Raw genomic sequence first — 55,367 nt, forward strand, 5'->3', positions numbered from 1 at the left:
GGTCTGCCCGGCAGCCGGCTCGTTGAACTGCGCGACATAGACTCCGTCTGCATCGAAAGCGTCCTTCGCAGCATTGGCAAGCTTCTGCACGACTGGCATGAGCTTCGCGAGGACGGCCGGATCGGCATCGAGCAGGTTGCGTGAGCCAGCCTTCGGAATGACGAGCAGGTGTCCGGGCGCCTGGGGCATCACGTCCATGAAAGCCAGCGTGTCCTCGTCTTCATAGAGCTTCACCGACGGGATCGTGCCCGCGATGATCTTGGCGAAGATATTGTCGGGCTCATAGGCTGTCATGGTCGTCTCCTTAGCTGTTCGGGCCACTTAACCGCATGGCCGGCAAGGCTTCAAGTGCGCAAGGCGGCTCTCAACCATCGAATTCCTCGCCCTCGCGCAGCTGCCGCTCGCCTTTGCGGAACGGCGTGTGCTCGCCCAGATATTCGCCGGCCTGAGCCACTTCGCGGCGCTCATGTTCGAGATAATCGGCAACAGCCCGGCGCAGCCCCGGATGGGTGATGAAATGGGCAGAATGCGTGGTCACCGGCTCGTAGCCGCGCGCAAGCTTATGCTCGCCTTGTGCGCCCGCTTCCACGCGTGACAGCCCCTTTTCGAGGGCAAAGTCGATCGCCTGATGATAGCAGACTTCGAAATGCAGGAAGGGGTGATCCTCGACGCAGCCCCAATGGCGGCCATAGAGCGCATCCGCACCGATGAAGTTGATTGCGCCGGCCACATAGCGACCTTCGCGTTTTGCCATGACCAGAAGAATGTCGTCCGGCATCCGCTCACCGACCAGAGAGTAGAAGAGTCGAGTCAGATAGGGGCGGCCCCATTTGCGGCTTCCGGTGTCCATGTAGAAGCGAAAGAACTGGTCCCAGATGTCTTCCGTCAGATCTCGGCCCGTCAGCCAGTCGATCGAGAGGTCGTTTTCCAGCGCATTGCGCCGCTCCTTGCGCAAGTTCTTGCGCTTCGACGACGAAAGTTCGGCGAGGAACGCCTCGTGATTGGCATAGCCGCGGTTGATGAAATGGAACTGCTGATCCGTTCGATGCAGAAAGCCGGCTTCCGTGAGGGAAGGAAGTTCCCCTTGCGGCAGGAAGGTCACATGCGCCGAAGATGTGCCGAGTTCTTGTGCGACCTGTTGCAGCCCTTGCGCCAGCAGATCCTGGACTTGCGCGACATCCTCACCGTGGCGCACGAGCAGTCGCGGTCCGGTCGCGGGGGTAAAGGGAATGGAGGCCTGAAGCTTCGGATAATAGCGGCCACCGGCACGCTGGAAGGCATCGGCCCAGCCGTAGTCGAAGACATATTCGCCCTGGCTGTGGCTCTTTAGATAACAGGGAATGGCGCCGAGAAGGCGCCCTTCCTGTTCGAGCAGCAGATGATGGCCCATCCAGCCTGTCTCGGCCGTGGCCGAACCGGAGCCTTCGAGAGCCGAAAGGAAGGCATGCGAGATGAAGGGATTATAGCCAGGCCCGGAACGGGAGGCTCCACTGAGAAGTTCCCATTCGGCGGGTTTGATTTCCGAAAACGAACGGACTACGCGGATCGTCACCTCGTCTGCCATGGATCTCCCGTCAGGCGATGGCCGGCGACTGGCGCGGGTCGAAGCCTTCGAATGTCATCTGATCTGCATATTTATAGGTCTGTGCCCGCATGATTTCATCCCTGACGGTCCAGGTAATTACGGGTGTGCCCTTTTCACGCAGGCCCGTGACGAAATCATTGGGCAGATGCGCCACACAGTAGGAGGTGAAGTCCAGACCTAGATCCATGGCCTCACGATGAGCGGCGAGATTGTCCGGCTTGACGCCTTCGGCGGTGAGGCCAACCGGCCACGGGCATTCGGCAACTTTCAGCGCACGCAGGAGATGGAAGTCGAAGCTCATCAGCGCGACCTTGCCCTCGTATCCCTCGAGCACTTCGAGAACGGCTTCCACGAAGCCATCATCCTGTTCGGCGTCGATGCCCTTGAGTTCGATGACCAGTGGCACCTGGCCCTTGACCAGATCGAGCATCTGGCGAAGCGTCGGGATTCTGTCGGCGGTGCCGCCGATCGACAGCATCCGCAGTTCGGCAGCCGTGCGCTCGCGTACCTCACCGGCAATGCCGCAGAGGCGCTGCAGGTCGTGGTCGTGGAAAACCATCGGCACGCTGTCGGCCGACAGCTGTATGTCGCATTCGATCGCGAACCCTGCCTCGATGGCGCGGCTGAAAGCCGAAAGAGTATTCTCCCAGATCTGCTTGTTCATGTCGTGGTAGCCGCGATGGGCGACCGGCACGTCCTTGATCCAGTCGATATGGCTCACCGGGTGATCTCCAGAATTGCGTCGATCTCCACGGCCGCGTTGAGCGGCAGCGATGCCATGCCGACCGCAGCGCGCGCATGTTTGCCCGCCTCGCCGAGCACGTTGGCGATCAGGTTCGAGGCACCATTGATGACGAGATGCTGCTCCACGAAGCCTGGCGCCGACGCCACGAAACCGTTGAGCTTGACGACACGGCTGATGCGCGAGAGGTCGCCGGAAAGGGCGGCCTTCGCCTGGGCGAGGATGTTGATGGCGCAGAGTTCCGCAGCGCGCTGCGCTTCCGGGAGTGCCACATCGCCGCCGACGAGACCGATCACTGCCACTTTTCCGCCTTCAATCGGCAGCTGGCCGGAGAGAAACAGCAGGTTCCCGCTGATCACATAGGGCACGTAATTGGCGGCAGGGGCTGCGGCTTCCGGCAGGCTGATGCCCAGTGCTGCAAGGCGGCCGTCGATTGTGTCGGACATGGTCGATTCCCGGTCTGTTGATAAAAGTTGAGAAAGTTGTGGCGACGAAAAGCATGTCTCGCTTTTGCCGGATGTGTTCTTATAACATCGCTTACGAGTCCAACAGGAGGGTGTCGATGTTTCCTTTGCGAATGGCGGTCCGTGCGTCCGTGGCCCTGGCTGCCGTGGGCGCGACCGGGCAGGCGGCCTCCGCGGCAACCGTTGGCCTCGTGCCGCACCGCGCCGTCTATGACATCGTGCTGAAGGAAGCATCCGATCGCTCCGGCATCGAATCCGTCCGCGGTCGCATGGTCTACGAATTTAGCGGTTCGACCTGCAAAGGCTTCAACACCCAGTTCCGTTTCGTCACCCGCATTGACGTGGGCGAGGGCGTGCGCGTGACCGACCAGCGCTCGTCTACGTTCGAAGACGTCGCGGCCGGCAAGTTCCGCTTCGAGAACAAGTCCTTCACCGATGACCAGCTCGACAAGGACGTGAAGGGTGCGGCTGCCGAAGCCGATGGCAAGGTCAAGATCGAGCTGACAGGTCCCGACAAGCGCGACATCGAGCTGGCGGACAGCCGGTTTCCCGCAGAACATATGCTCGAAGTGATCGCACGTGCCCGCAAGGGCGAGCGCGTCTTCGAATCGCGCATATTCGACGGCTCCGAGGACGGCGACCAGACGTTCCTCACCACGACCATCGTCGGCGGGCCGAAGAAGTCGGCCCAGACGGATCCGGAAGCCAAGGCTGTCGCCTCTCTCGGGCCGCAGGATTACTGGCCGGTCTCGATTGCCTATTTCGACGAAAAGACGAAGGGTGATCAGGAGCCGATCTACAGCCAGTCCTTCAAACTCTATGAAAACGGGGTCACCCGTGATCTGACGCTCGACTACGGCGATTTCGTCCTGGCAGGCAAGTTGACGAAGCTGGAAGTTCTGGGCAAGCCCGACAGTGACTGCCAGTAAAGGCTCCGAATTGCTGGAAATTCGGCACTTTCGCTATTGATTTTTGACCGGCGCACCTGTATGGCCGGCGTCATTCCACACGCGAGACTTGGGATCGACAGGGAGAAATCCTGCCGCTTCCGCCCGGTGGTAGGCCGAAAGGTCTGCTGTTTGTCTCGCGGGGGTTAAACCGGAAAAGGAGAAAAAGGCATGGCATTGCCTGATTTTAGCATGCGTCAGCTTCTGGAAGCTGGCGTTCACTTCGGTCACCAGACGCACCGCTGGAACCCGAAGATGAAGCCGTACATCTTCGGCGATCGTAACAACATCCATATCATCGACCTGGCTCAGACCGTTCCGATGCTGTCGCGCGCCCTTCAGGTCGTGTCCGACACCGTTGCTCGTGGCGGCCGCGTTCTGTTCGTCGGCACCAAGCGTCAGGCGTCGGAAATCATCGCTGACAGCGCCAAGCGTTCGGCCCAGTACTACGTCAACTCCCGCTGGCTCGGCGGCATGATGACCAACTGGAAGACCATTTCGAACTCGATCGCCCGTCTGCGCAAGCTCGATGAGATCCTGGCTTCGGAAGCTTCCGGCTACTCCAAGAAGGAGCGCCTGAACCTCGAGCGCGAACGCGAGAAGCTTGAAAAGGCTCTCGGCGGTATCCGCGACATGGGCGGCACCCCGGACCTGATGTTCATCATCGACACCAACAAGGAAAAGATCGCGATCGACGAAGCCAAGCGCCTCGGCATCCCGGTTGTTGCTGTCATCGATTCGAACTGCGATCCGGACCTAATCGACTACCCGATCCCGGGCAACGACGACGCTTCGCGCGCCATCTCGCTCTACTGCGACCTGATCTCGCGCGCTGCCATCGACGGCATCGCTCGCCAGCAGGGCGCTTCGGGTCGTGACATCGGCGCCTCTGCCGAAGCTCCGATCGAGCCGGCTCTCGAGACCGAAGCAGACGCGTAATCGCGTCTCTGCGGCGGGTTTCCGCCGCATCTCCCGTTAAGGGAACGGCCGCCTGTGTGCTCGCCCGAGCGACAGGCGGCCTCCGTTCTTCCGGATGCCTTTCGCCTCGGGCGAGACACCGTCGAAGACGGCCGATTGTTTCCGTGGTGACCCGCTTCATCACGTTGTCATACATCCGGGTACATTTCGTCCCCAACACAGCGGCCCTCCGTCGCCTTGAGGTTACGGATCGACCGCCTGAACAGACAAGAGGCACACAATGGCTGAAATCACTGCAGCACTGGTAAAAGAACTGCGCGAAAAGTCCGGCGCAGGCATGATGGATTGCAAGAAGGCTCTGACCGAAAACAACGGTGACATCGAAGCCGCCATCGACTGGCTGCGCGCCAAGGGTATTGCCAAGGCTGACAAGAAGTCCGGCCGTACGGCTGCTGAAGGCCTGGTCGGCATCAACGGCGCCGGCACCTCGGCCGTTGTCGTAGAAGTCAACTCCGAAACCGACTTCGTTGCCCGCAACGACGCCTTCCAGGACCTCGTCCGTGGCGTGGCTTCTGTCGCCATCGGCACCGACGGTTCTGTCGACGCGATCGGCGCTTCCACCTATCCGGCCAGCGGCAAGACCGTCACCGACACGATCAAGGACGCAATCGCTCACATCGGCGAAAACATGACGCTGCGCCGCGCCGTCAAGCTTTCCGTCGAAGATGGCGTTGTCGCCACCTACATCCACAACGCCGTTGCTGACGGCCTCGGCAAGCTCGGCGTTCTCGTCGCGCTGAAGTCGACCGGCAACAAGGACGTTCTGTCTGCCATCGGCCGCCAGGTCGCCATGCACATTGCTGCGACCAACCCGCTCGCCATCCGTGCGGAAGAAGTCGACGCTGCTGTCGCCGAGCGCGAGCGCAACGTCTTCATCGAGCAGTCCCGCGCCTCCGGCAAGCCGGACGCCATCATCGAGAAGATGGTTGAGGGCCGCATGCGCAAGTTCTTCGAGGAAGTCGCTCTTCTCTCGCAGGCTTTCGTCATCAACCCGGACCAGACCGTCGGCGACGCCATCAAGGCTGCCGAGAAGGAAGCTGGCGCTCCGATCGAAGTCACCGGCATGGCACGTCTGCTGCTCGGCGAAGGCATCGAGAAGGAAGAGTCCGACTTCGCTGCCGAAGTCGCAGCCGCTGCCAAGGGCTGATTGCCGTTACCCTTCTTCGAGGGAAAACATCGGGCATCGCGTGACAACGCGGTGCCCTTCGTGTATCCGGCACAGAATTGATTTCGGGAGCTTTCATGTCAGCCAAGCCATTGTTCAAACGCGTCCTCCTCAAGGCTTCCGGCGAAGCCCTCATGGGTAGCCAGGGATTCGGGATTGATGTGGCAGTGGCCGACCGGATCGCCGGTGACATCGCCGAAGCCCGTCGCATGGGCGTCGAAGTCGGCGTCGTTGTCGGCGGCGGCAACATCTTCCGTGGCGTCGCTGTCGCGTCCAAGGGCGGCGACCGCGTGACCGGCGACCACATGGGCATGCTGGCGACCGTCATCAACGCGCTGGCGCTCGCCACCTCGCTGCGCAAGCTCGACATCGATACGGTCGTCCTCTCGGCCATCGCCATGCCGGAAATCTGCGAAAGCTTCTCGCAGCGCGGCGCTCTTCATCATCTGGCGCAGGGCAGGGTGGTGATCTTCGCCGGCGGCACCGGCAACCCCTTCTTTACGACCGATTCAGCCGCAGCGCTGCGTGCGGCCGAAATCGGCGCACAGGCGATCTTCAAAGGCACCCAGGTGGACGGCATCTATTCCGCCGACCCGAAGAAGGATCCGACGGCGACCCGCTTCGACAGCCTGACCCATGACGAAGTCCTGCAGAAGGGCCTCGCGGTGATGGATGTCGCAGCCGTGGCGCTCGCCCGCGAAAACCATATTCCGATCATCGTCTTCTCGATCCACGAGAAGGGCGGGTTCGGCGAGATTCTGTCCGGCGCCGGACGCATGACGATCGTTACCGACAACTGATCATTTTACGGGTGGCGCTAGTAAGCCGCCGAGCAATAGAGCAATGGGAGAACCATGATGACCGCAGGGGTTGATCTCAACGACATCAAGCGCCGCATGGACGGTGCCATCAACGCATTCAAGAACGACATCGCATCGCTGCGCACGGGCCGGGCCTCGGCCAACGTGCTGGATCCGGTGGTGGTGGAAGCCTATGGTTCGCGCGTACCGCTGAACCAGGTTGCCAACGTCACGGTTCCTGAACCCCGCATGCTCGGTGTCTCGATCTGGGACAAGTCCATGGTCGGCGCCGTCGATCGCGCGATCCGCGAAGCCAATCTCGGCCTGAACCCGATCGTGGATGGCCAGAACCTGCGCATTCCGCTGCCCGAGCTCAACGAAGAGCGCCGCAAGTCGCTGGTCAAGGTGGCACATGATTATGCCGAAAAGGCCAAGGTCGCGATCCGTCACGTCCGTCGTGACGGCATGGACAGCCTGAAGAAGGCCGAGAAGGATGGCGACATCAGCCAGGACGATAGCCGTTCGCTCGCCGACAAGGTCCAGAAAATGACAGACGAGACGATTGTCGACGTCGACCGCTTGCTCGCGGACAAGGAAAAGGAAATCATGCAGGTTTAAGGCAGAGTCGTTCTTCGCCGTACTCTCCAAGCCGCCTGGATCCTCGCCAATGTCGACAGTTCAACATCGCCTCGTTCCGCAGCATGTTGCGATCATCATGGATGGCAATGGCCGATGGGCGAATGCGCGCGGTCTGCCGCGCACCTTCGGCCATCGCAAGGGTGTAGAGACGGTCCGTGAGACGGTGAAGGCGGCCGGCGAGGCCGGCGTTGGATTCCTGACGCTTTTTGCCTTCTCGTCTGAGAACTGGCGCCGTCCGGAATCGGAGGTGAACGAGCTCTTCGGTCTGCTGAAGGCTTTCATCCGGCGTGACCTCGCCGACCTGCATCAGGCCGGCGTTCGAATCCGCATCATCGGCGACCGCGTGAACCTGCGCGAGGACATTCGCTCGCTGCTGCTCGAGGCGGAAGAAACGACCGCGGCCAATACGGGCATGACGCTGGTCATCGCCTTCAACTACGGCTCCCGCGACGAGATCGCACGCGCCGCGGCCCGTCTGGCTTTGGATGTTCAGGCGGGCAGGCTTGATGCGTCCGAGATCGATGCGCAGAGGCTGAACGATTATCTCGATACGGCCGGGATCCCCGATCCTGATCTCGTCATTCGCACGAGTGGCGAAGAGCGGCTGTCGAACTTCCTGCTCTGGCAGGCAGCCTATGCCGAACTGATGTTCGTCCCGGACTTCTGGCCGGATTTCACGCCGGCACTCTTTGACAGCATCCTGGAGCGATACGCAGCGCGCGACCGGCGCTTTGGCGGTCTTTCGACCAAAGCCGTGGCGGTCGGCTCATGACTTTGACGATGTCGCGAGAGCTCCAGCTCAGAATCGTTTCTGCCATCGTCATGATCCTCGTGGTTCTCGCGGCCACCTGGATGGGCGGTCTGGCTTTCAAGACCGTCGCCGTCGCAATTGGTCTGCTCGTCTATTACGAATGGTCGACCATCACACGGCTTCCGGAAGGCAGCCTCAGAGCCCATGCCTTCGGCTGGTTCTCGATGGCCCTGATCAGTCTCAACATGCTGTTCGGTCATGCCGATCTGACAGTGCCCCTGTTCGCCGGTCTCGTGATCACCTCCGCAATTCCGGCTATGCTGCGGCGGGTGAGCTGGTGGCAGCCGGGTGGCCTGTTCTATGCGGGCCTCAGCGCCATTTCGCTCTCGGCGATCCGTGGCGACGATTCGCTCGGTTTCATCGCTATGCTATTCGTCTTCGTCGTTGTCTGGGCAACGGACATCCTGGCTTATTTTGTCGGGCGGGCGATCGGTGGCCCTAAGCTTGCACCACGCATTTCGCCCGGCAAGACCTGGTCCGGCGCAATCGGCGGCACGGTCGCAGGTGTTGTCGGCGGCCTGCTCGTGGCCATGAGCCACTTCCAGGACCTCGGCCTCTGGGTCGGGATCGTTGCATTCACGCTGTCGGTCTCGAGCCAGATCGGTGACCTCTTCGAATCCTTCATCAAGCGCCGCTTCGGCGTGAAGGACTCAAGCAAGTTGATCCCAGGCCATGGCGGCGTGATGGACCGCGTTGACGGCCTTGTATTTGCCAGTTTTGCCGCGTTTTTCTTGGCCGTCGGCAGCTCTGCCGGCAGTGCCAATGCCGTCGTCTCCATGGGAGCCTTCCTTTTCGGTCTGTAATTGACCGGGTGGGCTCGGCCAACGACGGCGTCAACCTTCGCCATGAGCGAGATCGGGATACGGACAGATGGACTACATCAGCGCAGTTTTCAGTTTTCTCGGCGGATATATCCTGCCCTACATCCTGATTCTGTCCCTCCTGGTCTTCATCCATGAGATGGGGCATTACCTGGCTGGCCGATGGTCCGGTATCCGGATCCTGGCCTTCTCCGTCGGCTTCGGCCCGGAGCTCGTCGGTTACACCGACAGTCACGGAACCCGTTGGAAAATCTCGGCAATCCCTCTGGGCGGCTATGTCCGCTTCTTCGGTGACGCCGATGCGGCAAGCCGTCCCGACGGGTCGATGGCCGAGGAACTGACCGAGGAAGAACGGGCCCAGACACTGAACGGCGCCAAGCTCTGGAAGCGCGCCGTCACCGTCGCCGCCGGGCCTCTTGCCAACTTCCTGCTGGCGATCGTGATCTTTGCCGGCATGTTCGCGACCATGGGCAAGCCGGTCTCCGACCCGGTCGTCGCCGACATCAAGGCAGGCAGCGCCGCCGAAGCCGCCGGCATCGCCCGGGGCGACGTTCTGGTGGCCCTGGACGGCCGCACGATCGAAACCTTCGATGATGTCGTGCGCTACATCACCATGCGCCCCGAAATCCCCGTCGAAGTGACGGTTCGTCGTGATGGCCAGGAGATGGATTTCGATCTGGTCCCGAAGCGCGCCATCACCACGGACCGTTTCGGCAACGAGATGGAGGTCGGCCAGATCGGAATCATCACCGATCAGCAGGCTGGCAATTTTCGCATTGTCCAGCTTTCGCCTCTTGAGGCGGTTTGGGAAGGCGTTCGCCAGACCGGTCATATCGTCACGGGCACCTTCGATTATCTGGGCAACATGATCGCCGGACGCATGAACGCCGATCAGCTCGGTGGCCCTGTCCGCGTGGTGCAGGCGTCGGGCGAAATGGCGACACTCGGCGTTGTCGCCCTGTTAAATCTGGCAGCAGTTCTTTCCGTTTCCCTGGGGCTTTTGAATTTGTTCCCAGTTCCGGTTCTTGACGGCGGCCATCTCGTTCTCTACGCGATTGAAGCAGTGCGGGGGAGGCCAATGGGTCAGGGCGCACAGGAGATCGCTTTCCGCATCGGTATGGCGATGATCTTGTCCCTGATGGTTTTTGCCACCTGGAACGATATCAGCCGTTTGATTGGCTAACGGGGAGCTTGTGTCGCGCGAAAGGATTTGTTTACGCTGTTTCAAATTGATAGTGGCGATTGGGCCACGCGTTGAAATGAAGTAAACAGAAATTAACTCGCACACTTGCTTGTAGGGTAAAACCCGTTAAAACCACACACGGGCCGGAGTCGGGTGCCGACTTTGGGGCAATGGAAGAAGGTAAAGTATACACATGAAGGCTGGTTCAAAGTTTTTGAACGCAGTATCGGCGGTCGCGCTGTCTGCTGGTGTCGTGTCTTCGGGCGCAGGTATTGCCGTTCTCGCATCGGCGGTTGCTGCCGAAGCCGCAGTGGTTCAGCGGATCGACGTACGCGGAGCTCAGCGTGTCGGTGCCGAGGCTGTACGCTCCAACCTTTCGATCCAGCCGGGTCGGACTTTCTCCAATGCCGACATCGATGAATCGGTGAAGCGTCTTTACGCCACCGGCTTCTTCTCCGATGTGCAGATCTCCGTATCGGGCGGCACGCTCGTGGTGACGGTCGCTGAAAACCAGCTGATCAACCAGGTGGTCTTCAACGGCAACCGCAAGATCAAGGACGACAAGCTGCAGGGCATCGTCCAGACCCAGGCCCAGGGTCCGTACAGCGATAGCCTGGTCAGCGCCGACATTCAGCGCATTCGTGAAGCCTATGGCGCGATCGGCCGCAGCGACGTTGAAGTCACGACGCAGGTCGTTCCGGTTGCTGAGGGTCGCGTGAACCTTGCTTTCGTGATCAACGAAGGCGAGCGCACCAAGATCAGCTCGATCAATTTCGTTGGCAACAACGCCTATTCTGACGGCCGTCTGGCCGCCGTTCTGCAGACCAAGGAATCGGGCATCCTGTCCTTCCTGACCCGCAAGGACGTCTACAACGAGGACAAGCTGCGCGCCGACGAAGAGGCGCTGCGCCAGTTCTACTACAACCACGGCTATGCCGACTTCCGCGTCATTTCGTCCGAGGCCGTCCTCAACGAAGCTGGCAACGAATACACGATCAACATCACGGTCGACGAAGGTCAGCGCTACAAGTTTGGCGCCGTATCCGTTGAATCGACTGTTGACGGTATCGACGGTTCTGAGCTTCAGGGTCTGCTCGAAACCCGCGAAGGCGACACCTACAGCGCCCGCGACATTCAGAAGTCGATGGAAGCCATTTCCCGCCGCGTATCCTCGGCCGGTTATCCCTTCGCACGCGTGGTTCCGCGTGGTGACCGCAACTTCGAAACCAACACCATTGGCGTGACCTATCTGGTCGACCAGGGTGAGCGCGCCTATGTCGAGCGCATCGAAGTCCGGGGCAACACCCGTACCCGCGACTACGTCATCCGCCGCGAATTCGATATCTCCGAAGGCGACGCCTTCAATCAGGAGACCATCTCGCGCGCCAAGCGTCGCCTCGAGGCTCTCGGCTTCTTCTCTTCCGTCAACATCTCGACCCAGGCCGGCAGCTCGCCGGACCGCGTCGTCGTGATCGTGGACGTGCAGGACCAGCCGACCGGTTCGTTCGGCATCGGTGCCGGTTACTCGGTCGGCGACGGTGGCCTTGTTCTCGAAGCATCCGTCGAGGAAAAGAACTTCCTCGGCCGTGGTCAGTTCATCCGTCTCGCTGCCGGTGGTGGCTTCGACGACACGCAGACCTACAACTTCTCCTTCACCGAGCCTTATTTCCTCGGTTACCGTCTGGCCGCTGGCTTCGACCTCTTCAAGAGCTCGACGAGCAGCAACTCGGAATACGACTACGAAGAGCAGGGCGGCACGATCCGCGTGACCGCGCCGATCACCGAAGATCTGGCGACGACCCTTCGTTACACCTACAAGACCATCGACTACATCAACGACGGTGCTTTCGGTGGGGACGGAATTGCAGACACCGCTGACGACACGATTGCCGATCCGTACATCGATGCGATCCAGGGGAGCACGTGGAAGCAGTCGATCCTCGGTCACTCGATCGTTTACAACACTGTCGACGACCGTCAGAACCCGCATGAGGGTATCTACGCCAGCTTCACGCATGAATATGCCGGTCTCGGTGGCGACTCCGAATACTACAAGGCCTATATCCGCGCCCGCATGTTCTACACGCTGTCGGACGAGTTCGATATCGTTGGCTCGCTCGCAGGCTCGGCTGGCCATGTTGTCGCCTTGGGCGACAATCTGAACGTCTTCGATCAGTTCAAGATCGGTGGCAAGGAAATCCGCGGCTTCGACAACAGCGGGATTGGTCCTCGTCTTGAGGGCGACGCTATTGGCGGTACGACCTACTTCTCGGCGTCTGCCGAGGCGACCTTCCCGCTTCCGCTGGTTCCGCAGGATCTCGGTTTCCGTGGCGCTGTCTTTGCTGACGCTGGTACCCTCTTCGGTAGCGACCTGGCCAGCGACGCCGGTGCACAGGGCACCAGCATGTCTCTGCGCGCTTCGGTCGGTGCAGGCCTCGTCTGGAACTCGCCGTTCGGTGCGCTCCGCGTCGACTACGCCGTTCCGGTCGCCAAGGAAGACTTCGACGAGACCCAGGAATTCCGCTTCAGCATGGCGAACCAGTTCTAAGACTGGCCGTCCAGAACTGCTGACAGTTTGACGTTCTGGAGCGTTTGCTGATGGAGCATAATCATTTCTTTCCGCCCCATTCGGGGGTGACCTTGGCTGCGCTTGCGCAGCACGCGGGGGCGGAATTGCAGGACGAAAGCCACGGCGACCGGATTGTTCGATCCGTTTCGCCGGTGGCGCGCGCCAAGGATGGGGATGTCTGCTACATCCTCTCTCGCCGCAGCCGGGAAGACCTGTCGACCTGCCAGGCGACCGCGATCTTCTGCGAAAAGCCGCTGCTATCGCTGATCCCCTCGCATATACCCGTTCTTCTTGCAAAAAGTGCCCATACCGCTTTTGCGCTCGCGGGTGCTCTCTTGCATCCGCAGGGCTTGCAGCCCGTCCGCATGACCTCTGAAGCTGCAAAGGTGTCGCCGGCTGCATTCGTCGACCCGACGGCGCGCCTCGAAAACGGCGTCGAGATCGAGCCGATGGCGGTGATCGGTGCCGACGTCGAGATTGGCAGCGGCACGCGGATCGGTCCAGGCGCAGTGATTGGACCCGGGGTCCGGATCGGTCGGGACTGCGTGATCGCAGGCGGCGCGACGGTTCAGGTCGCCTTGATCGGCAACAATGTCATCATCCACAATGGTGCCCGCATCGGTCAGGATGGCTTCGGCTACGCGCCAGGCCCGCGTGGAATGCTGAAGATCGTTCAGGTCGGTCGCGTCATCATCCAGGACCACGTCGAGATTGGCGCAAACACCACTATCGACCGTGGCACGATGGACGACACGGTGATCGGCGAGGGCACCAAGATCGACAACCTCGTTCAGGTCGGCCACAACGTCCGCATCGGCCGTCACTGCGGCATCGTGAGCCAGGTTGGCATTGCCGGCAGCACCGTCATTGGTGACGGCGTCATGATCGGCGGCGCCGCGGGCGTCAATGGCCACATCAAGATCGGCGATGGCGCCCAGATCGCCGCGATGAGCGGCGTCCTGGCTGATGTGCCGCCCGGTGAAAAATACGGCGGTGTTCCGGCCCGCCCGCTGAAGGATTATCTGCGCGAGGTGGCCGACACCTTGAGCCGCTATGACGGCCGCGCCAAAGACAAGGGAGCCAGCAATGACTGACACCTCAAAGAGCGAATTGGGATCGGCTGATATCCTCGAGATCATGAAGCTTCTGCCCCACCGCTATCCCTTCCTGCTGGTGGACAAGATCATCGAGATCGACGCGGACAATTCGGCCATCGGCATCAAGAATGTGACTGCGAACGAGCCTCATTTCACCGGGCACTTCCCAGAGAGCCCGATCATGCCTGGCGTATTGCTGATCGAGGGCATGGCGCAGACCGCCGGTGCCATCTGCGCACGCAACCAGGGTGAGGGCGGCAACCTCGTCTATTTCATGACCATCGACAATGCCCGCTTCCGCAAGCCGGTCGTACCGGGCGATCGCGTCGAGTTCCATGTCGTGAAGCAGAAGCAGCGCGGCAACATCTGGAAGTTCCATTGCGATGCCAAGGTGGATGGCGTTCTCGCCGCAGAGGCCGATATCGGTGCCATGATCATGCGCAAGGATCAGAAATGAGCCTCATCGCCGAAAGCGCCGTCATCCACCCGATGGCCGTGGTCGAAGACGGCGCGGTGATCGGCGAAAATGTCAAGATCGGCCCCTTCTGCCGTGTCGGTCCTCGCGTGACGCTGAAAGGCGGCGTCGAACTCGTTTCGAATGCGGTTGTGACCGGGCTGACGGAAATCGGCGGCGGTTCGGTCATCCACCCGATGGCCGTTATCGGTGGCGTGTCACAGAGTCTGCACGAGGCTGGTGAGGATTCGAAACTCGTCGTCGGTGCAAACTGCACCATGCGCGAAGGTGTGACGATGAACTGCGGCACGGTCGGCGGCGGCGGTATCACCAAGGTCGGTGACAACTGCCTGTTTCTTGCGAATTCGCACGTTGCTCATGACTGCATTCTCGGCAACGACATCATCTTGTCGAACAATGTGATGCTGGCTGGCCATGTCCGCGTCGAGGACAAGGCGATCCTCAGCGGCGGTTGCGCCGTGCACCAGTTCACCCGTATCGGCCGGCAGGCCTTCATCGGTGGCCTCTCTGCGGTGGCCTATGATGTCATCCCTTACGGCATGCTGAATGGAAATCCGGGCATTCTCGGCGGCTTGAACGTGGTCGGCATGACTCGTGCCGGCATCGAGCGCTCGGTCATTCATCAGGTTCGCCGGGCCTTCAAGCAGATCTTCGAAAGCGAAGGATCTGCACGTGCCAATGCGGCGGCGATCCGTGACGAATACCTTGATTGCGCACCCGTGATCGAAATCCTCGACTTCATCGCGGCGGAAAGTGATCGCGCGCTGTCGTCCCCCAACCGGGGCAAGAACTGACCGATGACGGCGGCCGCTGAAAGAGACGGCCTGCCGCGCAACGGTCGCCTTGCGATCATCGCTGGCAGCGGAAAGCTGCCGCTCTTCCTCGCCGAAGCGGCGCGCGAAGCCGGCGAAGATCCGTTCATCCTCCGACTGAAGAACGAAGCCGACGATCTCTGGCAGGGTTTCGACAATGCCGTCATAGGCGTCGGCGATATGGCCGGTCTCTCGGCACTCTTTCGCAAGCATGAGATCACGCGCGTCGTCATGTCCGGTGCGGTCAAGCGCCGGCCCGCTTTCGGCGAGATCCGCGTCAACCTTAAATCACTGCTGAAACTGCCGATGGCCCTGAAGACGCTGCTCGCCGGCGGCGACGACGCAGTTCTGCGCATGGTGATTTCCCTGATCGAGGCGCAGGGCTGCGAGGTTCTCGGGGCGCACGAAATCCTGCCGGGACTGCTTGCAACCGTCGGGCCGCTCGGCTCGGTCTCTCCGGATACCGATGCGCTCAAGGACATCGAGCGGGCTGCCGATGCGGCCGAAACTCTGGGAAGGCTTGACGTGGGACAGGGTGCCGTGGCCGTTGGTGGCCGCATCGTCGCGCTCGAAGGCGTCGAGGGTACCGACGCCATGCTCGCCCGCGTCGCAAGTCTGCGCGCGGAGGGACGGATCTCGAAACGGCGCAAAGGCGTTCTGGTCAAGCTGTGCAAGCCGCAGCAGGATCTCAGGGTCGATCTGCCGACAATCGGCGTATCGACAGTCACAAACGCGCAGGCCGCCGGGCTTGCCGGTATCGCGGTTGAGGCGGGACGGGCGCTCGTTGTTGAACGGGAATCCGTCATTGCCGCTGCCGATGCGGCCGGCCTTTTCGTCGTCGGCATAGACCGATCGGCCGGGGAGCGAGGTTGATGAGCGACAGACCGCTGAAGATTGCCGTGATAGCCGGCGAAGTCTCCGGAGACCTGCTGGGTGCCGATCTCATCGCGCAGCTGAAGGTCATGCACAACGGCCCGATCGAGCTCCTCGGCGTCGGCGGTGACGCCCTGGAAGCACAGGGCTTGAAGTCGCTCTTCGACTTCTCCGAGCTTTCCATCATGGGCTTCACCCAGGTCCTGTCGAAACTCCCGCGGCTCATCAAGCTGATCTCGATCACTGCCGACGCGATCGTGAAGGCAGAACCCGACCTGCTGCTGGTCGTCGACAGCCCGGACTTTACCCATCGGGTCGCGAAGAAGGTGCGCAGCAAGCGCCCGGATCTCCCGGTGGTCAATTATGTTTGCCCGAGCGTCTGGGCCTGGAAGGAATATCGCGCCAAGGCCATGCTCAGCTATGTCGACGCCGTCTTGGCGGTGCTGCCGTTCGAGCCGGCGGTGATGCAGCGGCTGGGTGGTCCGGAAACCTATTTTGTCGGCCATCGCCTGTCGAGCCACCCGGACATCCGACGTGTACGACAAGCGCGCCAGGCGAGGGGCCCGCGACCCCTCGGCAGCAAGCAAACGATCCTGCTGTTGCCGGGCTCCCGTGGCGGCGAGATTGCGCAACTGCTTCCGATCTTCGGCGAGGCGATGCAGGAGTTCGTGACGCGCAATGGCGAAACGCGGTTCATCCTGCCCACTGTGGCCCGCCAGGAGGCGCGTGTGCGCGAGATGACGCGCGACTGGCCCACAAGGCCGGAAATCGTGGTCGGCGACGCGGCCAAATGGCAGGCCTTCGAAGAGGCCGACGCGGCGATTGCGGCGTCCGGCACGGTTATCCTCGAGCTGGCACTTGTCTATGTGCCGGTCGTATCGACCTACAAGGGTGACTGGATCATCCGGATGCTGAGCCACCGCATCAAGATCTGGACAGGCGCCTTGCCGAACCTGATCGCCGACTACGCGGTCGTTCCCGAATACTTCAACGATGTTCTCAGGCCGGCAAGCCTTGTGCGCTGGGCTGAACGTCTTTCTCTCGATACGCCACAGCGGACCGCCATGCTGGCTGGTTACGACGAGGTCTGGCAGAAGCTGGAAACGGAACGGCCGGCCGGTGAGGCCGGCGCGGCCGTCGTTTTATCGGTACTTGAAAAACGCGGGAAGCTCTGAGCGTCAGCTCCAGCGGGCGAAAGGATCGGCGAGCCCTTCCCATGCGGTCGGCGTGAAGCGCTCGGCCTGCACCAGGCAATCATCAAGCTGCGCGGTAATCTCGTCTCGGTCCATGGGATCCGCGCCGATAAAGACGATCTCCTGTCGCCTGTCTCCCCATTCCTGATCCATGTAAGGGGCCATCGCATTGATGAAGCCCACATCGTCGGGCCAGCGCGACTTTGGCACCGAAGCCCACCAGAGCCCCATCTTCGTCGTGCGCACCAGCGGTCCGGCCTGGCTGAGTTCTCCGACATGGTGGGGACGGGTGGCGAGCCAGAAGAAACCCTTGGCGCGGATCACGCCCGGCCACGACCGGTCCAGGAAGGCCCGGAAGCGAGTGGGGTCGAAAGGCGCCCGAGCACGGTAGACGAAGGAGCGGATGCCGTATTCTTCCGTTTCCGGAACATGGTCGCGGAAGCCGTGCAGCTCCTGGAACCAGAGCGGATGTGTTTCGGCCTTGGCGAGATCGAATAGCCCTGTTCCCAGGATGTCCTTCGGCGCCACTTCGGCAAAATCGGTTTCGATCACGCGCGCATCAGCGTTCAGCCCCGCGATGATCTTTCTGGCAGCATCGAGCTGGTCGGCTGACGCCGTCCCCACCTTGTTCAGAATGATGACGTCGGCGAACTCGATCTGCTCGACCAGAAGATCGACGAGCGTGCGGTTGTCGTTGTCGCCTGCCGTTTCGCCGCGATCGGCGAGGAAATCACTGGAGGAATAGTCGCCGATCAGATTGGCGGCATCGACCACGGTCACCATGGTGTCGAGCTGTGCGATGTCGGAGAGACTACGCCCGTCTTCGTCGCGAAAGTCGAAGGTGGTCGCGATCGGCAGGGGTTCGGCAATGCCCGTCGCCTCGATCAGCAGATAATCGAACCGACCCTGCTCGGCGAGCCCTCGCACCTCGTTCAGGAGATCGTCGCGCAGGGTGCAACAGATGCAGCCATTGCTCATCTCGACCAGCTGTTCCTGCGTCCGCGACAGAGCCGCATCGCCGCCACGCACGAATGCGGCATCGATATTCACCTCGCTCATGTCGTTGACGATCACCGCGACGCGCAATCCGTCGCGATTGGCCAGCACGTGGTTGAGCAGCGTGGTCTTTCCAGCGCCGAGAAATCCTGAGAGGACGGTAACAGGCAGCTTCTGCATCATGAACTCCGTATTTATGTAATAACATTACATTCGCCCATCTGAAAAAGGCGGAACCGAGGTCCCGCCTTCTTCGCCCGGGGGAGGGATTTGGTTATTGCGACAGGCAGGTGCTCATCGAAGTCGCCAGATTGCGCATCAGTTGACCATAGAGATCCGGACCGGCATCGAGTGCCCCGCCTTCCGGGTCGAGCACGCCGGACTTCGCCTCGGTACCCTCGGTCACGACGCCGATCAGCTTCGGCTCGAACTGCGGCTCGGCGAAGACGCAGGCTGCGCCGAGTTCCTCGATCTTCGCGTGAATATCCGACAGACGTTCGGCACCCGGCATTGTTTCCGGGCTAACCGTCACCGAACCGGCGACACGTACGCCGTAGCGCTTCTCGAAATACTGATAGGCGTCATGGAAGACGATGAAGGGCTTTTCGAGCACTGGTTTCAGCTGAGCTGCGATTTCCGCGTCAAGTGCGTCGATCTGCGCATTCACGGCGCTGAGATTGGTCTCGTAGGCAGTCTTGTTGGCAGGATCGACTTCGGCAAGGCTGCGGGTGATTTCGGCTGCCATGGCCTTGGCATTGGTGGGATCGAGCCACAGATGCATGTCGAAGCTGCCATGCTCGTGGTCATGGTCGCCATGATCATGACCCGCTTCTTCGTGCTCGTGGCCTTCGTGGGAATGCCCGGCCTCCTCGCTGGCATGGTCATGGCCCTCTTCATGCGCATGATCATGACCGGCTTCGGCTGCGTCCGCCTTGGCATGATCTTCGTGCTCATGTGCATGCTCGCCTTCGGCGTGCTCTTCGTGTTCGCCATGGTCATGCGCCTCGAAGGCGCCCCCCTCGCGGAACGGCAGCTTGGTCAGTCCCGGTGCATCCTCGAGCTCCACCACCTTCGCCTTCTTCGGCAGAGCTTCAAGCGGCTTGTCCAGGAAGGCCTCCAGCCCCGGGCCGACCCAGAAGACCACATCAGCATTTTCGAGCGCCTGCGCATTGGACGGCTTCAACGTGTAAGTATGCGGGGAGGCGGCACCTTCGACGATCAGACTGGGCTCGCCGACACCCTTCATGATCGAGGCGACGAGGGAGTGGATCGGCTTGATCGAGACCACGACATCCGGAGCCGCCGCCATGGCGAAGGCGGGCGACAGGAATACGAACGCCGTCGAGGCAGCCAGTCCGAGGCGATAGCTGGTCATGTAATGCTCCTGAGGATGGTGATGTAATACTATTACCTAAGTTGCGTTATGCTATAACGTGTGGCATAGGAGGTGGCAACATCAAAATCTCGAGAATTCCATGAATGCGATGAAATCACGGGAGGCAGCCCCCTTGGTGTCTCTCACCGGTGCTGGCGTCTACCGCAACGGGCGCTGGCTGGTCCGCGGCGTTGATTTTTCCGTGCGGCCGGGTGAAATCGTGACGCTGATCGGACCCAACGGCTCCGGCAAGTCGACGAGCGCCAAGATGGCCATCGGTGTCATCAAGGCGGACGAAGGTCGCGTCGAGCGGAAGGCCGGGCTGCGCGTCGGCTACGTGCCCCAGCGCCTGTCCGTTGACTGGACCATGCCGCTCACCGTGCGCCGTCTGATGACGTTGACCGCTCCTTTGTCCGCACAGGAGGTAGCTGCAGCGCTCGAGGCCGTTGGGATCGCCCACTTGGCCGGCGCCGAGGTGCAGCATCTCTCCGGCGGCGAATTTCAACGCGCGCTGCTTGCCCGTGCCATGGCGCGCAAGCCCGATATCCTGGTGCTCGACGAGCCCGTCCAGGGCGTCGACTTCAGTGGCGAGATCGCGCTTTATGACCTCATCACCTCCACCCGGAATTCGACGGGCTGTGGCATCCTGCTGATCTCCCACGACCTGCATGTGGTCATGGCGGAAACCGACACGGTCATTTGCCTGAACGGCCATGTCTGTTGCCGCGGAACGCCGGCGGCTGTCAGCCAAAGCCCGGAATATATGCGGCTCTTCGGCGCCAAGGCTGCCCAGACGCTTGCTGTCTACAGCCACCATCATGACCACACGCATCTGCCGGATGGGCGCGTGCAGCATGCCGATGGCAGTGTCACCGATCACTGTCATCCGGATGACGGTCATCATCACCACGGACATCATGACCATGAGCACGACCACCACGACCACGCTCATCACCACCATGACCATGATCACGCCGCAGAGATGAACGTGAAGGGCAGGGAGCACGGCCATGCTGGATGATTTCTTCACTCGCGCCATCCTGGCCGGCATCGGCCTTGCCCTGACGACGGGCCCGCTCGGCTGCTTTGTCATCTGGCGGCGCATGGCCTATTTCGGCGACACCATGGCCCACTCGGCCTTGCTCGGCGTGGCGCTGTCGCTGTTCTTCTCATTGAACCTGATGGTCAGCGTCTTCGTCGTCGCCGCGCTCGTCTCGCTGATCCTGATCGTCCTGCAGAAGCGCCAGGGACTGTCAGCCGACGCACTGCTCGGCATTTTGAGCCATGCCACGCTGGCGATCGGCCTTGTCATGGTCGCCTTCATGACCTGGGTGCGGTTCGACCTCATCGCCTTCCTCTTCGGCGACATTCTGGCCGTCACGCCAACGGATGTCGCGATCGTCTGGATCGGCGGGATCATCGCCGTCGGCATCATCGCCTGGCTGTGGCGGCCGCTGCTGGCCGGCACGGTCAATGTCGAGCTCGCGGAAGCCGAGGGCATGCAGCCCGAGCGGGCACGCCTCATCTTCATGCTGCTGATGGCGCTGGTGATTGCCATCGCCATGAAGATTGTGGGCATCATGCTGATCACGTCTTTGCTGATCATCCCGGCCGCGGCCGCCCGCCGCTTTGCCTCGACACCCGAGCTGATGGCCGTGCTGGCCTCGGTGATCGGTGCGGTCGCCGTCGTCATCGGGCTCTTCGGCTCGCTGACCTACGACACGCCGTCAGGACCGTCGATCGTCGTGGCGGCGCTCCTGCTCTTCATTGTAAGCCTGCTGCCCAGACCGGGTGCCAGGACAACGGATATTCGATCAAGGGCCTGAAACATGACCAAGACCGACCTGACGCGCAATCAATCCCTCGTCTTTGACGCCCTGGTCGACAGCGACGGGCCGCTCTCGGCCTATACGCTGTTGGACAGGCTGCGGGAGCACGGCTTTCGCGCCCCGCTGCAGGTTTACCGGGCGCTCGATAAGCTGGTCGAATTCGGCATGGTCCACCGGCTGGAAAGCTTGAACGCCTTTGTCGCCTGCGCACATCCGCACGAGGGCTGCTCCGGTCACGGCACCGTCGCCTTCATGATCTGCAACAAGTGTGGCCACGTGACGGAATTCCACGATCACGAGGTGGATCACCGCTTGGAGACGATCACCCGCGGTCGCAGTTTCAAGCCGGAAAAGACGACCATCGAGATCAGAGGTCTCTGCGCAGGCTGCGTCGAGGTCGCCGCTTGAGGCAATCAGGCTAGAGCGGCTGAAGGTCTCTGGCGAAGCGCTGCCAGTTGCCGACATAGTTGTCGGCCGAAAGCTTCAGCCCCGCGATCGCCGTATCATCCAATGTCCGGACGACCCGGGCAGGGGATCCGACGATCAGCGAATTGTCGGGAAAGGTCTTGCCTTCGGTCACGAGCGCATTGGCCCCTACAAGGCAGTTGTTGCCGATGCGGGCACCGTTGAGGATGGTGGCACCCATGCCGATCAGCGCGTTCGAACCGATCGTGCAGCCGTGGATGATGGCATGGTGGCCGATCGTGCAGCCCTCTCCGATCGAGACACCCATGCCAGGATCGGTGTGCACCATGACCCCGTCCTGAATATTGCTACGGGCGCCGATGGTGATCGGGTCATTGTCGCCGCGCAACACGGCACCGAACCAGATGCCGACGTCCTCGCCGAGGCGCACGTCTCCGATGATCTGCGCATCAGGGGCTGCCCAGAAACGATCGCTGGCCGGTAGCTGCGGAACCCTGTCACCCAGTCGGTAGATCGGCATCTGCAATCAGCTTTCAGCGCAGACGCAGGATGACCGGAAAGCGTCCGGCCTGGGCAGACACGTGCAGGTGGATATTCGCCTCCGGCTGCGAATAGCGCCAGGCGCGAGCGCCGTGGCTGAGGAGAAGCCCGATCAGGTCCTTGGTCTTCGACTTCTTCTCCCGCAACCCGATGTCGGCAAGGCGATAGGCAGCCTCGTGCAGCGGATGAAGGATTGCCGACGCAGAGCTCTGGCCGCCATTGTCCTGCCCTTCGGCTGGACCATACCTGTAGTCTTTCGATGCCATTCCGTGATCCTCGTAAACAGTACAAATCGAGGGGCGGGCAATCGTCCTACTGGGCAGAGGCCCAGCAACCGATCCCCTTCTTCTTCAGGGCCTTGCACGCGTTGACCGCGTCTTTCTGATCGTCGAAACCGCCGAAGCGAGCACGATAGACCTGTTGTGCGCCATCGCCATAGGCGACGGTAAAGGGGGTGGCGGAACGCAATACCTGTCCGCCGCGCTCCTGCGCGCTGCGCAGAAGATCCATAGCCATGTCCTTGTCCGGCGACGTGCCGATCTGGACCACCCAGCCCGCGGCGGGTGCAGTCGAGGCCGTGGTCATGTTGTCGACGTCAGGCGGCGTGGCGGAAGCTGCCGCGACCGATTGTGTCGGCTGCGACGGCGCCACGGCTGCACCCTGGTCGGGAAGATAGGCAGGCGCCGGCTGCGGAACCGGAACGGCAGCGGACGGCGCGGCCGGGCGAAGCGTGTCCAGCGCAGCGCTTGCGGCATTGCCGACCTGCGGCGCGGCATAGGCCTGGGCAACGCCCGTGTAACGCGGATCCGGCATCGGACCGGTATGCGGCAGGTTCGGCATGCCGGAGGCGACCGAAGCCGAAGCGCTGGCGCCTGCCGGCGCAACGGATGTGTCGTTCTTGGCAATCAGATTGCCGCCGCGGCCGTTCGATGCGTTCGGCAGGTAACGCTGCACCAGGCTCGTCATCTGCGCATTGCGACGCGCGCCGGATGTCGCGCCGAGCACGACGGCGACGATCGAACGCCCGCCGACTTCGGCCGAGGTTGCAAGGTTGTAGCCGGCGGCACGAGTGTAACCGGTCTTGATGCCGTCGACGCCGCGGACCTGGCCGAGCAGGCGATTGTGGTTGCCGATCGTCTGCTTGCCGAAGCGGAAGCTGCGGGTGGAGAAGTAGCCGTAATACTGCGGGAAGTGCTGACGAAGCGCGATGCCGAGGCGCGCCTGATCGCGTGCCGTCGTCATCTGTGCCGTGTTCGGCAGGCCATGGGCGTTGCGGTAGGTGGTCTTGGTCATGCCGAGGCTGCGCGCCTTGGCGGTCATCATCTGGGCAAACCGCTGCTCAGAACCACCGAGATATTCACCGAGCGCCGTGGCAACGTCATTCGCCGAGCGGGTGACGAGCGCGAGGATCGCCTGTTCGACGGTGATGCTGCGGCCTGTGCCGACGCCAAGCTTGGACGGCGGCTCCTTGGCGGCATGGGCGGAGAAGGGCACCTTGCTGTTGAGCGAGATCTTGCCGGCTTCCAGAGCCTCGAAGACCATGTACAGCGTCATCATCTTGGTGAGAGATGCCGGATAGCGGAGGCTGTCGGCGTTTTCACTGTAGAGGACCTTGCCGGTCTTGGCGTCGATGACGATGCCCGCATATTTCGGATTGGCCTGAGCTGCGCTCAAAGCGGCAGCACTCGCCAAGAGGACCGCAAACAGCGTGAGGACAAGCCGGCGAAAGGCGGCTGCGACGTTGAAGCTTCCCAGAAATTTATGCACCACGATACTCTTTGAATCTCATCATTGACGACCGGACGCTGTCCCCCTTCGCGACCATCTCGGCGGAGCCTACGGAATTAGCCTTACCAAGAGGTTTATGATGAACGGCCGGTTGACGCTTTGAGTTGATTTTTAAGTGTCGCGGCGGCGGGGACTGCGTGGGCGCGGTTGCCGACATAGCTTCGGACTGCCGCATCGATCGCGGCCCAGTCCTTCAGCATGTCGCTGGAGAAACGGTAGAGAACGGTCAGATCCTCTCCGACATGGATGTCGCGCTGGCAATCGCTGCCCGAGGCCTTTGACTGCGATGCGGGGAGGAGGCAGCGGATTGCATAGGTGGCGCCGTCCGGCAGCGTGCCGGTGAGCAGTGTTTCGCCTTCATAACCCGTCGCGTCCTTGAACTGGAAAGCGCTCAGGCCAGCAGGGCCGGTCGAACTTTCCCGCTCGAGCAGGTGGCGGTAGATCGGTTCCACCCGGCCGGACATGTCCCGGGACATCGTGCTCTGGGATATCTGCAGAAAGATCAGCGAATTCGACAGGCTGAGGTCGTCGAAGCGCCGGCGCTGCTCCGACGAATAGCCGGTCATTTCCGGCCAGAGAAGATAGAGGTCGACGCGTTCGGCAAGCCCGCCCTGCCGCTGCTCTTCGAAACGGATCACGTTGGCGGGGAGGGCGAGTTGGTCTCGCCCGACCGTGATATTGACGATATCGGAGCTCTGGCTGTGACCGGCGAGCGAAAGCTGCTCGCCGTAGGATCGGCCGAACCAACTGATGGCAACGGATGCGGCTGCAAGAACGAGCACGCAGATCGTGGCGATCACGAGAAACCGGTTGGAGATCAGCGGTCTCTGCTCGTGATCGACGCTCACTGTGTTTGCTTCGCCCCGCATCTCGCCGTCATCCCCTCGGTGCAGTCGCTCTCGACTACTGGAGAAGACTTCGGCGAACATGGTTAAGGTCGAGTTAATTTAAAGGAGCGTTGTCGCTGTCAGGCAAAAAGAGAGCCGGTCCCGGTTGGACGGGACCGGCTCATTGGCTCCGGTCGGGGGACGGGTAGGCGGGGACAGACCGGGCCAGAAGTCGGGTCGGTAGCGTCAGTTCGAGACGCTGCCGACGATGCTTGCGCGGCCGTCCTGGAGCTTTACCCAGCGGGCCGAATTGGTCGAAGACTGACGCTTCAGATAGGTGTACTCCGTGTCGGACCACAGCAGCACTTTGTTGCGCATGTTATCCAGAATGAAGTCGCCATGATCGGTGCGGACCGTAAGGACGGCGTGGCCTTCCCCATTCGGCTGCAAAACGACGGTCATCAGAAGGTCCGACGGGTCGAAGCCGCGGTCGGTCAGCATCTTGCGCTTCAGGAGGGCGAAGTCCTCGCAATCGCCGACGCTGCGGGGATAGGTCCAGCGTTCTTCGACGCCGTAGATCTCCATGTCCGTGAGCGGCGTGATCGAGCTGTTGACGGTGTAGTTGACCTCGAGCATCGCCTTCCAGAGGTCCTCGGTCAGGATCATCGGTCCGGCGTCGTGCTGATTGCCGCTGCATTCGCCGGCATAGGTCTGACAGAATTCGTAGTGGCCGATCGGCGGATTGGCCTTTCCGACCACCTGCATATTCGCCGGCATGGCCGAGACCTGAAAGGCAAGGACGCCTGCGATTGCGGCGGCCAGAGTTCCAATACCCAGAATTTTCTTTGTTGTCATTGGTTGTCTCCCGGTAATGGAGATAGCAATGACAGATAGATTTTGATCGACCGCGAATAATAGCGGTAAGATACGAGGCGAAGTCTATGAAAATCATAGACTATATTTATCTGTATTTATTCTATATTTGAGTATGTTTTGAAAAAAATTTAGTTCAAATTGCATCTATTTCGGCTCAACGGCATCGCGATTCTGATCCAAGGTTTGGAAATTGCGCGTGATATCAGATGCTTGGTAGCTCGTATCGAGCGATTGACGACCGTGCAACGATCGTTCCCGCGTCGTCCGGTGTGGATCGATACCCGATAGGCGGAACCCGCCCGGAGGCGTCAGCGGCGCTTTCTTGACCCTTGGAAGCCGACTTTGAGCTAAAATTTTTTCTGAAAAAAACTGTGCCGCCCTGGCACATTCCCGCGCTGGGACAGAAAAAAGGCGCCTCACGGGATCCGCGGGCGCCTATTTGGGTGACCTTACAGCGATTAGAGGAACTCGGTCAGAGCTTCCCTCGATTGCAGCGTCAGGAATTCGATCGCCACACCTTCCATGAAGTGGCGCACGACCCGGCCGCGCATATTGCCGAGCCGGACGGCCGAGCCGATCGGCGGGCGAATGTCGATGTCGACCGCAGCGCCTGAGAGCGAAAGGTCCATCAGGCGGCACGGATAGGTCTTGCCGTCTTCCAGCGTCAGTTCCGTGCGCGTCTGGCGCGGCGTCAGTCGATCGTGGCGGCGGTCTTCGGGGAGGCCGAGCTCATGCTTGTTGGCAATCCAGGTCAGCTGGGCCGCGAGCTTCTCGCGTTTGCGCACGGTAGCGGTGATCGAGATGACGAAGCCGTCTTCCGTCAACTTCACCACGGTGCCCTCGATGCGGCCGAGGTGGTCGATATAGGCGATGATCCGTTCGCCCGGGCGCGGCATCCCAGCGCAGGCAAAACGCACATCGCCCGGCGACATGTCGATGACCTTGCAGACATACTCTTCATAGTTGGCAAGCATGAGTCGGCCTTGCAGGCTGACGGCAACGCGTTGGAAGGCGCGTTGCTGTCCCGGCGAGGCGATCGTGTTGGTTTGGCTTGCCTGCGTCGAGTACATCATGGAGAGTCTGTCTGTTCCTCTGTCGCTTAACATTAGGCGGCGAGCCGTTAATATAGTGTTTGCTTTTGGGCGCGCTTTTTCGAGACGGAACGATATTCCCGCAGAAATTAAGGTTAAAAGAGTGTTTCGATTGTCCTTTTCGCTGTCACATGGCATCTGTTGGCCACCAAACGCGAAGGGCAGCCTTCGGCACCAACTCCAGTCGGCGCGACGATCCGTAGAGCGCCAGCAAGGCCACTCGGTTCTCCGAGCGGCCTTTTTTTTATGTCCCGCCTGCATTACCTGAAGGGTGCCAAATAGAAGGAAGTGCAGATGCAGGATGAGGCAGGACCTCGGGGCGAGGAACGCCCGAACGAAGAGTGGAATGCCGCAGCCGCAGAGCCTACGCCCTCCCGTGAGCCGCCGATCTTCAATCTGCCGACCGGGATCCTGGCGGCTCTCGCCCTCATCTGCGGCCTCTACCTGCTGCAGCGGTTTGTCCTTTCGGGAGCAGCCAATCAACTGTTCGCCGTCGAACTGGGCTTCTCACCCGTCCGCTATCTCTATCCTTTGTCCGAGCAGTCCTTGGCCTGGGCGTGGTCGCCCGTCACGTACTCGCTCCTGCATGGGAGCTTCGAGCATCTGGCTTTCAACAGCCTCTGGCTCGCAGCCTTCGGTACGCCGGTCTGCAGGCGTATAGGCGAGGTCCGCTTCGTCCTGTTCTGGATCGTTTCCTCGATCGCCGCAGCACTGCTTCACCTCGTGGTCAACTGGGGTGAGCCGTCGCTGATGATCGGCGCATCAGGCGTCATCTCGGCGCTCATGGGGGCCGCCTGCCGATTCGCCTTCGGTGAACGGCAGCGCAATTTCACCCGCATGACCGGGCTCGAGCCGCCGCTGCTCTCCGTCGGGCAGGCGCTGGCCGACCGAACGGTCAGGGTCTTCATCGCGGTCTGGTTCTTCGGCAATATTGCGATCGCGGTTGGTCTGCCCCTCTTCGGTGCCGGCTCTGAGTCCATTGCCTGGGACGCTCATATCGGCGGTTTCCTCCTGGGGTTCTTCTGCTTCTCCTTCTTCGATCCTTACGGCCGGCGGGCCACAAGGGCGTGATGTCGCGCTTATTGCATTCTGCTTGAATAAAGGGCACCATTTTCATCAGCAGCCTCAGGAGGGTTGGGCTGCTGATCGAGTGTTCTACGCGAGGAGGAACGCATGCCTGCATCAGCCAGAAGCATACTCGACCAAAAGGGCCGGAACGTCATTACGATCAGCCCGACGGTGACACTGGGCGAAGCCGCCCATGTGCTGGAAGAGCATAAAATCGGTGCTGTCGTCGTCGTTGGCATGGAGAGCCGCATCGTCGGTATCTTCACCGAGCGCGACGTGGTGCGCGCGATCGGCACGGAAGGCAAGGCCGCCTTCGATCAGCCGGTCTCGGCTTTCATGACAGCCAACGTCTATCGCTGCCGCGAGGATACGAGCGTCAACGAACTGATGGAAATGATGTCGAGCCGCCGCTTCCGCCACGTGCCCGTGGAGGACAATGGCAAGCTTTCAGGCATCATCTCGATCGGTGACGTGGTGAAGTCTCGCATCCGCGAGATCGAGCAGGAGGCCGAGCACATCAAGGCCTATATCGCCGGCTGAGATCGAAGATCCACTCACGGGCCGACGGAGGGCGGCGGTGACGCCGCCCCGACTTACCGCAACACGGCTTCCTGCATGCGCCGGATCTCTGTAACCCGGGCCTTAGCTTCCTCATAACCGCGTTCGATGGCTTCTCCGGCGCGGTGGAATTCCGACAGGCCAATGTCGTTGAGCCGTGGATGCAGCGCGAGATCCGGCGGATCGCCGGCGAGACGTGCGCGTGAAATGCGGTCCTGAATGATGTTGAAGGCCTGGACCATGACACCGGTCAGGCCGACCTTGTTCGGTGCTCGCGCGGTTTCGGCGCTGGCCTGGTCGGGCGTTGACGCCTTGTGCTTGACGACGGCCGAACGGCCGAAGACGTCGTAATGCAGGTTCACGGCCATGACGAGCGGCTGCTCATAGGCGCGGCAGACCGATACGGGCACGGGATTGACGAGCGCGCCGTCGATCAGCGTTCTGTTGTTGCAGTGGATCGGTTCAAAGATGCCGGGCAGGGCATAGGATGCCCTGAGCGCCGTGATCAGGCTCCCGCCATCGATCCAGACCTCGTGGCCGCTGTTGAGTTCTGAGGCCACGGCGACGAAGGGCTTCGGCAGGTCCTCGACCTTCAGTCCCTCGAGATGTTCCTGCATGCGCTTGGTGAGCCGCATGCCGCCCAGCAGCCCGCCGCCGCCGATCGTCAGGTCGAGAAGCGAGGCAATCCGGCGCATCGTCAGCGAGCGGGCGAAAGCCTCGAGCTCATCCAGTTTTCCCGCTAGGTAACAGCCGCCGACAAGGGCTCCGATCGATGTCCCGGCGATCATGCCGACCTCGATGCCTTCTTCGTCGAGCGCCCGTAAGACCCCGATATGCGCCCATCCCCGGGCCGCGCCGCCACCAAGGGCAAGCGCCACCTTGGCCTTGGGCTTCTTTTCAGGAACGAGAGGTCCGCCCGAGGGCGCGCCGCCGTCTTTGACCGGCTGAGAAGCCGCCGCGCCGCCACCCTGTGAAATCATGCTCCAGTTCAGCATCTCCGCTACCCCATTCGCTGAACACTCCGGTGTTCATTAGGACATCGTCTGCTTACGATTTCGTTATGCTGAGCGGGAGCGTCAATGCCCGTAGACGTGATCGGGATCGAAATGCTTGTGATCGTCGGCGATCGTCAGCGACGGCTTGCCGTCGACGGCCTGAGCCGTGCGGTAGAAGCAGGAGCGGCGGCCGGTATGGCAGGTCGCATCGTGACCGGCGACCTCGACCTTGAGCCAGATGGCGTCCTGGTCGCAGTCGACCCGGATTTCCTTCACCGTCTGCAGATTTCCGGAGCTTTCGCCCTTCTTCCAGATCTTGCCGCGGGACCGGCTGAAATAGTGCCCGATCCCCGTTTCCAGCGTGAGCCCCAGCGCCTCGGCATTCATATGGGCGACCATCAGCAATTCGCCGTCGCGCGCATCCGTGACCACTGCCGTGACGAGACCATGATCATCGAACTTCGGCGTGAACTCGACGCCTTCTTCGAGGATCTTCTTGTCGGCGGAGGGAGCGTCGAATTCGAATGCGGACATGGAAACTCGCGATATCAGCGGCTGCGGACCATGGACATGAAGCGCGCCTGTTCGGCCGCATTGTCCTTGAAGGCGCCGGTAAAGGTTGTGGTGAGCGTCGTCGATCCCGTCTTCTGGATCCCGCGCATGGCCATGCACATATGCTCGGCCTCGAGGAAAACGGCAACCCCGCGCGGCTGCAACGTGTCATCGATCGCATGTGCGATCTGCGCTGTCATGTTCTCCTGCGTCTGGAGGCGCTTGGCGAAAACGTCGACCACACGGGCGATCTTCGACAGACCCAGAACGCGGCCCTTTGGCAGATAGGCAACATGGGCCTTGCCGATCACCGGCAGCATATGGTGTTCGCAATGCGAGAAGAAGGAAATGTCGCGCACGAGAACCATGTCCTCGTAGCCGCCGACTTCTTCGAATGTGCGTCCGAGCACATCTTCGATATCGGCCTCATAGCCGGAGAAGAGCTCGCCATAGGCCTTGGCGACGCGTGCCGGCGTGTCGAGCAGGCCTTCCCGCTCGGGGTCGTCACCGGCCCAGAGCAGCAGCGTGCGGACAGCCTGTTCGGCTTCCTCGCGCGTCGGGCGCGGCGATTGCGCGGTCAATTTCGTGACGATGGCGTCCATGGCCTTGGTCTCCCGGTCCCGCGCAAGGCGGGCCGCTGGTTTGGCTTTGCCGGATTGTAAAGGCGTAATGCGGCTCATAATGCAAGTCCGTTGTCGCGTTTGCGGTGAGAAGATCAAAGCCCGAGGGCCGGCCTGCGTTTGTCCTGTGCCTGTCCCTTGGATATAATGATCGCCGAGATGGATAAAAAGACGGCGGCTGCGACATGTTGGCGGCGGTAATGTCTCAGACACTCCCTATATACGGGAGAGGCCTCACAGCGGATTGACCATGGACGACATCTACAACACCAAGATTCTCGAATTTGCTGGCAATATCGGTCGCATTGGTGTGCTCGATGGCGCTGATGCCGTGTCGGAGAAGCATTCGAAACTGTGCGGGTCCAAGGTCAAGGTCTACCTGAACCTTGAAAATGGCGTGGTCACGGATTTCGCCCACGAAGTGAAAGCCTGTGCACTGGGGCAGGCCTCCTCCGGCATCATGGCCCGCCACGTGGTCGGTGCAAGCGCCGAGGAACTGCGTCAGGCGCGGCGCGACATGCTGGCCATGCTGAAGGAGGACGGGGAGGGCCCCGTGGGCCGCTTCGAAGACATGCGATTTCTGAAGCCCGTCCGCGACTACAAGGCGCGTCACGCCTCCACGATGCTGACCTTTGACGCCGTGGTCGACTGTCTCGACCAGATCGAGGCCCCGGCTGCGGCCGCCGAGGCAAGCTGAGCATGTGCAACAGCCCCGACTGCGGGCATGAGCCAGGAGCCACTGGCCGCAAGAGCCGAAACTGGCAGGGGCCGTTTCGCAAGACGCCCGGCAGACTTTTCGGCATGGGCTTCATCCGGCTTTACCAACTGACCTTTTCCAGCATCGTCGGCAGTTCCTGTCGGCATATGCCGACCTGTTCGGAATATGGCTACGAGGCCATTGCCCGGCACGGGCTATGGTCCGGTGGCTGGCTGACCCTTTTCAGGGTCGCGCGCTGTGGTCCCGGCGGCACCTGGGGTCCGGATCCCGTACCCGAGGTTCTGGAGAAATCCTATCCCTGGTATGCTCCCTGGCGGCTCTGGATCTTCGGCCGCAAGACGGGCGGCTGACCGCGGTCAGGGATCGCGTCATACTCCAGCGATCGATTCGTTCGTGGGGATGAACGCATGCCGATGCCGCTCGAATATCGCCAGGCTTCCGCCGACTTCGATGCCTTCATGAAGGATCTGGTCGCAACATCGATGATCCAGACCTCGCACCAGGCCTACACCATGTTGCAGGCGGTGCTGCAGGTCTTCCGGCACCGGCTGACGGTCGCGCAGGCGATTGCCTTCGCCAATGTCCTGCCACCGGTCCTGCGCGCCATCTTCGTGAGCGACTGGGATGTCGAAGCGCCGGTAAAGCCCTTTCTCGGTCGCGATGTGCTGATGAAGGAAGTGCGAGCCTTCCGCCATGACCACAATCTCTCGACGGACACGGCTTTGGAGGACGTCACTGTCGTCCTTCGCCGACACGTGGATCAGGCAGCCTTCGAAAGGGTCCTCAGCCAGCTCCCGCCGGAAGCCCGTGGCTTCTGGTTCATCGGTCAGGCCTAGCAAGATCCTTTACTCAGCAGCGCTTTCGGCCTATCAAGCGCCGGTTCATGACGGGGCGCTTGACCCCGCAATTTTCACCACCCGCATTCGTTGGCGGGACTGGATCAGGAGACTTCAATGTCCGCTTCCGTATCTCTCACTTTCCCCGATGGCTCTATCCGCGACTACGCTGCCGGCACGACCGGCGCTGAGGTTGCCGAATCCATTTCCAAGTCGCTCGCCAAGAAGGCTGTCGCCATTGTGCTCGACGGCACGCTGCGCGACCTGTCCGACCCCGTCGTTGAGGGTAAGATCGAGATCGTCACCCGCACCGATCCGCGTGCGCTGGAACTCATCCGTCACGATGCAGCCCACGTCATGGCCGAAGCCGTGCAGGAGCTGTGGCCCGGCACCCAGGTCACCATCGGTCCGGTGATCGAAAACGGCTTCTATTACGACTTCGCCAAGGACGAACCCTTCACGCCAGACGATCTGCCGAAGATCGAAAAGAAGATGAAGGAGATCATCCAGCGCAACAAGCCGTTCACCAAGGAAGTCTGGTCGCGCGACAAGGCCAAGGAAGTCTTCGCTTCCAAGGGCGAGAAGTACAAGGTCGAGCTGGTCGACGCGATCCCGGAAGACCAGGATCTGAAGATCTACTATCAGGGCGACTGGTTCGACCTCTGCCGTGGGCCGCATATGGCGTCCACCGGGCAGATCGGCATGGCCTTCAAGCTGATGAAGGTCGCCGGCGCCTACTGGCGTGGTGACAGCAACAACGCCATGCTGAGCCGCATTTACGGCACCGCCTTCGCCGAACAGGAAGATCTGGATCGTTACCTGCACATTCTCGCCGAAGCCGAGAAGCGCGACCACCGCAAGCTCGGCCGCGAGATGGATCTCTTCCATTTCCAGGAAGAGGGCCCGGGCGTTGTCTTCTGGCACGGCAAGGGCTGGCGCATGTTCCAGACGCTGACCTCCTATATGCGCCGTCGTCTCGAAGGCACCTATCAGGAAGTCAACGCGCCGCAGGTGCTCGACAAGTCGCTCTGGGAGACCTCCGGCCACTGGGGCTGGTACCAGGAGAACATGTTCGCGGTGAAATCCGCGCATGCCTTCACCCATCCCGACGATGAGGAAGCGGACCAGAAGATCTTCGCGCTGAAGCCGATGAATTGCCCGGGTCACGTTCAGATCTTCAAGCATGGCCTGAAATCCTATCGCGAGCTTCCGGTCCGTCTTGCCGAATTCGGCAACGTCCACCGCTACGAGGCCTCCGGCGCACTGCACGGCCTGATGCGCGTGCGTGGCTTCACCCAGGACGACGCCCATGTCTTCTGCACGGAAGAGCAGATGGCAGCGGAGTGCCTGCGCATCAACGATCTGATTCTCTCCGTCTACGAGGATTTCGGCTTCAACGAGATCGTCGTGAAGCTGTCGACTCGCCCGGAAAAGCGCGTTGGCTCGGACGACCTCTGGGATCGCGCCGAGGCCGTGATGATGGAGGTTCTAAAGCAGATCGAGGAACAGTCGGGTGGCCGCATCAAGACGGGCATTCTGCCGGGCGAGGGCGCCTTCTACGGTCCGAAGTTCGAATACACGCTCCGCGATGCCATCGGCCGTGAATGGCAGTGCGGCACGACCCAGGTCGACTTCAACCTGCCCGAACGCTTCGGCGCCTTCTATATCGACGACAAGTCGGAGAAGAAGCAGCCGGTGATGATCCACCGTGCCATCTGCGGCTCGATGGAGCGTTTCCTCGGCATTCTGATCGAGAACTTCGCCGGTCACATGCCGCTGTGGTTCGCGCCGCTCCAGGTGGTGGTCGCGACGATCACGTCCGATGCCGATGATTACGGTCGCGAAGTGGCCGATGCGCTTCGCGATGTGGGCCTTCAGGTCGAGACCGACTTCCGCAACGAGAAGATCAACTACAAGGTCCGTGAGCACTCGGTCACGAAGGTGCCGGTGATCATCGTCTGCGGCAAGCGCGAGGCGGAAGAAAAGACCGTCAACATCCGCCGCCTGGGCTCCCAGGAGCAGGTCTCGATGCCGCTCGTCGAGGCCGTTGCCGTCCTCGCCGGCGAAGCGACGCCGCCGGACGTCAAGCGCAAGCTTGCGAGCCGCAAGGTCTGAGTGAAAAGTCTGGCAGGGCGTCACCGCCCTGTCAGACATCTGTCATCGAACTGGCATATGACGGGATGATGATCTTCCGTCCACCTGGAGCGCCAGCGTGAAATTCAAAGAACTGTCTTATGCCAACGAGCGCGACCCGAAGCTGAAGCGCTGGTTCATCCGCTCCATCGAAGGCCTGTCCGGGCGAGACCGTTTCACCCGCCTCTATGAAATCTGGCGCAACGACATCGTCGGCAAGACAGACCGCGTCTTCGGCAAGATGCTGGACCTGATCGATGTGGATCTGAAGGTCGAAGGCACATGGCCTCCGGCCAATATTCCCGAAGGTCCGATCGTCATCGTCGCCAACCATCCCTTTGGCATCGGCGACGGGATTGCCGTGTTGGCACTGGCCGAGCAGCTTGGCCGACCGTTCCGTGTGCTCATCAACAACGAGCTGCTGAAGGTGCCGGAAATGGCACCTTACTCGCTGCCTGTCTCCTTCGAGGAAACCAAGGAGGCGATGGCCATCAACATGCAGACCCGCCATGAGGCGCTTAGGCTTCTGAAGGAAGGTGTTACGGTCGTGATCTTTCCTGCCGGTGGCGTGGCGACGGCGAAGAAGGGCTTCGGCCGTGCCGAGGATCTGCCGTGGAAGATGTTCCCGGCGAAGCTTATCCAGGCCGCGAAGGCCAATGTCGTGCCTGTCTTCTTCGAAGGACAGAACGGCCGTCTCTTCCATCTCGCCAGCAAGATCTCGCTGACGCTGCGGGTTTCGCTGCTGATCCGCGAATTCCGCCGCCTGTCGGGGTCGACGATCCGCGCCCGCGTCGGTGTAATGATTCCCTGGGAAGAGCTGAGCACCCATGCCGACCGCAAGGATCTCCTGGCGCGGCTGTTCGGAGCGGTCTTCAGCATGGCGCCGGTGGAGCGCCGCAAGTTCAGGCGCGCTGCTTGAGCTTCAGGATTGGTCGAGAAGCAGTTCGACGTCCATATTGGCGCCGGCCTTCACCTCGAAGTCCTTCTGGAAGATCTCGTCCTTGTTGCGCGCCACGGCCGTATACTGGCCTTCGGCCAGGACCATGACCGGGAAAGCGCTGACACTTTCGGCAACGATATCGCCACCCGAGGTCAGGACGGACCAGGCGGTATCGGCAATCGCTTCACCGCCTTCTTCCGAGACGAGCTTGAAGCCGACTTGAGAAGCGCGATGCTGGATCGTCGCTTCCGTCAATTCGCCGGCCTCGACAGAGATATCCGCGCGGACGACGGCATTGATCGAGCCGTATTCCGAAACGACATGATAGGTTCCGGCATTCAGCCGAACGATCGTGTTCGGCTTGACGTCGGCCAGGACAAGCCCGCGTTCGCCGTCTTCCCGCACTTCAGAGGAATAGATATCGAAGCTCAGCTGCTTGTCCGGAATATGCGTGTCGGCACCCGAGATCGCATTGAGGGACATGCCACCGGCATCGAGCACCAGGATCTGATCGGCGACATCGCCCTCGACCGGCACGTTGAGCTTCTTGGTTGCACCCGCGCGCCCGAAGGAGACGTTGACGAAATAGTCGCCGGGCGCGAGTTGGAAGGCGGCCGATCCACCCTCGGCGCTGGCCAGCAATGGTAGCTTGCCGTCAGCGCCCGGGATCGGGCTGAACACGCGCCAGGACAACCCGTGCTGCATGGGCTCGCCTTCGTTGGTCAGCTTGGCGTCGAGCTTGACGCTGCGCCCCTGGGTCACATTGGCAATGGCACCGAGACCCGGTGCGGAAAACGCCTTCAGCTTCGGCATCTTGGTCGAGCCGTTGAGCTGCTTGAAGGTTTCGAACGCTTCCTGAGCGGCGGCGGGCGCTGTCGCGGCGACGGCCACGAGGAGCCCAAGCAGCAGACCAATGAAACCACGTTGAGGGAGCATACGATGCACTGTGTGTTGACTTCCTTCCCAATGCCGGCCACTTCAAACCGAACCGCATGGCAATTTCAAGACTGCCGAACCTGCCAAGGCCTATGAAGGTATCAAGAAAATGAAAAAAGATATCAAACTGCTCGATTATCTCGCAGTTCGTCGTTCCACGCCTGCTTTCCAGATGTGCGAGCCGGGCCCGGACAGGGCAGAAATCGAAGCGATTCTCTCGCTGGCCGTGCGTGTTCCTGATCATGGCAAGCTCGCGCCCTGGCGCTTCGTCGTCTATCGCGGCAACGAACGGGCCCGCATTGGCGAGGAACTGCTGAAGATGGCGCTCGAGAAGAACCCGGCGCTTTCCGACGAGATGATCCAGGTCGAGCGCACCCGCTTTACCCGGGCGCCCGTTGTCATCGCCGTCATTTCAACCGCTGCTCCCCATGCGAAGATCCCGGAATGGGAGCAGGTGATGTCCGCCGGTGCCGTCTGCCTTAATCTTCTGATGGCCGCCAACGCGCACGGCTATGTCTCGAACTGGCTGTCCGAGTGGTTCGCCTTCGATGAGCGCGCCTATCCGTTGCTCGGCGTGAAGCCTGGCGAGAAGGTTGCCGGTTTCATCCATATCGGCTCGACAGAGTTCCCCATCGTCGAGCGCCCGCGTCCGGCACTTGCGGATGTAGTAACCTGGCAGGGTGGCGAGGATTGATGTTCTACGACACCGAATCGAATGCCCATGGCATGGCGCACGACCCGTTCAAGGCGATCGTTGCGCCCCGGCCGATCGGCTGGATCGGCACGAAGGGCAGGGACGGCAGCCGCAACCTCTCTCCCTATTCCTTCTTCAATGCCGTCGGCGACAAGCCGAAGATGGTGATGTTCTCGTCGAGTGGTCGCAAAGACAGTCTGCGAAATGTGCAAGAGACAGGCGTCTTTACCGCAAGCTTCGTCAGCCGCTCGCTTCTCGATCAGATGAATGCCTCGTCTGCCGCTGTCTCCTATGAGACGGACGAATTCACCCTGGCCGGTTTGACCGCTGCCGCCGGCAAACTGGTCGACGCGCCCTATGTCGGCGAGGCGGTCGCCGCGCTCGAGTGCCGCGTGACAAAGGTTCTCACTCTGCCAGATATGGACGGCAATGAAACCGACAGCCACGCCGTGTTCGGCCAGGTGGTCGGTATACACATAGCGGAGGCCATGATCCGCGGCGGGCGATTCGATCTCGCTTCGGCGGACCCCATCATGCGCCTGGGCTACATGGATTACGCCGGCATGGGTCCCGTGTTCGAGCTGAAACGCCCGAGCCAGCGCGGCTGATCATCCTAATTATGAACGCTGTGATCATTCGGGGGTATTGCAGCAGCGATGGTTAATGAACGTGGTGAACGTTTCTTAAACACTTTGATCCTACTGTCCGAGACACCGAATTCTTCGGGTGTATACGGGTGGCGAGTGGGTTCGACTTTGATCGTTGCAGCTTTTCTCAAATGGGTCGAAACGGCGAAATCGCAGGAGCGGGCGCGCGCAGCGAACGCGCTCGCACGTGCTTACCTGAAATCAGACATGGCGCCGGAAGAACGACACGCCGCGCAGATGGCAATGACCTATCTGCTCGATGATCCGGCGCCGCAGGTGCGCATGGCCCTGGCAGAGGTTCTGGCCCGCGAAGCTGGCGCTCCGCGTGCGATCATGGTCTCGCTCGCGGAAGACCAGCCCGAAATTGCCTCCATCGTCATTCTCTATTCGCCGGTGCTGGCGGACGCCGATCTCGTCGATATCGCCGGTCGTGGAACCGTGGAGACGCGGGCGCTGATCGCCGCCCGGAGCGAGGTCAGCATCGGCGTCGCAGCAGCCCTTGCCGAGATCGGCGACGCCGCCGAACTGGAGGTCCTGCTCGAGAACCCCCGTGCGCGCCTGACGACCTTCACGCTGCGCCGTATCGCAGAGCGCCATGGCCATTGCGAACGCATCCGGTCATTGCTCTTGGATCGGGACGACCTGACCAGCGGCATCCGTCAGCTTCTGGTCCAGTTCGTGGCTGACGCGCTTGCGGGCTCCGAACTGGTCATCGGCGCGGTTGGCAGCAGACGGATTGAGCGGATTGCCCGTGAAGCCGGCGACTGCGCGACGATTGCTCTTCTCGCCGACGTGCATGGCGAGGAACTGGCGCGCTTGACCGACCAGCTGCGCCTTGCCGGACGTCTGAGCCCGGCCTTCCTCATGCATGCGTTGTGTGCCGGCCGCACGGACTTCTTCTCGTCGGCCATCGTTGCGATTTCGGGTCTCGACGAGCGGCGGGTCCGTTCGATCCTGGCAACCGGGCGCTTCCACGCGGTCCGCGCGCTTCTGGAATCGGCAGGGCTCGCCCGCGACCTGAGCCCGATCTTCGTCGACGCCGTCATGCTGTGGCGCAATCTCATCCAGTCTGCCGAGGGATTCGAGCTCGACCACATCGCCCACCGGCTGGTCGCCCGCTATCGCGGCGACAACGATCTGAGCGATTCGGCCCGGGTGTTGATCGACATGGTCGAGCGGATGGCGATTGCCGAGGAACGGCGCCTCGCCCGCGATTACGCCAGTGGCTTCGCCCTGGCCGCGGCCTGATCGTCAGGGCGTGATCTTCTTCGCCACCCAGGAATAGCTTTCCGAGACCACGTGGATCGGCTTCTCGAAGATCATCTTGATCGCGGCCTTGCCGGGAAGGACTTCGCGCACGGCATCGATCGCTCTGTCCTTGAGCGTTGTTTCCTGCTCTTCCGTCGGCTTGATGACGGCGTCTTCGCCCGGCTGCGCCGGTGACTGGGGCGCGAGCGCCTCGGTAATCTCAGGCGGCGGCATCTGGCAGACGGCGACGGCGGTCGGGTAGCCGATATGCGTGTAGCGGCCGAGCACGTTTTCCGATGCGGCATTGCAAAGCTCGATGGAGACGAAGCGTTCCGGAGCAGTCTCCACGAACGCGCACTGGCTGACGCTATCGTCACAGCCGAGGATCGTCATCATGATCAGGGCAGTCTTCATCGGGCGGCTCCGCAGGTGATCTTCTGCGTCTAGAGCAAACAGAGGATTGGAGCCAAAGCAAGGCGCTCCGCTTGAGGCAAACTGCAATCCGCAGGCAACCTGAAGGAGGCGCTAAGCCGGTTCTCTACCCCGCAGACACTCTTCTGCTCTCGACCTCTGGCTCCGCCACGAAATCGAGTTCGCCCTGCTCTCCGTCCGCCATGGCGTCGTCGGCAAGTTCCACTTCGCGGATCCACTCGCGCCAGATGGAGACAAGCAGTGCCATCAGAACCGGGCCGATGAAGAGCCCGAGGAACCCCATGGTCTTCACCCCGCCGACGAGACCGAAGAAGGTGGGCAGGAAAGGCAGCTTGATCGGGCCGCCGACGAGGCGCGGGCGCACCGTCTTGTCGACGATGAAAAGCTCGACCGATCCCCAGATGAACAGGGCGACGCCTTCGATCATGGCGCCACTGGCGACGAGGTAGATCGATACCAGCGTGAACGACAAAGGCGCGCCGCCGGGGATCAGAGCCATGACGCCCGTGATGACGCCAAGCGTGACGGGCGAGGGGACACCAGCCAGCCAGTAGGCGATCCCGAGCACGATGCCTTCGCCGATCGCGATCAGCGTCATGCCTGTGACCGTCGAGCTGATCGTTGCCGGCACGACGCGGGAGATGCGCTCCCAGCGGTTGGGCAGAATGCGCTCGCCGAGCAGGTCCAGCTGCCGGGCGAAGTTCGCGCCGTCGCGATAGACGAAGAAGAGCGCGATCAGCATGAAGAGCAGGGTCAGGAGCAGGTGGAAGAGACCATCGCCCGCCGCAATCACGGCACGATAGATATTGCCGATATTGGCGCCACTGACGATCTGAATCAGTTCACCGATCGCGCCGGGCTGGCCGATATGCTCGGTCCACTTCGCCCCCAGCCACTCGCCGACCCGCGGCAGCGCCAGGATCCAGCCCGGCGGCGGCGCACCCGTCGTATTGGCTTCCACGGCCCAGCTGATCCACTGCCGGATTTCTTCGACGGCATAGGAGATCGCAATGCCGATGGGGATAATCAGGAAAGCCAGGATGAAGAGCAGCGCGAAGGTCGCACCAAGCGTCGTGTTGCCGCCGATGCGATCAAGCAGGCGCCGGTAGAGCGGCCAGCTCGCAAAGGCGATGACGAGGGCCGCGAGCACCGGCACCAGAAAGCCATGGAAGAAGTAGATGGCCGCGATGCCGATCAGCACCAGCAGCCAGCGTGCCACCGAGATCGGCGTGATCAAGGCGATGCGGTTGGCCGTCGCCTGACCAAGCCAACGTGGCCCTTTCGACGAGGTCGGAATATCAGCCTGGCTCACAATCTGAAGTGTCCCGTTTAAACTGCCCTGCATATGGAGCATTCTCAAGCGGGAAACAAGCGGTCGGCCGATAGGACACGGCCGATCCGCCTCAGATGTCGAGGTTCTCCGCGAAGGCGGCGCGGTCCTGGATGAAGCGGAAACGGGCTTCGGGTTTGGTGCCCATCAGGGCATCGACCGCATCGCGCGTGCCCTCGAAGTCGACCTCGTCGATCTCGACCTTCAGAAGCGTGCGCTTGGCGGGATCCATGGTCGTCTCCTTGAGCTGCGCCGGCATCATTTCACCGAGACCTTTGAAGCGGCCGATTTCGACCTTCTTGCCCTTGAAGACGGTTTCCATCAGTTCGGCCCGGTGCGCATCGTCGCGCGCATAGACCGTCTTTGCCCCCTGGCGGATGACATAAAGCGGCGGCACGGCGAGATAGAGATGGTTGCCGCGGATCAGCTCGGGCATTTCCTGGTAGAAGAAGGTGATGAGAAGCGATGCGATATGCGCACCGTCGACATCGGCATCCGTCATGACGATGATGCGTTCGTAGCGAAGGTCTTCCTCGCGATACTTCGTCCGGGTGCCGCAACCGAGCGCCTGGATGAGATCGGCGATCTGCTGGTTGGCCATCAGCTTCTCGCGGCTTGCCGAGCCGACGTTCAGGATCTTGCCGCGCAGAGGCAGGATCGCCTGATTGGCGCGGTTGCGGGCCTGCTTGGCCGAGCCGCCGGCCGAGTCCCCTTCGACGATAAAGAGTTCGGCACCTTCTGCGGTGTTCTGCGAGCAGTCAGCCAGCTTGCCGGGCAGGCGCAGCTTGCGCACGGCCGACTTGCGGTTGACTTCCTTTTCCTTGCGCCGGCGAAGGCGCTCTTCCGCACGCTCGATCACCCAGTCGAGCAGCTTTGCCGCTTCGTTCGGGTTGCCGGCCAGGTAATGGTCGAAAGGATCGCGGAGCGCATTTTCGACGATGCGCTGGGCCTCGACGGTCGCGAGCTTGTCCTTCGTCTGGCCGACGAATTCCGGCTCGCGGATGAAGACGGAGAGCATGCCGACCGCCGAAATCATCACGTCATCAGTGGTGATCTGCTGGGCCCGCTTGTTCTGGGTCAACTCGGCATAGTTCTTGAGGCCTTTGGTCAGTGCAATACGGAGGCCGGCCTCATGCGTTCCGCCTTCGGGCGTCGGGATCGTGTTACAATAGGAATGCACCTGCGGATCGCCGCCGTACCAGGTGATCGCCCATTCCAGCGCGCCGTGGCCACCGGTCTTTTCGGTCTTGCCGGCGAAGATTTCGCGCGTGACCGTGAAATCCTTGCCGAGGGTCGCGGCGAGATAGTCCTTTAGGCCACCGGGGAAGTGGAAGACGGCCTTTTCCGGAATATCGCCGCCCTCGGGCACCATGCCGGGATCGCAGGACCAGCGGATTTCGACGCCGCCGAAGAGATATGCCTTCGACCGCGCCATGCGGAAGATCCGGCCGGGATCGAATTTCGCATGATCCCCGAAGATCTGCGGATCCGGATGGAAACGAACGCGCGTGCCGCGGCGGTTGTGCACTTCGCCCAGCTCTTCGAGACCGCCCTGCGGGATGCCGCGCGAGAAGGTCTGACGATAGAGCTTGCGATTGCGCGCGACCTCGACCTCGAGCAGGTCCGAGAGCGCGTTGACGACGGAAACGCCGACACCGTGCAGACCGCCGGAGGTCTCATAAGCCTTGCCGTCGAATTTGCCGCCGGCATGCAGCTTTGTCATGATGACTTCGAGCGTCGACTTGCCCGGCACCTGTGGATGCAGCTCGACGGGAATACCGCGGCCGTTGTCGGTGACAGTCAAGAAGCCCTGGGCATCCAGATGCACGTCGATGAAATTAGCGTGACCGGCAACCGCCTCGTCCATCGAGTTGTCGATGACTTCGGCAAAGAGGTGGTGCAGCGCCTTCTCGTCGGTGCCGCCGATATACATGCCCGGGCGCATGCGCACGGGCTCGAGGCCTTCCAGCACGCGGATCGAGGAGGCACCGTAATCGTCCCCGCCCGTCGAGGCAGGCGCAGCCGGTGCCGCCCGTGGCGCGGGCTGCGCGACCGGTGCTGGCGTCGGCTCGGCCTCGACCTTCTGGGAAAGCGGCATGCCGGAAAAGAGATCGTTGTCGTCCATGGCGTCGTTCGATACTCTGTTGCTGTTTGATGCCGGCTTCGCGGCACCTTCATAATGCCGCCGCATCAGGCCCGTCGCATCTGCGAATCGGTCGGATTGTGCCAGAAAGGCTGGGCAGGCGCGAAGGGCCATAGAGCCGGCGCATGTTGAATTCGGGCCAGCTTTGCGTGGCGCATTTCGCGAAGGCAAGCGCGAGCCGAGAGGAAACCCATCTTCCATGCAGATGTCCACAGCTCATTTCCGCATTGCGGCGATTTCCTGCGTTCTCTTTCCGTTTCTGTTGCCGGCAAGTGCCAGTGCGGATGTGATCGGGCCCTTCAAGGATGACCTTTTCTCGGCGCAGACCGTGCTGGAAAGCCGGGACAGCGGCGACTTCATGGTAGTGGACTATGATGAAATGCGGGACATCAATGGCCGTGACAGCATTCCGGAACGGCGGGTGAAGGACCGTTATGTCTCTCTGAAGGTCCGCCGCGTCCAGGAGAACCAGACGCTGCCGCTCCCGACCGGGCCGCTGGAGGTTGGACGCGTGGGGCAGGATCAGGGCCAGGCCTTTACCGTCATCTTCATCCACGGCCGAGGCGGGGACCGGCGCCTGGGGCTCAACGACATCAGCTTCGGCGGCAACTTCAATCGCCTGAAGAACCTCGCGGCCGAATCTGGCGGCACCTATTATGCTCCTTCGGTCAGAAGTTTCGACGAGAAGGGCGTGGCTGACATCGCCGCCCTCATTGCTCATGCCTCGACGCAGTCCGGCGGCAGGCCCGTGGTGCTCGCCTGCGCCTCCATGGGCAGTTTCATTTGCTGGGGCATCTCCCGCGATGCCGAGGCGGTGTCGAAGCTCGCAGGGATGGCCATCCTCGGCGGAGCGCCGGATCCAGCCCTACCGAAGAGCGCTGCTGCCAAGGCCAGACTGCCGATCTGGTTCACCCATGGGAGCCGCGACAGCGTCTATGCGGCAGAGGACCAGATCGCGATCTACAGCAAGCTGAGAAACGCAGGCCAACCGGTGCGCTTCACGCTGTTCGAAACCGGCTCCCATGGCACACCGGTTCGCATGACGGACTGGCGGTCGGTGCTGAACTGGTTGATCCGCTGAGTGCGGGGCTCCCTGTCGGTATTCCGGGCGCCGAAGGTTCACATTTTCACCATGTCGCCCGATAAACAGGCCAATACGATAGCGCAATCTTTCCTTCCGGGCTCAGATTTGCTACTTCGCAGAAGCGAAATAGGGGTAGAGACGACATGACACCGGATGTACGTCCGCTTGTTGCGGGCAATTGGAAGATGAACGGCACACGGGCTTCGCTCGATCAGATCAAGGCGATCGCCGAAGGTGTGCAGGGGCCTCTCTCCGAAAAGGTGGAAAGCCTGATCTGCCCGCCGGCAACGCTGCTTTACGTCGCGACCGCGCTTTGCACGGACAGCCCCCTGCAGATTGGCGCGCAGGATTGCCATCAGAACGCCTCCGGCGCCCATACCGGCGACCTGGCAGCCGAGATGATCGCCGACTGCTTCGGCACCCATGTTATCGTCGGCCATTCCGAGCGCCGCACCGACCATGCCGAGACCGACCATCTGGTGCGTGCCAAGGCCGAAGCCGCTTATGCTGCCGATCTGACCGCCGTCATCTGCATCGGCGAGACCGCAGACGAGCGCAAGTCCGGACAGACACTCGATATCCTGAAACGCCAGCTGGCGGGCTCCGTTCCCGATGGCGCCACGGCCGAACGCACGGTCATTGCCTACGAACCCGTCTGGGCGATCGGCACGGGGCTGACGCCGACCGTTGCCGACGTGGCGGAAGCGCACGCCTTCCTGCGCGCCGAACTCGTGAAGCGCTTCGGCGATGCGGGCAAGAAGATGCGCATTCTCTATGGCGGTTCCGTAAAGCCGTCCAACGCCAGGGAATTGATGGCGGTCGAGAATGTGGACGGTGCGCTGATCGGTGGCGCGAGCTTGAAGGCGCAGGATTTCCTCGCCATATACCGGGTCTACGAGGAACTGACCGCCTGAGCGCGAATGCGCGCAAAAGCGGGAGAGGGGCTTTCAATGCCCGTTCCTCTCATGTAAAGAGCCGCCAACCTCATTGATTTTGCCCCCATTGGGCAGGATGGACATTCCATGCAGACCGTATTGCTCGTTATCTACCTCATGGTCGTCGTCGCCCTGATCGGCGTCGTCCTCATCCAGCGCTCGGAAGGCGGTGGCCTCGGGATCGGCGGTGGATCGGGCTTCATGTCGGCGCGCGGCACGGCGAATGCTCTGACCCGCACCACGGCCATCCTGGCAACACTGTTCTTCGTGATCTCGCTCGCACTCGGCATTCTCGCCCGTTACGAGTCCCGTCCGACCGACATCCTCGACCGGATCCCGGCAGGCAACGGCACGACGCAAGGCAGCGGCGGCAGCGTTCTCGACCAGCTTCCGGGCGCAGCTCCGGCTCAGCCGTCGACCTCTGCACCGGCCGCGTCCACGCCGACCGCACCGGCAGAGACACCTGCAGCCCCGGCCACGCCGGCTCCGGCAGCAGACCCCAACGCCGTTCCGAACAACTGATCGGAACGACTTTCATCACTCCGGCGGGCTCCAGGGTCCGCCGGTTTTCTTTTGTCCATATTCCGCCGAGCTCACGAAAAATGTGGGACAAGCCCGATTTGGGCTGGCGGAATCGAATCTGAAACGGTATCCGGTGAAGCCCATGGCGCGATATGTATTCATCACTGGCGGCGTGGTTTCCTCTCTTGGCAAAGGAATTGCGGCCGCGGCACTCGGAGCATTGTTGCAGGCGCGGGGTTACCGCGTTCGTCTGCGCAAGCTGGACCCCTACTTGAACGTTGACCCGGGCACCATGAGCCCGACTCAACACGGCGAAGTCTTCGTCACCGATGACGGCGCCGAGACCGACCTCGATCTCGGTCACTACGAACGCTTCACGGGGCGTTCGGCCACCAAGACCGACAACATCACCACCGGTCGCATCTACAAGAACATCATCGACAAGGAACGTCGCGGCGACTATCTCGGCGCGACCGTCCAGGTCATTCCGCATGTCACCAACGAGATCAAGGATTTCGTGGTCGAAGGCAATGACGACTACGACTTCGTCATCTGCGAGATCGGCGGTACCGTCGGCGACATCGAAGCCATGCCCTTCATGGAAGCGATCCGCCAGCTCGGCAACGACCTGCCACGCGGCACGGCCGTTTACGTCCACCTGACCCTGATGCCCTACATCCCGGCAGCCGGCGAGCTGAAGACCAAGCCGACCCAGCATTCGGTCAAGGAACTGCAGGCGCTGGGCATCCATCCCGACATCCTGCTGGTGCGTGCTGACCGCGAGATCCCGCAGGCCGAGCGCCGCAAGCTCTCGCTGTTCTGCAACGTGCGCGAAAGCGCCGTGATCCAGGCTCTCGACGTCGCCAATATCTACGACGTGCCGATGGCCTATCACAAGGAAGGCCTCGACAACGAAGTCCTGGCCGCCTTCGGTATCGAGCCGGCGCCGAAGCCGCGTCTGGACGCCTGGGAAGAGGTCTGCAACCGTATCCGCACGCCGGAAGGCGAAGTCACGATTGCAATCGTCGGCAAGTACACCGGCCTCAAGGACGCCTACAAGTCGCTGATCGAAGCCCTCTATCACGGTGGCATCGCCAATCGGGTCAAGGTCAAGCTCGAATGGATCGAGTCGGAGATCTTCGAAAAGGAAGATCCGTCGCCATGGCTTGAAAAGGTCAACGGCATCCTCGTGCCCGGCGGTTTCGGCGAGCGTGGATCGGAAGGCAAGATCCTCGCAGCTCAGTTCGCACGCGAGCGCAAGGTTCCTTACTTCGGCATCTGCTTCGGCATGCAGATGGCGGTCGTCGAAGCCGCGCGTCATCTGGCTGGCATCGAGAACGCCTCGTCGACGGAATTCGGCAAGACCGAAGAGCCTGTCGTCGGCCTCATGACCGAATGGATGAAGGGCAATGAGCTCGAGAAGCGCTCCGCAGCCGGAGATCTCGGTGGCACCATGCGCCTCGGCGCCTACAAGGCCTCGCTGAAGAAGGGCACCAAGATCTCCGAGATCTATGGCTCCGAGGATATCTCCGAGCGCCACCGCCATCGTTACGAGGTCAATGTCGACTACAAGGAGCGTCTTGAATCCTGCGGTCTGGTCTTCTCCGGCATGTCGCCGGACGGCCTGCTGCCAGAAACGGTCGAGTATCCTGACCATCCCTGGTTCATCGGCGTGCAGTACCATCCGGAACTGAAGTCGCGTCCGCTCGATCCGCACCCGCTTTTCGCGAGCTTCATCGGTGCGGCGCTGGAGCAGAGCCGCCTCGTCTGATTGCAACGACCATCGACAGTCTCAAGACCCGGCCTCGCGCCGGGTCTTTTCGTTCCAGCCCTGCGCAAGTGCTGCGATCTAATCCGAGGACAACAAGGAGGTGATCATGCGCATCGGTGAAAACCCGTACTATATGCCGACCTACGCAGCTCGGGAGAAGCAGGCGACGACCGCTGCGCCCGGCTTTGCAGCCGGGGAAGCCAGTTCAACCGCGAGGGCCCCGGAGAGTGACCAATCCGCAACCGGCCTCAAGACCTCGCTCTGGCAGATGCAGGCCGGTGTCTACTTCGACAAGGACGCGGAAGAACTGGCCCTGAAGCGGGATGCCTTGAGGTCTGAGTTCCAGGAAGAAAGCCGCAAGTCGCTCGCCGAGCGCATCAGGGACCAGTATCTCGAGGACAACGGCCTGACGGAAGAAGCGCTCGCCGAAATGCCGAAGGAAGATCGCGAGGCCATCGAGGACGAGATCGCAGCGCTGATCAAGCGCCAGTATGGACTGGAAGACGCCGCCTCGGACGCCGATGGGGCCGCCTCCACGCTCTGATCTTGCCCCAAAGGTTACCGATCGAGCAGCATCACCGGCACGAGTTCGCCGGCGTCCGCCGCTGGCGCATGCGGCGGGCGCACGATCAGGCAGTCGGACTGCGAGAAGATCCGCATCATCGAGGAATCCTGCTTGCCGAAGCTCTCGACCCGCCGAATGCCGTCATTGGCGTCAGAGAGCCGCGCACGCACATAGTCCTGCCGCTTGTCGTTGACGGGCAGGGCATTGACCAGACGCGCCGTGGTCATGCGCTCCCGGACCTTCTGGCGCCCGAGATGCGCGAGAAGTGGTTCCAGGAACAGCAGGCCGCAGACGAGGCTCGAGATCGGATTGCCGGGAAGGCCGAGCACCTGCATGCCGTCCAGCCGCCCGACCATCAGCGGCTTGCCGGGCCGCATGGCGATCCGCCAGAAATCGAGCTGCATGCCGGCTGCGACGAGTGTCGACTGCACGAGATCATGATCGCCGACCGAGGCACCACCCAGCGTCACCAGCACGTCGGCGCCGCTGGACCGAGCGCGCTCGATCGCCTGATACAGAAGTTCACGGTCATCGGGGACGATCCCCAGATCGAGCACCTCTGCTCCATTGTCACGCGCAAGGGCCGCAATCCCGAATGTGTTCGAACCGATGATCTGGCTCGGACCGGGTTGGCTGCCGGGCGGCACCAGCTCGTCCCCGGTCGCGAGGATCGCGACACGCGGCCGCCGATAGACGGAGAGCGTCGCGTGATTCATGGCTGCCAAAAGCGTCAGATGCCGATAGTCGAGCCGGATACCGGCGAAGAGTGCGGCATCGCCCTCAGCGAAGTCCTGCCCCCGCGGCCTGATATGTCGTCCGGCACTCACCGCAAAGGTCGTGCGGATGCGTCCATCGTCGAGCTTTTCTGCATCTTCCTGCAGGAGGATGCTGTCGGCACCCGAGGGAACGGGGGCCCCGGTGAAAATCCGGACAGCCTGTCCGGGACCCACCTCGCCGGCATAGCCATGCCCCGCGGCCGATTCCCCGATGACCGTCAGGATCGATCCGATCTCGGCCGCGTCGGACGCGCGAAGGGCATAACCGTCCATGGCGGAGGCATCAAAGGGTGGCTGGGTCAGGCGCGACTTGAGGTCTGCTGCGAGCACTCGTCCATTGGCCTCGTGCAGCGAAACCTCTTGCCTGTCGCTGATCGGAACGGCGGCAGCCAAAAGCCGTGCCAGGGCGTCTTCGACCGGCAGAAGCGACATCAGACCCGCTCCGGATGGCGGAAGTCGCCGGATTTGCCGCCGCTCTTTTCCATGACCCGGATACCGCCGATTTCCATGGTCTTGTCGACGGCTTTCGCCATGTCATAGATCGTCAGGCAGGTCACGGAGACAGCTGTCAGCGCCTCCATCTCGACGCCGGTCTTGCCGGTGAGCTTGACGGTGGCCTCCACACGCAGGCCGGGCAGACCAGCATCCTCGACGATATCGACGGTCACTTTCGAGAGCATCAGCGGATGGCACAGAGGAATCAGATTGGACGTTTGCTTGGCGGCCATGATGCCGGCGATCCGGGCGGTGCCGATGACATCGCCCTTCTTGGCATTGCCGTCGCGAATGACCGCAAGGGTCTCCGGCTTCATTCTGACAAAGCCTTCGGCCACGGCCACCCGAACCGTGTCTTCCTTGGCCGACACATCGACCATATGCGCCTCGCCAGACGCGCCGATATGTGTCAGGCCTTTTGCCTCGCCGTTCATTCCGCCGCCAATGCGCCGGGCTTGCCGGTCAGCAGCATGCGCGTGGCCTGGGCGACGTCGTCCTTGCGCATCAGGCTTTCGCCAACGAGGAAGGTCGTGATGCCGGAGGCCTGAAGGCGCTGGCAGTCTTCAAAGGTGAAGATGCCGCTTTCACCGACGAGCAGGCGATCCGCCGGCACCATCGGTGCCAGTTCCTCGCTGACGGTCAGGCTGACGTCGAAGGTGCGAAGGTTACGATTGTTGATGCCGACCAGTGGCGACTTGAGCTTCAGCGCCCGCTCCATCTCTTCGGCGTCATGCACTTCAACGAGCACATCCATGCCGAGCTCGAAAGCAACGCCTTCGAGTTCAGCGGCTTGATCGTCAGAGAGCGACGCCATGATCAGCAGGATGCAATCGCCGCCCCAGGCGCGTGCCTCATAGACCTGATAGGCATCGAACATGAAGTCCTTGCGCAGCGCGGGGAGCGCACAGGCCTGGCGGGCAGCGGTGAGAAATTCCGGCGCACCCTGGAAGCTTGGCTTGTCGGTCAGGACGGACAGGCAGGCGGCGCCACCGGCCTCATAGGCGGCGGCGAGGGACGGCGGATCGAAATCGGGGCGGATCAGCCCCTTCGAAGGGCTTGCCTTCTTGATTTCGGCAATCAGTCCGAAGCGACCTTCATCGCGGGCACGCACCAGCGCACGGTGAAAACCGCGTGGCGCCTCCTGGGCGGCGATCCGGTCCTTGAGCTCGGACAGAGAGACGGCCGCCTTCGCGGCCGCGATTTCTTCCCGCTTGTAGGTTTCGATGCGCTTCAGGATGTCGGTCATGGTCTGAACTTACCCCTGTGCGGCCGAATTGGAAATGGTGATCAGCGTCTCGAGTGCGCGCGCGGCACTGCCCGTGTCGAGCGACTGGCTGGCGAGATGCATGCCCTCCGTGACGTCCTTGGCCTTGCCGGCGACGATCAGCGATGCGGCTGCATTGCAGAGAGCGACATCGCGATAGGGCGTTTTCGCCCCGCCAAGAACGTCGCGAAGTGCTGCTGCGTTGACAGCGCCGTCGCCACCGCGGATGGCATCCAGCGAGACGGTCTCGACGCCGAAATCATCGGGCGTGAGGTCGAAGCTGCGAATTTCGCCGTCCTTCAGCTCCGCGACCTGGCTCGGTCCCGTGGTGGTGATCTCGTCGAGACCACTGCCATGCACGACCCAGGCACTGGTCAGGCCCAGATCCCGCAGGGCCTCGGCGCCGGGGATCAACCACTCGGGCGAGTAGACGCCGAAGAGCTGCTTTTTCACGCGGGCAGGGCTCGAAAGCGGGCCGACAATGTTGAAGATGGTGCGCGCACCGAGTTCAACGCGAGCAGGGCCGACATGGCGCATGGCCGGATGATGCAGCTGCGCAAACATGAAGCCGATCCCGGCCTCGCGGATGCAGCGCGAGATCATGTCCGGCTCGATGTCGAGCTTGACGCCGAGTTGCGACAGTGCATCCGCCGTGCCCGACTTCGAGCTCAGGGCGCGATTGCCGTGCTTGGCAACGGGCACGCCGGCGCCGGCAACGATCAGCGCCGCCAGCGTCGAGATGTTGTAGGTATTGGTGCCATCGCCACCGGTGCCCACAATGTCGATTGCATCGTCCGGTGCATCCACCGGCACCATCTTCTGCCGCATGATAGACACGGCGCCGGCGATCTCATCGACGGTCTCGCCGCGCACGCGCAGGCCCATCAGGAAGCCGCCCACCTGGGCCATGCTGGCTTCGCCCGACATCAGGATCTCGAAAGCGTCGCTCGCCTCCTGCCGCGTGAGCGGCTGGCGCGTGGCGATCTTGGCGATGAAGGGCTTCAACCCGGACATTCTACCGCTCCCCCTCTGGCCGGACTTATCGGACGATGGCCTGCTGGGCCAGCGCCTGATTGATCGTCACGCCGTATTCCGACTGCAACTGCCCCACCATCTGGTCGAGGATGTCGTCACCGGCTGCATTGGCAACCTGGGCGATCTGCGCATCATCCGTGAGCGGCACGCCGCCCGTGGGCTGATCACGCACGGCAGTCACCGTCATCAGGATCTGCGTGGAGGGATCAGCGCCGGATGCCGTGACAACCGTGCCCTGCGGGCCGGAGAAAGCCGCCGTGACCGCGGTCGGGCCGAGCACCGCATCCTCGCTGCGGCGGGTAATGCCCGCCTTGCTTTCGACGGCGAGACCGAGTTCAGTCGCGATATCTTCGAGCTTTTCGCCGTCGGCGATTCGCTTGCGCAGGCTCTCCGCCTTGGCGCCGAGCGCAATGCGCTGCTGCTCTGCAGTCCAGTCGGCGACAGCCTTCTCGCGCACTTCCGCGAGTTCCCTGTCGCGCTCCGGCTTGATATCGGTGACTTCGAACCAGATGAAGCCGTTGCTGCCCATGTTGACCGGCAGCGCCTCGACGCCGATCTCCGTGCGGAACACCTCCGTCAGCAGCTTGTCACGCTCCGGAATGCCGGCGACCTCTGTCTCGCGGTTGTCGAGGCCGCGGCGATCGATGTCCGTGACCGTCGATGTCGTCAGCTTCAGCTGGTCGGCGGCTTCCTTGAGCGTCGAGCCACCGGCACGGAGGTCTTCGAACTGGTCATGGACGGCGGTGAGGTCCGCGATCGCGGCAGATTCGGCAAGCGCTTCGCGGATCTGTTCCTTGACCTCTTCGAGCGGCTGCGTGCGGCCTTCCTTGATGTTGGTGATCCGCAGGATGACGGGCCCAAGAGCACCTTCGACCACCGGCGTCGTGCCGCCCTCGGTCGTCACGGCAAAGGCTGCTTCGGCGAGAGCCGGGTCGGGGAGGCGGTCTCGGGTGAAATCACCCAGCAGCACGTCGCCGGCCGTCTTGCCCTGGTCTGCGACCAGCTGGTCGAAGCTGGTGCCGTTCTGCAGTTCCTGCAGGGCGGCTTCCGCCATTTCGCGGCTTTCGAACGAGAGCTGCTCGATCGTACGGGTGCCGGCAATCTCGTAGGAAGACTTGCGGCGCTCATAGTCTTCACGGATCTGCTCGTCGGTGATGGCAGCCGTATCGGCGATGTCGGAAGGCTCGAGCTTCACATAGTTGAAGCTGCGATATTCCGGCGCGCGGTAGCCGGACTTGGTGGTCTCAAACCAGGCGGCGAGCGTTGCGTCGTCGGGTGCCTTGACCGGCTCGATATTGGCGTTGGTCAGCAGCAGATAGTTGATGTCACGGTTTTCGTAACGATAGGTCTTGAGCGCATCTACCAGCACCTTTGGCGCGACGAAACCGTCTGCCGTGGCGTCGACGATCTGGCTCCGGATGGCGACCTTCGAGCGCTCCTCGATATAGTCGTCCTCGCGCAGACCTGCGCTGCGCAGGCGAGACGAGAATAGGGCGCGATCGAAATTGCCGGCCGCGTTCTTGAAGGCCGGATCCTCGGCAATCAGCTGGGCGAGGCGGTCCTGGGACAGACCGAGATTCATGTCGGCAGCGAGCTGGTCGAGAGCCGCGCCGGCGGCAAGCTGCGAGAATACCTGCGCTTCGATGCCGAAGGCACGTGCCTGTTCGGTGGTGAGCTGCATCCCGAACCGGCTGCTCATATCCGCGACCTGCCGCTGATAGGCAAAGGCGAAGTCGTTGGACGAGACGGTCTGGTCACCCACGGCAACCACGGTATCCGACGTATTGCTGAACAGCGAGGCAGAGACGCCCCAGACGCCGAAGGACACGACGAGCAGCAAAAGCAAGATCTTGGCGAACAGGGTTTGGGAAGCTTTTCTCAAGAAGACGAGCATCGGGACGCATAAACCTCATTGTAAATCTTCGTCCGGGACGAAGCAGGTTGACTTCCTTAGAACAAAGCTTTCGGGAATTGAAGGCGTGGAGCGGCGAAATGCGGATCCATCACGGGGAGTTTGACCGGCTTGAGCCGCAAAAGCGTCCGTCCCGAGACCCGAAACGCAAGAAGGCCGGACAGAGCCGGCCTTCTCGATGTGTCAAAATGTGGAATGGACTCAGCGGTCCGAAAGCGGCTTGTAGTCGCGCTTCGGGGCGCCGGTGTAGAGCTGGCGCGGACGACCGATACGCTGCTGCGGATCTTCGATCATTTCGTTCCACTGCGCGATCCAGCCGACGGTGCGGGCGAGCGCGAAGAGAACGGTGAACATGGTCGTCGGGAAGCCGAGCGCACGCAGCGTGATGCCGGAGTAGAAGTCGACGTTCGGGTAGAGCTTCTTCTCGATGAAGTAGGGGTCGTTGAGCGCGATCTTTTCGAGCTCGAGCGCCACCTTCATCAGCGGGTCGTCGCCGTGACCGGTCGCTTCCAGAACCTCATACATCGTCTTCTGCATGATCTTGGCGCGCGGGTCGTAGTTCTTGTAGACCCGGTGGCCGAAGCCCATCAGGCGGAACGGATCGTTCTTATCCTTGGCCTTGGCGATATATTCCGGAATGCGGTCGACCGAGCCGATTTCCATCAGCATGTTGAGAGCCGCCTCGTTCGCGCCACCATGGGCAGGACCCCAGAGGCAGGCGATGCCGGCTGCGATGCAGGCGAACGGGTTCGCACCCGACGAGCCGGCGAGGCGCACGGTCGAGGTCGATGCATTCTGCTCGTGATCGGCATGCAGGATGAAGATGCGGTCCATGGCGCGCGCCAGAACCGGGTTCACCTTATATTCTTCGCAAGGCACGGCAAAGCACATGCGCAGGAAGTTGGAGGCGTAGTCGAGGTCGTTCTTCGGGTAAACGAAGGGCTGGCCGACGTGATACTTATAGGCCATCGCGGCGATCGTCGGCATCTTGGCGATCATGCGCAGCGAGGCGACCATGCGCTGATGCGGATCCGTGATGTCGGTCGAGTCGTGATAGAAGGCGGAGAGCGCGCCGACGGTGCCGACCATGACAGCCATCGGATGGGCGTCACGACGATAACCGGAGAAGAACTTGGTCATCTGCTCGTGCACCATAGTGTGGTGCGTGACGCGATAGTCGAAGTCCTTCTTCTGCGCTGCCGTCGGCAATTCGCCGTAGAGCAGGAGGTAGCAGACTTCCAGGAAGTCGCCCTTTTCGGCAAGCTGCTCGATCGGATAGCCGCGGTGCAGAAGCGTGCCTTCGTCGCCGTCGATATAGGTGATCTTGGACTCGCAGGATGCCGTGGACGTAAAGCCCGGATCGTAGGTAAACGTACCCGTGTGCTTGTAAAGGGCGCCGATGTCGATGACGTCAGGGCCGATCGTGCCGGCCTTGACGCTCAGGTCGACCGTCTTGTCCCCGAGTTTCAAAGAAGCGCTTTTGTCCGTCATGCTGATCCTCCGGTATTGGCGGGAAGGCGTCTTGAAAAAGCCGCCATCGGTTAAGCGTGTGATGTAGCTATATGATACCGAAGTTAATGCCAAGCTATCCAAAGGGCAAATTGTGCGTCGCGAAAACGGCAACAATCGAACCGATCGGTTCTAATCGTTTGAAGCCCGGATAGGCGGCAGAATCGCTCCGCTCTACACGCTTTGATTGCTTTCGGTTTTGGCCTATCCTGGATGCGGATGGGGCGTGTCCGGCCGGGCAAACCATATGGTGGACGTGGCAGAAAGGCAGGGGGGCGGAGAGCTCGTGCAGGCGGAGAGGCTGGCGCGAACGGATAGCCTGCGCCCGCTTGATCCGCGACCACCACAACGTCTCACCGGAGCCGGTCTGGTTGTGAAGGCCCGCGACCGTTTGGCGCGCCTGCACCTCGCCGTGAGACGGTCGGTGAGCGAGGAGGTGCACCATGGACATCTTTTCCTCTTCGTGCCCGTCTGCCTTGGTGCCGGTGCTGCACTCTGGTTCAGCATCGAGAGCCCGCCCGCGGCAATCGTCCTTGGCCCGGCCCTTGCACTTCTGGCGGTCGCCCTCCTGCTCGCAACCCGCGATACGGTGGTTCACGCGTCCGTTGGAGCCGCCTGTCTGCTTGTCGCGGGCATGCTATGCGCCGAATGGGAGACGCGGCGGCTGGCGACCGTCATCCTTGATCAGCCACTGGTGACCACGGTAACGGGAGTCGTCGAGCGGAGAGAGCAGGGTGCCACCGGGGA

The 55,367-nt window shown here is 61.8% G+C and carries 58 protein-coding genes (2 of these 58 only partly in view); 33 read left to right on the forward strand and 25 right to left on the reverse strand.

What is annotated here, in order from left to right:
- From M1E12_RS07305 to M1E12_RS07320, 4 genes are all read right to left on the reverse strand, one after another.
- A protein-coding gene (locus tag M1E12_RS07305; RefSeq protein ID WP_479564215.1) for an HIT family protein crosses the window boundary here: on the reverse strand, positions 1-294 show its 5' portion. 126 nt of this gene lie to the left of the window's left edge; only the first 294 of its 420 coding nucleotides appear in the window; its start codon is at positions 292-294; the stop codon falls past the left edge of the window.
- Positions 295-364: 70 nt separating this feature from the next.
- Positions 365-1,564 (reverse strand): GNAT family N-acetyltransferase, encoded by a 1,200-nt coding sequence (locus tag M1E12_RS07310; RefSeq protein WP_479564216.1) that lies wholly within the window; start codon positions 1,562-1,564, stop codon positions 365-367.
- Positions 1,565-1,574: 10 nt separating this feature from the next.
- Positions 1,575-2,306, reverse strand: a complete 732-nt coding sequence (locus M1E12_RS07315) for a glycerophosphodiester phosphodiesterase (protein WP_479564217.1) — start codon at positions 2,304-2,306, stop codon at positions 1,575-1,577.
- A complete protein-coding gene (locus M1E12_RS07320; protein ID WP_479564218.1) occupies positions 2,303-2,773 on the reverse strand; it encodes a RidA family protein in 471 nt (156 codons plus the stop codon). The genes M1E12_RS07315 and M1E12_RS07320 overlap by 4 nt, the downstream gene beginning before the upstream one ends.
- A 131-nt stretch (positions 2,774-2,904) precedes the next feature.
- On the opposite strand from M1E12_RS07320, the gene M1E12_RS07325 reads away from it, so the two are divergent.
- The 14 genes from M1E12_RS07325 (at position 2,905) to lpxB (ending at position 17,136) form a co-directional block, all read left to right on the forward strand.
- Entirely contained in the window at positions 2,905-3,720 is an 816-nt protein-coding gene (locus M1E12_RS07325; protein ID WP_479564846.1) for a cell envelope integrity EipB family protein, read from the forward strand.
- 189 nt (positions 3,721-3,909) lie between these two features.
- Positions 3,910-4,677: a 30S ribosomal protein S2 gene (rpsB, locus tag M1E12_RS07330; RefSeq protein ID WP_113461226.1), complete on the forward strand. Its 768-nt coding sequence runs from the start codon at positions 3,910-3,912 to the stop codon at positions 4,675-4,677.
- A 259-nt stretch (positions 4,678-4,936) separates the two neighbouring features.
- Positions 4,937-5,863 (forward strand): translation elongation factor Ts, encoded by a 927-nt coding sequence (tsf, locus tag M1E12_RS07335; RefSeq protein ID WP_479564219.1) that lies wholly within the window; start codon positions 4,937-4,939, stop codon positions 5,861-5,863.
- A gap of 95 nt (positions 5,864-5,958) precedes the next feature.
- Entirely contained in the window at positions 5,959-6,681 is a 723-nt protein-coding gene (gene pyrH, locus M1E12_RS07340; protein ID WP_113461228.1) for a UMP kinase, read from the forward strand.
- A gap of 57 nt (positions 6,682-6,738) precedes the next feature.
- Positions 6,739-7,299 carry a ribosome recycling factor gene (frr, locus tag M1E12_RS07345; RefSeq protein ID WP_113461229.1) on the forward strand — a complete coding sequence of 187 codons (561 nt, stop codon included), beginning with the start codon at positions 6,739-6,741 and terminating at the stop codon, positions 7,297-7,299.
- Positions 7,300-7,348: 49 nt separating this feature from the next.
- Complete coding sequence (locus M1E12_RS07350) at positions 7,349-8,092, forward strand: isoprenyl transferase (protein ID WP_479564220.1); 744 nt, start codon at positions 7,349-7,351, stop codon at positions 8,090-8,092.
- Positions 8,093-8,100: 8 nt separating this feature from the next.
- Positions 8,101-8,934, forward strand: a complete 834-nt coding sequence (locus M1E12_RS07355) for a phosphatidate cytidylyltransferase (RefSeq protein WP_479564847.1) — start codon at positions 8,101-8,103, stop codon at positions 8,932-8,934.
- Between the two features lie 67 nt (positions 8,935-9,001).
- Positions 9,002-10,135, forward strand: a complete 1,134-nt coding sequence (gene rseP / locus M1E12_RS07360; RefSeq protein WP_479564221.1) for an RIP metalloprotease RseP — start codon at positions 9,002-9,004, stop codon at positions 10,133-10,135.
- Positions 10,136-10,328: 193 nt separating this feature from the next.
- Positions 10,329-12,683: an outer membrane protein assembly factor BamA gene (gene bamA, locus M1E12_RS07365; protein ID WP_479564222.1), complete on the forward strand. Its 2,355-nt coding sequence runs from the start codon at positions 10,329-10,331 to the stop codon at positions 12,681-12,683.
- Positions 12,684-12,733: 50 nt separating this feature from the next.
- Positions 12,734-13,798: a UDP-3-O-(3-hydroxymyristoyl)glucosamine N-acyltransferase gene (gene lpxD, locus M1E12_RS07370; RefSeq protein WP_479564223.1), complete on the forward strand. Its 1,065-nt coding sequence runs from the start codon at positions 12,734-12,736 to the stop codon at positions 13,796-13,798.
- Complete coding sequence (fabZ, locus tag M1E12_RS07375; protein WP_113461235.1) at positions 13,791-14,258, forward strand: 3-hydroxyacyl-ACP dehydratase FabZ; 468 nt, start codon at positions 13,791-13,793, stop codon at positions 14,256-14,258. The genes lpxD and fabZ overlap by 8 nt, the downstream gene beginning before the upstream one ends.
- Complete coding sequence (gene lpxA, locus M1E12_RS07380; RefSeq protein WP_479564224.1) at positions 14,255-15,070, forward strand: acyl-ACP--UDP-N-acetylglucosamine O-acyltransferase; 816 nt, start codon at positions 14,255-14,257, stop codon at positions 15,068-15,070. The genes fabZ and lpxA overlap by 4 nt, the downstream gene beginning before the upstream one ends.
- 3 nt (positions 15,071-15,073) lie before the next feature.
- Entirely contained in the window at positions 15,074-15,961 is an 888-nt protein-coding gene (locus tag M1E12_RS07385) for an LpxI family protein (protein ID WP_479564225.1), read from the forward strand.
- Entirely contained in the window at positions 15,961-17,136 is a 1,176-nt protein-coding gene (gene lpxB / locus M1E12_RS07390) for a lipid-A-disaccharide synthase (protein WP_479564226.1), read from the forward strand. Before M1E12_RS07385 ends, lpxB begins: the two co-directional genes overlap by 1 nt.
- 3 nt (positions 17,137-17,139) lie before the next feature.
- Here the strand turns inward: lpxB and M1E12_RS07395 are convergent, their stop codons facing one another.
- Positions 17,140-18,333, reverse strand: coding sequence for a GTP-binding protein (locus M1E12_RS07395; RefSeq protein ID WP_479564227.1), 1,194 nt, complete (start codon positions 18,331-18,333; stop codon positions 17,140-17,142).
- A 91-nt stretch (positions 18,334-18,424) separates the two neighbouring features.
- The gene (locus M1E12_RS07400) at positions 18,425-19,525 is read right to left on the reverse strand and encodes a zinc ABC transporter substrate-binding protein (RefSeq protein ID WP_479564228.1); all 1,101 of its coding nucleotides are present in this window, start codon (positions 19,523-19,525) and stop codon (positions 18,425-18,427) included.
- A 100-nt stretch (positions 19,526-19,625) separates the two neighbouring features.
- On the opposite strand from M1E12_RS07400, the gene znuC reads away from it, so the two are divergent.
- Genes znuC through M1E12_RS07415 form a run of 3 tightly spaced genes read left to right on the forward strand, consistent with a single transcriptional unit; the run spans position 19,626 to position 21,762 of the window.
- A complete protein-coding gene (znuC, locus tag M1E12_RS07405) occupies positions 19,626-20,546 on the forward strand; it encodes a zinc ABC transporter ATP-binding protein ZnuC (protein ID WP_479564229.1) in 921 nt (306 codons plus the stop codon).
- On the forward strand, positions 20,536-21,351 hold the full coding sequence (locus M1E12_RS07410; RefSeq protein ID WP_479564230.1) for a metal ABC transporter permease: 816 nt from the start codon (positions 20,536-20,538) through the stop codon (positions 21,349-21,351). The genes znuC and M1E12_RS07410 overlap by 11 nt, the downstream gene beginning before the upstream one ends.
- A gap of 3 nt (positions 21,352-21,354) precedes the next feature.
- Positions 21,355-21,762 (forward strand): Fur family transcriptional regulator, encoded by a 408-nt coding sequence (locus tag M1E12_RS07415; protein WP_479564231.1) that lies wholly within the window; start codon positions 21,355-21,357, stop codon positions 21,760-21,762.
- Between the two features lie 10 nt (positions 21,763-21,772).
- Here the strand turns inward: M1E12_RS07415 and M1E12_RS07420 are convergent, their stop codons facing one another.
- The 6 genes from M1E12_RS07420 to M1E12_RS07445 form a co-directional block, all read right to left on the reverse strand.
- Positions 21,773-22,300 carry a gamma carbonic anhydrase family protein gene (locus tag M1E12_RS07420; RefSeq protein WP_479564232.1) on the reverse strand — a complete coding sequence of 176 codons (528 nt, stop codon included), beginning with the start codon at positions 22,298-22,300 and terminating at the stop codon, positions 21,773-21,775.
- 13 nt (positions 22,301-22,313) lie between these two features.
- Positions 22,314-22,586, reverse strand: a complete 273-nt coding sequence (locus M1E12_RS07425) for a hypothetical protein (protein ID WP_136540682.1) — start codon at positions 22,584-22,586, stop codon at positions 22,314-22,316.
- 46 nt (positions 22,587-22,632) lie between these two features.
- Positions 22,633-24,087, reverse strand: coding sequence for a serine hydrolase (locus M1E12_RS07430; RefSeq protein WP_479564233.1), 1,455 nt, complete (start codon positions 24,085-24,087; stop codon positions 22,633-22,635).
- 95 nt (positions 24,088-24,182) lie between these two features.
- Positions 24,183-24,977, reverse strand: coding sequence for a hypothetical protein (locus tag M1E12_RS07435; RefSeq protein ID WP_479564234.1), 795 nt, complete (start codon positions 24,975-24,977; stop codon positions 24,183-24,185).
- A 204-nt stretch (positions 24,978-25,181) separates the two neighbouring features.
- Complete coding sequence (locus tag M1E12_RS07440) at positions 25,182-25,790, reverse strand: transglutaminase-like cysteine peptidase (protein ID WP_113461247.1); 609 nt, start codon at positions 25,788-25,790, stop codon at positions 25,182-25,184.
- Positions 25,791-26,269: 479 nt separating this feature from the next.
- Positions 26,270-26,881, reverse strand: coding sequence for a PilZ domain-containing protein (locus M1E12_RS07445; RefSeq protein ID WP_310239556.1), 612 nt, complete (start codon positions 26,879-26,881; stop codon positions 26,270-26,272).
- 315 nt (positions 26,882-27,196) lie between these two features.
- Here M1E12_RS07445 and M1E12_RS07450 point away from each other — a divergent pair, with 315 nt between their 5' ends.
- On the forward strand, positions 27,197-27,973 hold the full coding sequence (locus M1E12_RS07450) for a rhomboid family intramembrane serine protease (RefSeq protein WP_479564235.1): 777 nt from the start codon (positions 27,197-27,199) through the stop codon (positions 27,971-27,973).
- Positions 27,974-28,075: 102 nt separating this feature from the next.
- Complete coding sequence (locus M1E12_RS07455; protein ID WP_113461249.1) at positions 28,076-28,510, forward strand: CBS domain-containing protein; 435 nt, start codon at positions 28,076-28,078, stop codon at positions 28,508-28,510.
- A gap of 53 nt (positions 28,511-28,563) precedes the next feature.
- Here the strand turns inward: M1E12_RS07455 and M1E12_RS07460 are convergent, their stop codons facing one another.
- The 3 genes from M1E12_RS07460 to folE form a co-directional block, all read right to left on the reverse strand.
- Positions 28,564-29,523: a patatin-like phospholipase family protein gene (locus M1E12_RS07460; protein ID WP_310238861.1), complete on the reverse strand. Its 960-nt coding sequence runs from the start codon at positions 29,521-29,523 to the stop codon at positions 28,564-28,566.
- An 81-nt stretch (positions 29,524-29,604) separates the two neighbouring features.
- The gene (gene hisI / locus M1E12_RS07465) at positions 29,605-30,057 is read right to left on the reverse strand and encodes a phosphoribosyl-AMP cyclohydrolase (RefSeq protein ID WP_479564236.1); all 453 of its coding nucleotides are present in this window, start codon (positions 30,055-30,057) and stop codon (positions 29,605-29,607) included.
- A gap of 14 nt (positions 30,058-30,071) precedes the next feature.
- The gene (folE, locus tag M1E12_RS07470) at positions 30,072-30,677 is read right to left on the reverse strand and encodes a GTP cyclohydrolase I FolE (RefSeq protein WP_113461252.1); all 606 of its coding nucleotides are present in this window, start codon (positions 30,675-30,677) and stop codon (positions 30,072-30,074) included.
- Between the two features lie 268 nt (positions 30,678-30,945).
- Here folE and M1E12_RS07475 point away from each other — a divergent pair, with 268 nt between their 5' ends.
- The 5 genes from M1E12_RS07475 (at position 30,946) to M1E12_RS07495 (ending at position 35,301) form a co-directional block, all read left to right on the forward strand.
- Complete coding sequence (locus M1E12_RS07475; protein ID WP_479564237.1) at positions 30,946-31,392, forward strand: iron-sulfur cluster assembly scaffold protein; 447 nt, start codon at positions 30,946-30,948, stop codon at positions 31,390-31,392.
- A gap of 2 nt (positions 31,393-31,394) precedes the next feature.
- Positions 31,395-31,763 carry a membrane protein insertion efficiency factor YidD gene (yidD, locus tag M1E12_RS07480; protein WP_479564238.1) on the forward strand — a complete coding sequence of 123 codons (369 nt, stop codon included), beginning with the start codon at positions 31,395-31,397 and terminating at the stop codon, positions 31,761-31,763.
- Positions 31,764-31,820: 57 nt separating this feature from the next.
- Positions 31,821-32,249 carry a DUF2267 domain-containing protein gene (locus M1E12_RS07485; RefSeq protein WP_479564239.1) on the forward strand — a complete coding sequence of 143 codons (429 nt, stop codon included), beginning with the start codon at positions 31,821-31,823 and terminating at the stop codon, positions 32,247-32,249.
- A gap of 117 nt (positions 32,250-32,366) precedes the next feature.
- Positions 32,367-34,364: a threonine--tRNA ligase gene (gene thrS / locus M1E12_RS07490; protein ID WP_479564240.1), complete on the forward strand. Its 1,998-nt coding sequence runs from the start codon at positions 32,367-32,369 to the stop codon at positions 34,362-34,364.
- 97 nt (positions 34,365-34,461) lie between these two features.
- Positions 34,462-35,301: a lysophospholipid acyltransferase family protein gene (locus M1E12_RS07495; protein WP_136540706.1), complete on the forward strand. Its 840-nt coding sequence runs from the start codon at positions 34,462-34,464 to the stop codon at positions 35,299-35,301.
- 3 nt (positions 35,302-35,304) lie between these two features.
- Here M1E12_RS07495 and M1E12_RS07500 read toward each other — a convergent pair whose 3' ends face one another.
- Positions 35,305-36,258: a hypothetical protein gene (locus tag M1E12_RS07500; RefSeq protein ID WP_479564848.1), complete on the reverse strand. Its 954-nt coding sequence runs from the start codon at positions 36,256-36,258 to the stop codon at positions 35,305-35,307.
- 109 nt (positions 36,259-36,367) lie between these two features.
- On the opposite strand from M1E12_RS07500, the gene M1E12_RS07505 reads away from it, so the two are divergent.
- The 3 genes from M1E12_RS07505 to M1E12_RS07515 all read left to right on the forward strand — a co-directional run bounded on the left by M1E12_RS07505 (position 36,368) and on the right by M1E12_RS07515 (position 38,847).
- Positions 36,368-36,952, forward strand: a complete 585-nt coding sequence (locus M1E12_RS07505; RefSeq protein ID WP_479564241.1) for a nitroreductase family protein — start codon at positions 36,368-36,370, stop codon at positions 36,950-36,952.
- A complete protein-coding gene (locus tag M1E12_RS07510; protein ID WP_479564242.1) occupies positions 36,952-37,560 on the forward strand; it encodes a flavin reductase family protein in 609 nt (202 codons plus the stop codon). The genes M1E12_RS07505 and M1E12_RS07510 overlap by 1 nt, the downstream gene beginning before the upstream one ends.
- Positions 37,561-37,707: 147 nt before the next feature.
- Positions 37,708-38,847, forward strand: a complete 1,140-nt coding sequence (locus tag M1E12_RS07515; protein WP_479564849.1) for a DUF2336 domain-containing protein — start codon at positions 37,708-37,710, stop codon at positions 38,845-38,847.
- A gap of 3 nt (positions 38,848-38,850) precedes the next feature.
- Here the strand turns inward: M1E12_RS07515 and M1E12_RS07520 are convergent, their stop codons facing one another.
- From M1E12_RS07520 to parE, 3 genes are all read right to left on the reverse strand, one after another.
- Positions 38,851-39,261 (reverse strand): hypothetical protein, encoded by a 411-nt coding sequence (locus tag M1E12_RS07520; RefSeq protein ID WP_479564243.1) that lies wholly within the window; start codon positions 39,259-39,261, stop codon positions 38,851-38,853.
- Between the two features lie 124 nt (positions 39,262-39,385).
- Positions 39,386-40,624 (reverse strand): AI-2E family transporter, encoded by a 1,239-nt coding sequence (locus tag M1E12_RS07525; protein ID WP_479564244.1) that lies wholly within the window; start codon positions 40,622-40,624, stop codon positions 39,386-39,388.
- Positions 40,625-40,682: 58 nt separating this feature from the next.
- The gene (parE, locus tag M1E12_RS07530; protein ID WP_136540718.1) at positions 40,683-42,734 is read right to left on the reverse strand and encodes a DNA topoisomerase IV subunit B; all 2,052 of its coding nucleotides are present in this window, start codon (positions 42,732-42,734) and stop codon (positions 40,683-40,685) included.
- Between the two features lie 223 nt (positions 42,735-42,957).
- On the opposite strand from parE, the gene M1E12_RS07535 reads away from it, so the two are divergent.
- The 5 genes from M1E12_RS07535 (at position 42,958) to M1E12_RS07555 (ending at position 47,608) form a co-directional block, all read left to right on the forward strand.
- Positions 42,958-43,833, forward strand: a complete 876-nt coding sequence (locus M1E12_RS07535; protein ID WP_479564850.1) for an alpha/beta fold hydrolase — start codon at positions 42,958-42,960, stop codon at positions 43,831-43,833.
- Between the two features lie 146 nt (positions 43,834-43,979).
- Positions 43,980-44,750 carry a triose-phosphate isomerase gene (gene tpiA / locus M1E12_RS07540; RefSeq protein WP_136540722.1) on the forward strand — a complete coding sequence of 257 codons (771 nt, stop codon included), beginning with the start codon at positions 43,980-43,982 and terminating at the stop codon, positions 44,748-44,750.
- Positions 44,751-44,858: 108 nt separating this feature from the next.
- The gene (gene secG / locus M1E12_RS07545) at positions 44,859-45,293 is read left to right on the forward strand and encodes a preprotein translocase subunit SecG (RefSeq protein ID WP_479564245.1); all 435 of its coding nucleotides are present in this window, start codon (positions 44,859-44,861) and stop codon (positions 45,291-45,293) included.
- A 133-nt stretch (positions 45,294-45,426) separates the two neighbouring features.
- Positions 45,427-47,064: a CTP synthase gene (locus M1E12_RS07550; RefSeq protein WP_479564246.1), complete on the forward strand. Its 1,638-nt coding sequence runs from the start codon at positions 45,427-45,429 to the stop codon at positions 47,062-47,064.
- Between the two features lie 106 nt (positions 47,065-47,170).
- Positions 47,171-47,608 carry a hypothetical protein gene (locus M1E12_RS07555; protein ID WP_479564247.1) on the forward strand — a complete coding sequence of 146 codons (438 nt, stop codon included), beginning with the start codon at positions 47,171-47,173 and terminating at the stop codon, positions 47,606-47,608.
- A 14-nt stretch (positions 47,609-47,622) separates the two neighbouring features.
- Here the strand turns inward: M1E12_RS07555 and M1E12_RS07560 are convergent, their stop codons facing one another.
- The 6 genes from M1E12_RS07560 to gltA form a co-directional block, all read right to left on the reverse strand.
- Entirely contained in the window at positions 47,623-48,837 is a 1,215-nt protein-coding gene (locus M1E12_RS07560) for a molybdopterin molybdotransferase MoeA (protein ID WP_479564248.1), read from the reverse strand.
- Entirely contained in the window at positions 48,837-49,334 is a 498-nt protein-coding gene (gene moaC, locus M1E12_RS07565) for a cyclic pyranopterin monophosphate synthase MoaC (protein WP_479564249.1), read from the reverse strand. Before moaC ends, M1E12_RS07560 begins: the two co-directional genes overlap by 1 nt.
- Positions 49,331-50,146, reverse strand: a complete 816-nt coding sequence (gene trpC / locus M1E12_RS07570) for an indole-3-glycerol phosphate synthase TrpC (protein WP_479564250.1) — start codon at positions 50,144-50,146, stop codon at positions 49,331-49,333. Before trpC ends, moaC begins: the two co-directional genes overlap by 4 nt.
- 9 nt (positions 50,147-50,155) lie before the next feature.
- Positions 50,156-51,178: an anthranilate phosphoribosyltransferase gene (gene trpD, locus M1E12_RS07575; RefSeq protein WP_310238887.1), complete on the reverse strand. Its 1,023-nt coding sequence runs from the start codon at positions 51,176-51,178 to the stop codon at positions 50,156-50,158.
- Between the two features lie 25 nt (positions 51,179-51,203).
- Positions 51,204-53,093 carry a peptidylprolyl isomerase gene (locus tag M1E12_RS07580; protein WP_479564251.1) on the reverse strand — a complete coding sequence of 630 codons (1,890 nt, stop codon included), beginning with the start codon at positions 53,091-53,093 and terminating at the stop codon, positions 51,204-51,206.
- Positions 53,094-53,312: 219 nt separating this feature from the next.
- Positions 53,313-54,602 (reverse strand): citrate synthase, encoded by a 1,290-nt coding sequence (gene gltA, locus M1E12_RS07585; protein WP_113461273.1) that lies wholly within the window; start codon positions 54,600-54,602, stop codon positions 53,313-53,315.
- Positions 54,603-55,044: 442 nt separating this feature from the next.
- Here gltA and M1E12_RS07590 point away from each other — a divergent pair, with 442 nt between their 5' ends.
- Positions 55,045-55,367, forward strand: partial view of a ComEC/Rec2 family competence protein gene (locus tag M1E12_RS07590; RefSeq protein ID WP_479564252.1) — the beginning only. The gene runs 1,993 nt beyond the window's last position; 323 of the gene's 2,316 nt are visible here — the first part of the coding sequence; the start codon lies at positions 55,045-55,047; its stop codon lies beyond the right edge, outside the window.

The organism is Rhizobium sp. K33 (assembly GCF_056501445.1).

What these genes read in the sequence shown, in the direction of transcription:
- M1E12_RS07385 (WP_479564225.1), top strand. Translation starts at nt 15,074, where the DNA reads ATGACGGCGGCCGCTGAAAGAGACGGCCTGCCGCGCAACGGTCGCCTT.
- yidD (WP_479564238.1), top strand. Translation starts at nt 31,395, where the DNA reads ATGTGCAACAGCCCCGACTGCGGGCATGAGCCAGGAGCCACTGGCCGC.
- tpiA (WP_136540722.1), top strand. Translation starts at nt 43,980, where the DNA reads ATGACACCGGATGTACGTCCGCTTGTTGCGGGCAATTGGAAGATGAAC.
- M1E12_RS07500 (WP_479564848.1), bottom strand. Translation starts at nt 36,258, where the DNA reads ATGCTCCCTCAACGTGGTTTCATTGGTCTGCTGCTTGGGCTCCTCGTG.
- M1E12_RS07520 (WP_479564243.1), bottom strand. Translation starts at nt 39,261, where the DNA reads ATGAAGACTGCCCTGATCATGATGACGATCCTCGGCTGTGACGATAGC.
- M1E12_RS07310 (WP_479564216.1), bottom strand. Translation starts at nt 1,564, where the DNA reads ATGGCAGACGAGGTGACGATCCGCGTAGTCCGTTCGTTTTCGGAAATC.
- bamA (WP_479564222.1), top strand. Translation starts at nt 10,329, where the DNA reads ATGAAGGCTGGTTCAAAGTTTTTGAACGCAGTATCGGCGGTCGCGCTG.
- M1E12_RS07425 (WP_136540682.1), bottom strand. Translation starts at nt 22,586, where the DNA reads ATGGCATCGAAAGACTACAGGTATGGTCCAGCCGAAGGGCAGGACAAT.
- trpC (WP_479564250.1), bottom strand. Translation starts at nt 50,146, where the DNA reads ATGACCGACATCCTGAAGCGCATCGAAACCTACAAGCGGGAAGAAATC.
- M1E12_RS07435 (WP_479564234.1), bottom strand. Translation starts at nt 24,977, where the DNA reads ATGCGGGGCGAAGCAAACACAGTGAGCGTCGATCACGAGCAGAGACCG.
- M1E12_RS07455 (WP_113461249.1), top strand. Translation starts at nt 28,076, where the DNA reads ATGCCTGCATCAGCCAGAAGCATACTCGACCAAAAGGGCCGGAACGTC.
- trpD (WP_310238887.1), bottom strand. Translation starts at nt 51,178, where the DNA reads ATGTCCGGGTTGAAGCCCTTCATCGCCAAGATCGCCACGCGCCAGCCG.
- frr (WP_113461229.1), top strand. Translation starts at nt 6,739, where the DNA reads ATGACCGCAGGGGTTGATCTCAACGACATCAAGCGCCGCATGGACGGT.
- parE (WP_136540718.1), bottom strand. Translation starts at nt 42,734, where the DNA reads ATGGACGACAACGATCTCTTTTCCGGCATGCCGCTTTCCCAGAAGGTC.
- znuC (WP_479564229.1), top strand. Translation starts at nt 19,626, where the DNA reads ATGAATGCGATGAAATCACGGGAGGCAGCCCCCTTGGTGTCTCTCACC.
- M1E12_RS07475 (WP_479564237.1), top strand. Translation starts at nt 30,946, where the DNA reads ATGGACGACATCTACAACACCAAGATTCTCGAATTTGCTGGCAATATC.
- M1E12_RS07445 (WP_310239556.1), bottom strand. Translation starts at nt 26,881, where the DNA reads ATGTACTCGACGCAGGCAAGCCAAACCAACACGATCGCCTCGCCGGGA.
- M1E12_RS07320 (WP_479564218.1), bottom strand. Translation starts at nt 2,773, where the DNA reads ATGTCCGACACAATCGACGGCCGCCTTGCAGCACTGGGCATCAGCCTG.
- lpxA (WP_479564224.1), top strand. Translation starts at nt 14,255, where the DNA reads ATGAGCCTCATCGCCGAAAGCGCCGTCATCCACCCGATGGCCGTGGTC.
- M1E12_RS07325 (WP_479564846.1), top strand. Translation starts at nt 2,905, where the DNA reads ATGGCGGTCCGTGCGTCCGTGGCCCTGGCTGCCGTGGGCGCGACCGGG.
- tsf (WP_479564219.1), top strand. Translation starts at nt 4,937, where the DNA reads ATGGCTGAAATCACTGCAGCACTGGTAAAAGAACTGCGCGAAAAGTCC.
- rseP (WP_479564221.1), top strand. Translation starts at nt 9,002, where the DNA reads ATGGACTACATCAGCGCAGTTTTCAGTTTTCTCGGCGGATATATCCTG.
- M1E12_RS07355 (WP_479564847.1), top strand. Translation starts at nt 8,101, where the DNA reads ATGTCGCGAGAGCTCCAGCTCAGAATCGTTTCTGCCATCGTCATGATC.
- thrS (WP_479564240.1), top strand. Translation starts at nt 32,367, where the DNA reads ATGTCCGCTTCCGTATCTCTCACTTTCCCCGATGGCTCTATCCGCGAC.
- M1E12_RS07415 (WP_479564231.1), top strand. Translation starts at nt 21,355, where the DNA reads ATGACCAAGACCGACCTGACGCGCAATCAATCCCTCGTCTTTGACGCC.
- M1E12_RS07410 (WP_479564230.1), top strand. Translation starts at nt 20,536, where the DNA reads ATGCTGGATGATTTCTTCACTCGCGCCATCCTGGCCGGCATCGGCCTT.
- M1E12_RS07440 (WP_113461247.1), bottom strand. Translation starts at nt 25,790, where the DNA reads ATGACAACAAAGAAAATTCTGGGTATTGGAACTCTGGCCGCCGCAATC.
- folE (WP_113461252.1), bottom strand. Translation starts at nt 30,677, where the DNA reads ATGGACGCCATCGTCACGAAATTGACCGCGCAATCGCCGCGCCCGACG.
- lpxB (WP_479564226.1), top strand. Translation starts at nt 15,961, where the DNA reads ATGAGCGACAGACCGCTGAAGATTGCCGTGATAGCCGGCGAAGTCTCC.
- M1E12_RS07580 (WP_479564251.1), bottom strand. Translation starts at nt 53,093, where the DNA reads ATGCTCGTCTTCTTGAGAAAAGCTTCCCAAACCCTGTTCGCCAAGATC.
- M1E12_RS07450 (WP_479564235.1), top strand. Translation starts at nt 27,197, where the DNA reads ATGCAGGATGAGGCAGGACCTCGGGGCGAGGAACGCCCGAACGAAGAG.
- lpxD (WP_479564223.1), top strand. Translation starts at nt 12,734, where the DNA reads ATGGAGCATAATCATTTCTTTCCGCCCCATTCGGGGGTGACCTTGGCT.
- M1E12_RS07505 (WP_479564241.1), top strand. Translation starts at nt 36,368, where the DNA reads ATGAAAAAAGATATCAAACTGCTCGATTATCTCGCAGTTCGTCGTTCC.
- M1E12_RS07560 (WP_479564248.1), bottom strand. Translation starts at nt 48,837, where the DNA reads ATGTCGCTTCTGCCGGTCGAAGACGCCCTGGCACGGCTTTTGGCTGCC.
- M1E12_RS07400 (WP_479564228.1), bottom strand. Translation starts at nt 19,525, where the DNA reads ATGACCAGCTATCGCCTCGGACTGGCTGCCTCGACGGCGTTCGTATTC.
- M1E12_RS07525 (WP_479564244.1), bottom strand. Translation starts at nt 40,624, where the DNA reads ATGCAGGGCAGTTTAAACGGGACACTTCAGATTGTGAGCCAGGCTGAT.
- pyrH (WP_113461228.1), top strand. Translation starts at nt 5,959, where the DNA reads ATGTCAGCCAAGCCATTGTTCAAACGCGTCCTCCTCAAGGCTTCCGGC.
- gltA (WP_113461273.1), bottom strand. Translation starts at nt 54,602, where the DNA reads ATGACGGACAAAAGCGCTTCTTTGAAACTCGGGGACAAGACGGTCGAC.
- fabZ (WP_113461235.1), top strand. Translation starts at nt 13,791, where the DNA reads ATGACTGACACCTCAAAGAGCGAATTGGGATCGGCTGATATCCTCGAG.
- M1E12_RS07535 (WP_479564850.1), top strand. Translation starts at nt 42,958, where the DNA reads ATGTCCACAGCTCATTTCCGCATTGCGGCGATTTCCTGCGTTCTCTTT.
- hisI (WP_479564236.1), bottom strand. Translation starts at nt 30,057, where the DNA reads ATGTCCGCATTCGAATTCGACGCTCCCTCCGCCGACAAGAAGATCCTC.
- M1E12_RS07420 (WP_479564232.1), bottom strand. Translation starts at nt 22,300, where the DNA reads ATGCCGATCTACCGACTGGGTGACAGGGTTCCGCAGCTACCGGCCAGC.
- M1E12_RS07485 (WP_479564239.1), top strand. Translation starts at nt 31,821, where the DNA reads ATGCCGATGCCGCTCGAATATCGCCAGGCTTCCGCCGACTTCGATGCC.
- M1E12_RS07350 (WP_479564220.1), top strand. Translation starts at nt 7,349, where the DNA reads ATGTCGACAGTTCAACATCGCCTCGTTCCGCAGCATGTTGCGATCATC.
- M1E12_RS07460 (WP_310238861.1), bottom strand. Translation starts at nt 29,523, where the DNA reads ATGCTGAACTGGAGCATGATTTCACAGGGTGGCGGCGCGGCGGCTTCT.
- M1E12_RS07555 (WP_479564247.1), top strand. Translation starts at nt 47,171, where the DNA reads ATGCGCATCGGTGAAAACCCGTACTATATGCCGACCTACGCAGCTCGG.
- rpsB (WP_113461226.1), top strand. Translation starts at nt 3,910, where the DNA reads ATGGCATTGCCTGATTTTAGCATGCGTCAGCTTCTGGAAGCTGGCGTT.
- moaC (WP_479564249.1), bottom strand. Translation starts at nt 49,334, where the DNA reads ATGAACGGCGAGGCAAAAGGCCTGACACATATCGGCGCGTCTGGCGAG.
- M1E12_RS07395 (WP_479564227.1), bottom strand. Translation starts at nt 18,333, where the DNA reads ATGATGCAGAAGCTGCCTGTTACCGTCCTCTCAGGATTTCTCGGCGCT.
- secG (WP_479564245.1), top strand. Translation starts at nt 44,859, where the DNA reads ATGCAGACCGTATTGCTCGTTATCTACCTCATGGTCGTCGTCGCCCTG.
- M1E12_RS07510 (WP_479564242.1), top strand. Translation starts at nt 36,952, where the DNA reads ATGTTCTACGACACCGAATCGAATGCCCATGGCATGGCGCACGACCCG.